General features: G+C 48.3%; 52 protein-coding genes and 1 other RNA gene (1 of these 53 only partly in view). 50 read left to right on the top strand and 3 right to left on the bottom strand.

Annotated elements, in window-relative coordinates:
* From DW835_RS00345 to DW835_RS00200, 30 genes are all read left to right on the top strand, one after another.
* Positions 1 to 281, top strand: partial view of an insulinase family protein gene (locus DW835_RS00345; protein WP_118730462.1) — the 3' end only. Its footprint begins 2,638 nt before the window's first position; 281 of the gene's 2,919 nt are visible here — the last part of the coding sequence; its start codon lies beyond the left edge, outside the window; its stop codon occupies positions 279 to 281.
* 170 nt (positions 282 to 451) lie between these two features.
* Positions 452 to 1,531, top strand: coding sequence for a DUF4349 domain-containing protein (locus DW835_RS00340; RefSeq protein ID WP_118730461.1), 1,080 nt, complete (start codon positions 452 to 454; stop codon positions 1,529 to 1,531).
* Positions 1,532 to 1,610: 79 nt separating this feature from the next.
* A complete protein-coding gene (gene era / locus DW835_RS00335) occupies positions 1,611 to 2,528 on the top strand; it encodes a GTPase Era (RefSeq protein ID WP_117464945.1) in 918 nt (305 codons plus the stop codon).
* Positions 2,529 to 2,596: 68 nt separating this feature from the next.
* On the top strand, positions 2,597 to 2,794 hold the full coding sequence (locus DW835_RS00330; RefSeq protein WP_147353682.1) for a hypothetical protein: 198 nt from the start codon (positions 2,597 to 2,599) through the stop codon (positions 2,792 to 2,794).
* Positions 2,773 to 3,423, top strand: coding sequence for a DNA repair protein RecO (recO, locus tag DW835_RS00325; RefSeq protein ID WP_118730459.1), 651 nt, complete (start codon positions 2,773 to 2,775; stop codon positions 3,421 to 3,423). Before DW835_RS00330 ends, recO begins: the two co-directional genes overlap by 22 nt.
* A 38-nt stretch (positions 3,424 to 3,461) precedes the next feature.
* Positions 3,462 to 4,094 carry a hypothetical protein gene (locus DW835_RS00320; protein ID WP_118546249.1) on the top strand — a complete coding sequence of 211 codons (633 nt, stop codon included), beginning with the start codon at positions 3,462 to 3,464 and terminating at the stop codon, positions 4,092 to 4,094.
* Between the two features lie 46 nt (positions 4,095 to 4,140).
* Positions 4,141 to 5,529: a glycine--tRNA ligase gene (locus tag DW835_RS00315; RefSeq protein ID WP_118730458.1), complete on the top strand. Its 1,389-nt coding sequence runs from the start codon at positions 4,141 to 4,143 to the stop codon at positions 5,527 to 5,529.
* 95 nt (positions 5,530 to 5,624) lie between these two features.
* On the top strand, positions 5,625 to 8,714 hold the full coding sequence (locus DW835_RS00310; RefSeq protein WP_118730457.1) for a tetratricopeptide repeat protein: 3,090 nt from the start codon (positions 5,625 to 5,627) through the stop codon (positions 8,712 to 8,714).
* Between the two features lie 29 nt (positions 8,715 to 8,743).
* Positions 8,744 to 10,429, top strand: coding sequence for a molecular chaperone HscC (locus DW835_RS00305; protein WP_118730456.1), 1,686 nt, complete (start codon positions 8,744 to 8,746; stop codon positions 10,427 to 10,429).
* A 98-nt stretch (positions 10,430 to 10,527) separates the two neighbouring features.
* The gene (gene alaS, locus DW835_RS00300; RefSeq protein WP_118730455.1) at positions 10,528 to 13,182 is read left to right on the top strand and encodes an alanine--tRNA ligase; all 2,655 of its coding nucleotides are present in this window, start codon (positions 10,528 to 10,530) and stop codon (positions 13,180 to 13,182) included.
* Positions 13,182 to 14,552: a sodium-dependent transporter gene (locus DW835_RS00295; protein ID WP_118730454.1), complete on the top strand. Its 1,371-nt coding sequence runs from the start codon at positions 13,182 to 13,184 to the stop codon at positions 14,550 to 14,552. The genes alaS and DW835_RS00295 overlap by 1 nt, the downstream gene beginning before the upstream one ends.
* 305 nt (positions 14,553 to 14,857) lie before the next feature.
* Positions 14,858 to 15,034 (top strand): 30S ribosomal protein S21, encoded by a 177-nt coding sequence (rpsU, locus tag DW835_RS00290; protein ID WP_016290398.1) that lies wholly within the window; start codon positions 14,858 to 14,860, stop codon positions 15,032 to 15,034.
* A 59-nt stretch (positions 15,035 to 15,093) separates the two neighbouring features.
* Positions 15,094 to 15,684 carry a putative ABC transporter permease gene (locus DW835_RS00285; protein ID WP_117464953.1) on the top strand — a complete coding sequence of 197 codons (591 nt, stop codon included), beginning with the start codon at positions 15,094 to 15,096 and terminating at the stop codon, positions 15,682 to 15,684.
* Positions 15,685 to 15,769: 85 nt separating this feature from the next.
* Positions 15,770 to 16,948, top strand: coding sequence for a D-alanyl-D-alanine carboxypeptidase family protein (locus DW835_RS00280; RefSeq protein WP_118537223.1), 1,179 nt, complete (start codon positions 15,770 to 15,772; stop codon positions 16,946 to 16,948).
* Between the two features lie 55 nt (positions 16,949 to 17,003).
* Positions 17,004 to 17,906: a metallophosphoesterase gene (locus tag DW835_RS00275; protein WP_022313387.1), complete on the top strand. Its 903-nt coding sequence runs from the start codon at positions 17,004 to 17,006 to the stop codon at positions 17,904 to 17,906.
* Positions 17,907 to 17,918: 12 nt separating this feature from the next.
* A complete protein-coding gene (locus tag DW835_RS00270; RefSeq protein WP_022313388.1) occupies positions 17,919 to 18,662 on the top strand; it encodes a segregation/condensation protein A in 744 nt (247 codons plus the stop codon).
* 19 nt (positions 18,663 to 18,681) lie between these two features.
* Positions 18,682 to 19,251 carry an SMC-Scp complex subunit ScpB gene (gene scpB, locus DW835_RS00265; protein ID WP_022313389.1) on the top strand — a complete coding sequence of 190 codons (570 nt, stop codon included), beginning with the start codon at positions 18,682 to 18,684 and terminating at the stop codon, positions 19,249 to 19,251.
* Between the two features lie 68 nt (positions 19,252 to 19,319).
* The gene (locus tag DW835_RS00260; RefSeq protein WP_181968601.1) at positions 19,320 to 20,690 is read left to right on the top strand and encodes a D-alanyl-D-alanine carboxypeptidase family protein; all 1,371 of its coding nucleotides are present in this window, start codon (positions 19,320 to 19,322) and stop codon (positions 20,688 to 20,690) included.
* Positions 20,691 to 20,904: 214 nt separating this feature from the next.
* Complete coding sequence (locus DW835_RS00255) at positions 20,905 to 22,338, top strand: carboxyl transferase domain-containing protein (RefSeq protein ID WP_117464956.1); 1,434 nt, start codon at positions 20,905 to 20,907, stop codon at positions 22,336 to 22,338.
* A 17-nt stretch (positions 22,339 to 22,355) separates the two neighbouring features.
* Positions 22,356 to 23,141, top strand: a complete 786-nt coding sequence (locus tag DW835_RS00250; RefSeq protein WP_118730453.1) for an OadG family protein — start codon at positions 22,356 to 22,358, stop codon at positions 23,139 to 23,141.
* A gap of 27 nt (positions 23,142 to 23,168) precedes the next feature.
* Positions 23,169 to 23,540: a biotin/lipoyl-containing protein gene (locus tag DW835_RS00245; protein WP_118730452.1), complete on the top strand. Its 372-nt coding sequence runs from the start codon at positions 23,169 to 23,171 to the stop codon at positions 23,538 to 23,540.
* 40 nt (positions 23,541 to 23,580) lie between these two features.
* The gene (locus DW835_RS00240) at positions 23,581 to 24,732 is read left to right on the top strand and encodes a sodium ion-translocating decarboxylase subunit beta (protein ID WP_117464958.1); all 1,152 of its coding nucleotides are present in this window, start codon (positions 23,581 to 23,583) and stop codon (positions 24,730 to 24,732) included.
* Between the two features lie 115 nt (positions 24,733 to 24,847).
* Entirely contained in the window at positions 24,848 to 26,275 is a 1,428-nt protein-coding gene (locus DW835_RS00235) for an oxaloacetate decarboxylase subunit alpha (RefSeq protein ID WP_117464959.1), read from the top strand.
* A gap of 570 nt (positions 26,276 to 26,845) precedes the next feature.
* Positions 26,846 to 27,421: a TetR/AcrR family transcriptional regulator gene (locus DW835_RS00230; RefSeq protein WP_022312392.1), complete on the top strand. Its 576-nt coding sequence runs from the start codon at positions 26,846 to 26,848 to the stop codon at positions 27,419 to 27,421.
* 5 nt (positions 27,422 to 27,426) lie between these two features.
* The gene (locus tag DW835_RS00225) at positions 27,427 to 28,347 is read left to right on the top strand and encodes a MurR/RpiR family transcriptional regulator (RefSeq protein WP_022312393.1); all 921 of its coding nucleotides are present in this window, start codon (positions 27,427 to 27,429) and stop codon (positions 28,345 to 28,347) included.
* 31 nt (positions 28,348 to 28,378) lie between these two features.
* Positions 28,379 to 29,632, top strand: coding sequence for an NAD(P)/FAD-dependent oxidoreductase (locus tag DW835_RS00220; RefSeq protein ID WP_118537228.1), 1,254 nt, complete (start codon positions 28,379 to 28,381; stop codon positions 29,630 to 29,632).
* 121 nt (positions 29,633 to 29,753) lie between these two features.
* Positions 29,754 to 30,410 carry a (d)CMP kinase gene (cmk, locus tag DW835_RS00215; protein WP_118537229.1) on the top strand — a complete coding sequence of 219 codons (657 nt, stop codon included), beginning with the start codon at positions 29,754 to 29,756 and terminating at the stop codon, positions 30,408 to 30,410.
* A 14-nt stretch (positions 30,411 to 30,424) separates the two neighbouring features.
* Entirely contained in the window at positions 30,425 to 31,285 is an 861-nt protein-coding gene (gene ispH / locus DW835_RS00210; protein ID WP_117464963.1) for a 4-hydroxy-3-methylbut-2-enyl diphosphate reductase, read from the top strand.
* Entirely contained in the window at positions 31,266 to 32,414 is a 1,149-nt protein-coding gene (gene rpsA, locus DW835_RS00205; protein ID WP_117464964.1) for a 30S ribosomal protein S1, read from the top strand. The genes ispH and rpsA overlap by 20 nt, the downstream gene beginning before the upstream one ends.
* Before the next feature lie 24 nt (positions 32,415 to 32,438).
* Positions 32,439 to 33,218, top strand: a complete 780-nt coding sequence (locus DW835_RS00200) for a protein-glutamate O-methyltransferase CheR (RefSeq protein ID WP_117464965.1) — start codon at positions 32,439 to 32,441, stop codon at positions 33,216 to 33,218.
* A 118-nt stretch (positions 33,219 to 33,336) separates the two neighbouring features.
* On the opposite strand, the gene DW835_RS00195 is transcribed toward DW835_RS00200, so the two are convergent.
* On the bottom strand, positions 33,337 to 34,443 hold the full coding sequence (locus DW835_RS00195; RefSeq protein ID WP_022311886.1) for a ribonuclease H-like domain-containing protein: 1,107 nt from the start codon (positions 34,441 to 34,443) through the stop codon (positions 33,337 to 33,339).
* A gap of 311 nt (positions 34,444 to 34,754) precedes the next feature.
* Here DW835_RS00195 and rsxC point away from each other — a divergent pair, with 311 nt between their 5' ends.
* Genes rsxC through DW835_RS00160 form a run of 7 tightly spaced genes read left to right on the top strand, consistent with a single transcriptional unit; the run spans position 34,755 to position 40,978 of the window.
* Entirely contained in the window at positions 34,755 to 36,074 is a 1,320-nt protein-coding gene (rsxC, locus tag DW835_RS00190; protein WP_117568667.1) for an electron transport complex subunit RsxC, read from the top strand.
* 12 nt (positions 36,075 to 36,086) lie between these two features.
* Positions 36,087 to 37,028: an RnfABCDGE type electron transport complex subunit D gene (locus tag DW835_RS00185; protein ID WP_022311884.1), complete on the top strand. Its 942-nt coding sequence runs from the start codon at positions 36,087 to 36,089 to the stop codon at positions 37,026 to 37,028.
* Positions 37,018 to 37,644, top strand: coding sequence for an RnfABCDGE type electron transport complex subunit G (locus tag DW835_RS00180; RefSeq protein WP_347559342.1), 627 nt, complete (start codon positions 37,018 to 37,020; stop codon positions 37,642 to 37,644). The genes DW835_RS00185 and DW835_RS00180 overlap by 11 nt, the downstream gene beginning before the upstream one ends.
* Positions 37,637 to 38,434 carry an electron transport complex subunit RsxE gene (locus DW835_RS00175; protein WP_022311882.1) on the top strand — a complete coding sequence of 266 codons (798 nt, stop codon included), beginning with the start codon at positions 37,637 to 37,639 and terminating at the stop codon, positions 38,432 to 38,434. Before DW835_RS00180 ends, DW835_RS00175 begins: the two co-directional genes overlap by 8 nt.
* Entirely contained in the window at positions 38,435 to 39,019 is a 585-nt protein-coding gene (locus tag DW835_RS00170; RefSeq protein ID WP_022153243.1) for an RnfABCDGE type electron transport complex subunit A, read from the top strand. It begins immediately after the preceding gene.
* A gap of 15 nt (positions 39,020 to 39,034) precedes the next feature.
* Positions 39,035 to 39,832, top strand: a complete 798-nt coding sequence (locus tag DW835_RS00165; protein ID WP_117568669.1) for an RnfABCDGE type electron transport complex subunit B — start codon at positions 39,035 to 39,037, stop codon at positions 39,830 to 39,832.
* A 24-nt stretch (positions 39,833 to 39,856) separates the two neighbouring features.
* Positions 39,857 to 40,978 (top strand): glycoside hydrolase family 25 protein, encoded by a 1,122-nt coding sequence (locus DW835_RS00160; protein WP_117464968.1) that lies wholly within the window; start codon positions 39,857 to 39,859, stop codon positions 40,976 to 40,978.
* On the opposite strand, the gene DW835_RS00155 is transcribed toward DW835_RS00160, so the two are convergent.
* Positions 40,956 to 41,792 (bottom strand): hypothetical protein, encoded by an 837-nt coding sequence (locus DW835_RS00155; RefSeq protein WP_118668338.1) that lies wholly within the window; start codon positions 41,790 to 41,792, stop codon positions 40,956 to 40,958. The two genes, DW835_RS00160 and DW835_RS00155, sit on opposite strands and share 23 nt — an antisense overlap.
* Before the next feature lie 110 nt (positions 41,793 to 41,902).
* On the opposite strand from DW835_RS00155, the gene DW835_RS00150 reads away from it, so the two are divergent.
* The 12 genes from DW835_RS00150 (at position 41,903) to DW835_RS00095 (ending at position 55,296) form a co-directional block, all read left to right on the top strand.
* Positions 41,903 to 42,544: a cell wall hydrolase gene (locus tag DW835_RS00150; protein ID WP_182430183.1), complete on the top strand. Its 642-nt coding sequence runs from the start codon at positions 41,903 to 41,905 to the stop codon at positions 42,542 to 42,544.
* Positions 42,545 to 42,652: 108 nt separating this feature from the next.
* On the top strand, positions 42,653 to 44,140 hold the full coding sequence (gene thrC / locus DW835_RS00145) for a threonine synthase (protein WP_117464971.1): 1,488 nt from the start codon (positions 42,653 to 42,655) through the stop codon (positions 44,138 to 44,140).
* Positions 44,141 to 44,312: 172 nt separating this feature from the next.
* A complete protein-coding gene (gene deoC / locus DW835_RS00140; protein WP_117464972.1) occupies positions 44,313 to 44,978 on the top strand; it encodes a deoxyribose-phosphate aldolase in 666 nt (221 codons plus the stop codon).
* A 27-nt stretch (positions 44,979 to 45,005) separates the two neighbouring features.
* Positions 45,006 to 46,805 carry an aminopeptidase P family protein gene (locus tag DW835_RS00135; RefSeq protein ID WP_117464973.1) on the top strand — a complete coding sequence of 600 codons (1,800 nt, stop codon included), beginning with the start codon at positions 45,006 to 45,008 and terminating at the stop codon, positions 46,803 to 46,805.
* 128 nt (positions 46,806 to 46,933) lie between these two features.
* The gene (gene pckA / locus DW835_RS00130) at positions 46,934 to 48,538 is read left to right on the top strand and encodes a phosphoenolpyruvate carboxykinase (ATP) (protein ID WP_022311925.1); all 1,605 of its coding nucleotides are present in this window, start codon (positions 46,934 to 46,936) and stop codon (positions 48,536 to 48,538) included.
* A 119-nt stretch (positions 48,539 to 48,657) separates the two neighbouring features.
* A non-coding RNA gene (ssrS, locus tag DW835_RS00125) (6S RNA) lies at positions 48,658 to 48,852 on the top strand.
* Between the two features lie 77 nt (positions 48,853 to 48,929).
* Positions 48,930 to 50,909, top strand: coding sequence for a SpoIID/LytB domain-containing protein (locus tag DW835_RS00120; protein WP_118668339.1), 1,980 nt, complete (start codon positions 48,930 to 48,932; stop codon positions 50,907 to 50,909).
* A complete protein-coding gene (locus DW835_RS00115; protein ID WP_022311927.1) occupies positions 50,894 to 51,859 on the top strand; it encodes a YihY/virulence factor BrkB family protein in 966 nt (321 codons plus the stop codon). Before DW835_RS00120 ends, DW835_RS00115 begins: the two co-directional genes overlap by 16 nt.
* A gap of 108 nt (positions 51,860 to 51,967) precedes the next feature.
* Positions 51,968 to 53,386: an aminopeptidase gene (locus tag DW835_RS00110; RefSeq protein WP_117464976.1), complete on the top strand. Its 1,419-nt coding sequence runs from the start codon at positions 51,968 to 51,970 to the stop codon at positions 53,384 to 53,386.
* Between the two features lie 17 nt (positions 53,387 to 53,403).
* Positions 53,404 to 54,447: a tRNA preQ1(34) S-adenosylmethionine ribosyltransferase-isomerase QueA gene (gene queA, locus DW835_RS00105; RefSeq protein ID WP_118668357.1), complete on the top strand. Its 1,044-nt coding sequence runs from the start codon at positions 53,404 to 53,406 to the stop codon at positions 54,445 to 54,447.
* Positions 54,447 to 54,785, top strand: a complete 339-nt coding sequence (locus tag DW835_RS00100) for a PilZ domain-containing protein (RefSeq protein ID WP_117464977.1) — start codon at positions 54,447 to 54,449, stop codon at positions 54,783 to 54,785. Before queA ends, DW835_RS00100 begins: the two co-directional genes overlap by 1 nt.
* Positions 54,772 to 55,296, top strand: a complete 525-nt coding sequence (locus tag DW835_RS00095) for a VanZ family protein (protein WP_182430181.1) — start codon at positions 54,772 to 54,774, stop codon at positions 55,294 to 55,296. The genes DW835_RS00100 and DW835_RS00095 overlap by 14 nt, the downstream gene beginning before the upstream one ends.
* A gap of 43 nt (positions 55,297 to 55,339) precedes the next feature.
* On the opposite strand, the gene DW835_RS00090 is transcribed toward DW835_RS00095, so the two are convergent.
* On the bottom strand, positions 55,340 to 56,440 hold the full coding sequence (locus DW835_RS00090) for a prephenate dehydrogenase (RefSeq protein WP_118668341.1): 1,101 nt from the start codon (positions 56,438 to 56,440) through the stop codon (positions 55,340 to 55,342).
* 199 nt (positions 56,441 to 56,639) lie between these two features.
* Here DW835_RS00090 and DW835_RS00085 point away from each other — a divergent pair, with 199 nt between their 5' ends.
* Entirely contained in the window at positions 56,640 to 57,485 is an 846-nt protein-coding gene (locus DW835_RS00085; protein WP_118668342.1) for a formate/nitrite transporter family protein, read from the top strand.
* The last annotated feature ends 186 nt before the right edge of the window (positions 57,486 to 57,671 follow it).

The raw sequence follows: 57,671 nt of genomic DNA, 5'->3' as shown, positions 1-57,671 counted from the left end.
CCATGACCCAGTATATCATCGGTGCGGTCAGTGATCTGGACGTACCCATGAATCCGGCGGCAAAGGGACTGTATTCCCTGAGTGCCTATATGACAGGACTGGATAATGCCACTTTACAGAGAGAACGCGACGAACTGCTGGCGGCTACCGAAGAGGATATCCGTGCATTGTCCGCACATATCCGTGCATTTATGCAGGAGGATCTGCTCTGTGTGGTAGGTACGGCTTCCAAGGTAAAGGAAGAGCAGGAGAGATTCCTGAAAGTGGAAAATCTTTTTTGAAGCAGCAAAAAGAAAGCTGCGATTTGCAAATGTGGTTCTCAATAGCAAAAAAGGCAAATAAATAAAGAACTTCTGTGAGAATATTTCGTTTATAGAGGTGAACAATAAAAAGTCAACAGCAGGCGGATCCGACAGGCTGTCAGGATGCCGTCCGCAGAACGGAGAGGGTTATGAAAAAACGAAATTTTGAAACAAAGATCATTACAGGGTTGCTCACTGCCGGCATGATATTATCGCTGACCGCCTGCGGCAGCTCATCGAACGGCAGTTACGGAATCAGTGATCTCATGGATGCGGATTATGCTGTTGCTTCCAAGGAGGCAGCTGCACCGGAGGCGTCCGCTTATGAAGATGGATTTGGCATGACAGAAGGGTACGATTCCGCAGGAAATGCTCAGGACACAAGTACTACAGTGCCTGAGGAGACTGCAGCCACAGCAGACCGGAAACTGATCAAGACCGTGAATATGGATGTCGAGACCAGGGAGTATGATAAGCTGTTAAGCGCGGTAGAGAATAAAGTAACAGAGCTCGGCGGCTATATCGAAAGTCTGGATGCCTATAACGGCAGTACATATTATAGTTATCGTTCTACAAGGAATGCCAATCTGACCATCCGCATCCCGAAGGACAGACTGGAGGAGTTCCAAAATACGGTCTCAGAGCTGGGCAATGTGACCAGTCGTTCGGAGAATGTACAGGATGTGACACTGACCTATGTGGATCTGCAAAGTCACAGGGATGCCCTGCAGACGGAACAGGAGAGACTGTTGCAGCTGCTGGAACAGGCGGAGAGCATCGAAGACATCATTACCATCGAACAGCGCCTGTCCGATGTGAGATACCAGCTGGAAAGTATGGAATCCCAGTTGAGAAGTTATGATAATCAGGTTGACTACAGCACCGTATACCTCTATATTGATGAAGTAGAGGTCTATACTCCGGTAGAGGAAGAGACCACATGGGAACGTATTTCTGCAGGCTTTATGGACAGCTTAAAGAGTATCGGCGAGGGTATTAAGGAAGCAGCCATCTGGTTCGTGATCCATATCCCCTATCTGGTGATCTGGGCCATCGTGATCGTGATCATTGTACTGATCCTGAAAAAGATCAAGAAGCGCACGAAGCGGATCCGGGCGGAGGAAAAGAAAAAATTCGCCGAAGAGGAAGCAAGAATGCAGAAGACTTTGCAGAACACGGCAGAGAATACAGCAGAGAATACGGTAGCCACACAAAACAGCAATGAGTGAGAATCTATAAGATAAGCCGGACGGACCGGCGGCTGACAGAAAAGTGTCAGGGAAAAAGACAAGAACAGGAGAAATGATAATGAACGAAAATCCGGCATACAAATCCGGCTTTGCCACACTGATCGGACGTCCCAACGTAGGAAAGTCCACACTGATGAACCGACTGATCGGACAGAAGATTGCCATTACATCCAACAAACCCCAGACCACCCGTAACCGTATCCAGACGGTGCTGACACTGGAAGAGGGACAGATCGTATTTCTGGACACTCCCGGTATCCATAAGGCGAAAAACAAGCTGGGCGATTACATGGTCAATGTTGCGGAGCATACATTGAACGACGTGGATGTGATCCTGTGGCTGGTGGAGCCCACGAACTTTATCGGTGCCGGAGAACGTCATATTATTGAGCAGCTGAAGAAGACCAAGACTCCCGTGATTCTGGTAATCAACAAGACGGATACCGTGAAAAAGGAAGAGATCCTGGCGTTCATCGATACCTATCGCAAAGAACTGGATTTCCAGGAGATCGTTCCGGTGTCCGCACTGAAGGGAGACAACACGGATGTGCTGATCCAGTGTATTTTAAAATATCTGCCTTACGGCCCGGCATTTTATGATGAAGATACCATCACCGACCAGCCCATGCGTCAGATCGTGGCGGAGCTGATCCGTGAAAAGGCTCTGAGACTTTTGTCCGAAGAAATTCCCCATGGTATTGCCGTGACGGTGGAAAGCATGAAGGAGAGAGGCCGGATCTGTGACATCGAGGCCACGATCATCTGTGAGAGAGATTCCCACAAGGGTATCATTATCGGCAAAGGCGGACAAATGCTGAAAAAGATCGGCTCCCAGGCCCGCCCGGAGATCGAGGATATGCTGGAAATGAAGGTCAATCTGCAGCTTTGGGTGAAGGTGAAGAAGGACTGGAGAGACAGCGACATCTTATTGAAAAACTTCGGATATAATCCGAAAGACATTGAGATGGGCGAATAGAAAAACGAAATTTGCAGACCCTATTTTTACAGAGGATAATACACTGATAGAAGAGGGGGATGCGTAAGATGCAATTCACGAATTACTGGCAGCAATTTGAACATACCGGCAGAGTGGAGGATTACCTGAAATACCTGCAGAGCGCGGGAAAGGAGGAACCTTTTGCTGGTGCGGAATGTAAAAGCCCCCTGGTGGATTGCAGAGCGGAGGGGCGTACAGACCTGTCCGCAGGGGAGGATGGATCATGCAGGAATCCCTGTATGTAACGGGAATTGTATTAAAACAGACACCTTTCGGTGAATATGACAGGCGTGTATGCCTGCTTACCAGAGAAAAAGGGAAGATCACTGCTTTTGCCAGAGGGGCCAGAAAGCCCGGTAACCGACTTGCGGCAGCGACCAACCCTTTTGCTTTTGGTACCTTTCGCCTCTATGAGGGGAGAACATCTTATACCATATCCGAAGCGGATATCCAGAATTTTTTCCCGGAACTTTTGACAGATTATATTGGAGCCTGCTATGGCATGTACTTTGCGGAAGTGGCGGACTTTTATTGCAGAGAAAATAACGATGAACGGGAGATGTTGAAGTTAGTGTATCAGTCTCTCAGGGCATTGTGTGCTCCGGCACTGCCCAACGAACTGGTACGCAGTATCTTTGAACTGAAAGCAATTGCAGTGAACGGAGAGTACCCCGGGCCGCCGGCAGGCCGCAGACTGGAGGAATCCACCCTGTATGCCTTAAGCTACATAGCACAAAGTCCCATAGAAAAATTATATACATTTACGGTATCGGACAAAGTTCTTGACGAACTGAGGGGAATTGCCTCGGAATATCGGAAACGTTTCATGGACAGGTCGTTCAAAAGTCTTGAAATACTCAAAACTCTATGTTAAAATCGGATATGGCTGATGCCAAAAAAGGAGACTCATTTATGAGGCACAATATCACAAAAAAGGTTATTTCGGCAATGCTGTCAGGTGTTCTGATGCTGTCCCTGGCCGGTTGTGGCAAGGTAGCAAAGTTTCCGGAGACGGTGGTGAATACTTCTCTGGTGGTGGAGAAGGATGGAAAAGTAGAATCCTATCTGGTGAATACGTTTGACAAGGATTTCTACAGTCTGGACGGCCTTACACAGATGGTACAGGAAGAAGCAGAGGAATTTAACGCCGCACATGGGGATGCAGCAGAACCCCCTATGGCTGTGAAGACAGTGCAGATGCTGGGAGACGGCGCTACGGTTCAGGTGGTGCAGGAATTCACCGATACGGAGAGTTATGCGGATTATAACGAACAGGAGCTGTTCTATGGAACCAGAGTGGAAGCACTGGCCGAGGGGATCAGCGTGGATCTGGGACTGGTAAGTGCCGCAGACGGTACGCCGGCGGAGGAGCAGAAGCTGAACAAGGCTCTGGATAAGAACCACATGATCATTACGAATGCAAGCGCATATATTTATTGTCCCTACCCGGTGCTGTATCTCAGTGAGGGAGTTGTCATGGGAGAGGACGGTTATGTGGATGCGTCACAGTCCGACGGTGTTGTTACGATACTGATGAAAAAGTAAGTTATACAGCAATACAAATATAGAGCAAGAAAGGTTTGGTACTGACATGGAAAAAACAATGGAGAAGATCGTAGCCCTGGCGAAGGCAAGAGGTTTTGTATATCCCGGTTCCGAGATTTACGGAGGCCTGGCAAATACATGGGATTACGGTAACCTTGGCGTAGAGCTGAAGAACAATGTGAAAAAGGCATGGTGGCAGAAGTTTATTCAGGAGAGCCCCTATAATGTAGGTGTGGACTGTGCAATCCTGATGAACCCCCAGACATGGGTAGCCAGCGGACATCTGGGCGGTTTCTCCGACCCTCTGATGGATTGTAAGGAATGTCATGAGCGTTTCCGTGCGGATAAGCTGATCGAGGATTTCTGTGAGGAGAACGGTATTGCCATCGAAGGCAGTGTAGACGGCTGGAGCCAGGAAGAGATGAAGAATTTCATCGAAGAGCATAATGTTCCCTGCCCTACCTGCGGCAAGCATAACTTTACCGATATCCGTCAGTTCAACCTGATGTTCAAGACCTTCCAGGGTGTTACCGAGGATGCCAAGAACACCGTTTACTTAAGACCCGAGACTGCACAGGGTATTTTCGTTAACTTTAAAAATGTACAGAGAACTTCCCGTAAGAAGATTCCTTTCGGTATCGGACAGATCGGTAAGTCCTTCCGTAATGAGATCACACCCGGTAACTTCACTTTCCGTACCAGAGAGTTCGAGCAGATGGAGCTGGAGTTCTTCTGTGAGCCGGGTACCGATATGGAGTGGTTCCAGTATTGGAGAGGCTTCTGCCGTGACTGGCTGCTGTCCTTAGGCATCAAAGAGAATGAAATGAGACTTCGTGATCATTCTCCCGAGGAGCTGTGCTTCTACAGTAAGGGAACTACCGATATAGAGTTCCTGTTCCCCTTCGGCTGGGGCGAGCTGTGGGGTATTGCGGACAGAACCGATTACGATCTGACCCAGCATGCCAATACCTCCGGTGAGGATATGTCTTACTTTGATGATGAGAAGAAGGAGAAGTATATTCCTTACGTTATCGAGCCTTCCCTGGGTGCGGACAGAGTTGTTCTGGCTTTTCTGTGCGCTGCTTACGATGAGGAAGAGTTAGAGGGCGGAGATATGCGTACTGTGCTTCGTTTCCATCCGGCACTGGCACCCGTGAAGATCGGTGTATTGCCTCTGTCCAAGAAACTGAATGAGGGTGCGGAGAAGATCTACGCAGAGCTTTCCAAGAAATACAACTGTGAATTTGATGACAGAGGAAACATTGGTAAGAGATATCGTCGTCAGGACGAGATCGGAACTCCTTTCTGCGTAACTTACGATTTTGATTCCGAGACAGATGGCTGCGTTACCGTACGTTTCCGTGATTCCATGGAGCAGGAGCGTGTTGCTATCGCAGATCTGGATGCTTACTTTGCAGATAAGTTTACATTCTAAGATCACTATTCAGGAGCAGAAAGATTTTTCTGCTCCTTTTCTATATCTTTTTCTATTGGTACGAAAAGTTTGATACTTACAGTGGAGGGGACAGCGTGGAACCGATCGAAGTGTTTCAGATTCTGGGAATCGAACAGACAAAAGACGAAAGGGCACTGAAGAATGCTTATCGTGACAAACTGGCGGTAACGAATCCGGAGGATGATCCGGAAGGCTTCAAGCGACTGCGGACGGCTTATGAGGAGGCCTGCCGCTATGCCGGAACGCCGGATGCAGAAGAGAACGAGGAGGCGGAACCAACGCTGGAGGACGATACTCCGGCAGGACAGTGGGTACGTGGTGTTCGGAAGGTCTATGAGAATATTACGGACCGCTGTGATGCGGAAAAATGGAAAGCGCTTTTTGAGGCGGATGACTTTCTTTCTCTGGAGGAAGAGGAAAACTGCACCACTTATCTGCTTCGTTTTCTGATGGAACATTATAAGCTGCCGACCGCAATCTGGAAGCTTCTGGATGAGAAAATCCACATTGTACAGAATGCGGGGGCCTTCAGAGAGCGCTTTCCGGCACAGTTTGTAAGCTATATGGTACATAAGTGCGAATCCGGGGAAGAAGTGGATTTTTCCGAGTTCCGTGGTGCGGAAGATGCGGATTACGATCAGTTTCTGCAATATTATGACAGAGCTTATCAGGCGCTGCAGGAGAAAAAATTACAGGAAGCGGAGCAGATGATCGGATGTGGGGATGCTCTGGGGATTACCCACCCTGTTATGGAGATCTGCCGTGCGTCCCTCTATGAAGGAAAGGGACAGACCGCAGAAGCCATTACTTTGTTAAAGAAACTGTCTGCAAAATATCCGGAGGATGATCTGATCGCTTACAATACGGCGGAAATACTGTGGAGAAATGAAGGGCGCGTAGAAGCGGCTGCTATTTATGGGAGTCTTCGGGAGAAGCTGCCGAAACACTACATGGCGAACCTGCGTCTGACGGACTGGTATTATGAGCAGGGGAACTATAAAGAGGCAAAAAAATGTGCGGAAGAGATTCTTTCCGTAGGCGGAGACGACACATTTCTGGAGACACTGCAGAAGATCAACACCGAACTGGAACGGGAAATGAAACGGGAATATGCGCAGAACCATGATCCCGGTCTGGGACTGGATCTGGGCTGGTGTTATCTGCAGGATGGCAGGACCGATCTGGGAATCCGCACGGTCAGGGAGCTGGAAGCAAAAGTTCCTGCGGACAGGCGTGAGGAATATCTGGGACTTATGACAAAACTGCTGGCAGAAGCGGCAGAATATGAGAAGGCAATTTCCATGGCAGCCAAATGGGAAGAAAGCCTGGAGAAAAAGATCCTCCGGGATACGGATGCCGAAGAAGAGGAAAAAGACAGAGACCGGATCCGACAGTCACATATGATCCGGATGCAGTGCTATCGGGCTCATGGCTATGTACAGCCGGAAAAATTCGCCGAAGCCATTGCGGAAGCGGAAAAAGCCGAGACCGGAACACCGAAGGATATCGGTATGCTGATCGAAAAGGCACAGATCTATGTGGAGATGGAAGAGTATGAACGCTGTGCGGAGATATCCCAGAAACTGATCGGGGATTATCAGGTTTACGCTGCATATGCCAACGAACTGGAAGCGGCGAAGAGGCAGTGGAATGCAGCAGGGGTGATCCAGAACGGCAGAGCCTGTCTAAATTATTTTCCAACCTATGTCAAGGCCTATGAAATGATGGCAAAGGTGTACATGGATCTGACACATCCGGAGGAACTGAAGGAACTGTTACAACAGGCGAAGGATAATAATGTCAAAAGTGTGATCCTGGATGCCTATGAATGGCAGCTGACCAATACGGGGCTTCCCCAGGAACAGATGAACGACGCCATAGATAAATTCCGGAAGGAATATCTGAGCAAACTGGAAGCGGGCAAGACCATATTTTACCGGAGAGGACTTCCGATCATTACGGAATATCTGTATGCCTACCCTTGTGAATTTTTACTGGTGGAGCGGGGAGATTTTCATAATGCGGCAGGCTGTCTGGAGGCGGCAAAAGCGGATTATGAAAAGGCGCTTTCCACGAACCCGGCCAATCCTTTTGCCTGGAAAGGACTGGCACGGATCCACAGATGCCGCGGCAAATACGATGAAGCCATGATCTGCCTGAGAAAATGTGTATTTTTCTATGAAAAGAGCGGAACACAGAATCATGCCTGGCCGGAACTGATTGCGGAACAGGCAGAAATTTATTTTTTGCTGGGCAATACGGAAATGGCGGAACAGTTTTACCGGAGATACCGTGAGATGACGGGAAGTGCCGGAGATCGGGACCGGAACCGTATGAGGGATTTCGCCAGATGTCTGGCCTGCAATGACAAGACTACGGAGGGATTAAAAGTTCTGGAGAAGGCATTCGTCAATGTACTGGATGCGGCAGGAGAAAAGCTGGATCTGTGTGTCTGGTGCGGGGAAAAGACGATCGCCGGAAATATTCTGACATCGTGGCCGGAGAAGATCGAACTGCTTGGAAAAAATACCGGGAATACCCAGAAGTATTTCGAAGATTACTTTTTCCATCTGGGATGGTATGGGCTGATCTGTGGTTCCGGAAAGGTGGCCATCGAGAATATGGATAAGGCACTGATCTTCCATAAGGAGGATCTCAGCAAAAAGGATGACATTGCGGACCTGATCCTGGCATGCATCCTGTACGGAGATAAGAAGAAAGGTGCTGACTATGCACAGGCGTTGAAAGCCTGCATGGAAAGAGAAGATAAAAGCGGCAAGGATGTGTATCTGAAATATCCGAAGCTTCGGATCGTACACGAATATCTGGCGGGATATTATACGGCCACCGATGAGGAACAGGATACGCTCCTGCAACTGGACAAAGACTGTTCCTTCTGCCATGGCTGTGTACATCCCGTCTGCGAGGAACTGGAGATGGTACGGATACTGCAGATGCTGAAAAAGGGCCGGGAGAAAGAAGCACTGGAGCGGCTGAAAGAGCAGATGCAGGAACATCCCGGAATGGGATTGCAGGCCATCTGGCACCGGTATCATTCGGAACAGGTGACGAAGGATACGGATCCTGCCGTAGCCGCTTTTCACAAGGAAAAGCCGCAGCCGGAGAAACGGGGATTCTGGCAGAGGCTGTTCGGGAAGAAGTAAAAAATTAAAATGAAGAGAGAAGAAAACATATGATAGTCGGAATCGATTTGGGAACCACCAACAGTCTGGTGGCAGTATTTACGGAGGAAGGACCTGTGATCATCCCCAACCGTCTGGGAAAACATCTGACCCCCTCTGTGGTCAGCGTGGATGAGAACGGCAATGTCTATGTGGGGGAGACGGCACAGGAACGCAGAAACCTCTATCCCGACAGTGTGGCGCAGGCATTTAAGCGCAGCATGGGAACGGATCGCACTTATGACCTGTCCGGCAAAAAGTTCCGTCCAGAAGAATTGTCCAGCATGATCCTGCGTTATCTGAAAGAAGATGCGGAAGCCTATCTGGGGGAAGAAGTCACAGAGGCCGTGATCAGTGTACCGGCCTATTTTGACGACAAGAGAAGAAAAGCCACCAAGCGGGCCGGAGAACTGGCCGGGCTGAAGGTGGAGCGTATGATCTCGGAGCCTACCGCAGCGGCGGTGGCCTACGGCCTGTACGAAAAAGAAAAAGACACCAGATTTCTGGTATTTGACCTGGGCGGCGGAACTTTTGATGTCTCCATTCTGGAGCTGTATCACAATATTCTGGAGGTGCGGGCGGTAGCCGGAGACAATTATCTTGGCGGTGAAGATTTCACGGAAGTGATGTCGAAACTTTTTCTGCAAAAGACAGGACTGCATTATAAGGATCTGTCGGAGAAAGAACAGGTGCGTCTCTATAAAAAGGCAGAAGAAGCCAAGCGGGGAATCAGTGATCAGACTGCGGTGACCATGGAACTTATGCTGGGTGAAGAGAACAAAACGTCAGAGATCGCCTTAAAAGAATATGAGGAAGAGTGCGAAGAACTGTTAATGAAGATCAGGGAACCGGTGAAGAAGAGTCTGACGGATGCAGGACTGAAGCTGTCGGACATCGATGAGGTATTGCTGATCGGCGGAGCCACCAGACTGTCGGTGGTCAGGGATTTCCTGATCAGGCTGTTCCGCAAATTCCCGGATACAAGACTGAACCCGGACGAAGCCGTGGCACTGGGCGCGGCGATCCAGGCGGCCATGAAGGAACGCCGGGCGGAGGTAAAGGAAGTCATTCTGACGGATGTATGCTCCTTTACATTAGGAACGGAAGTTGTGGTGGAATACGAGGAAGGCAAATTTGAAGACGGCCGTTTCTGTCCCATCATTGAGCGCAACACCGTGATCCCCGCCAGTCATACGGAGCAGTTGTACACTGTCAGAGACAATCAGGACAAGGTGCGCGTCCGGGTACTGCAGGGAGAGAGCCGTTTCGCCAGAAATAATCTGTTTCTGGGAGAACTGGACATTGATGTTCCCAAAGGGCCCAGGGGCAGTGAAGCCGTGGATGTGACTTACACCTATGACATCAATTCCCTGCTGGAAGTGGAAGTCAAGGTGGTATCCACCGGACTGACCCAGAAAATGATCATCAAGGGACAGGACAACCAGATGACGGATGATGAGATCCAGAAGCGAATGGAAGAATTGTCCTACCTGAAGATCCAGCCCAGAGACCTGGAGGAGAACCGTCTGGTGCTTCTCAGAGCGGAGCGGATGTATGAGGAAGCACTGGGAGACCGGAGAAAAGAACTGGATCGTTATATCACTGTTTTCGAGGCTGCATTGAAAAAGGGCAAAAAAGAGGAGATCGAGGAGGCCAGAGAGGCATTGAACGAGATCCTGGAAGACGAGGATGAGTGATGTTTTATCCTTGACGCGGCGAAACGATAACATTATAATGTAGAAATGTAGGTTTATTTTCCGAAAGATGTAATTATTGAGACAAGGAGACCGAGAGAATGAGACAATTCACTTCTGATGAACTGAGAAAAGCCTGGAAACAATTTTATATAGACCGTGGCCACGTAGATGTGGGGGCAGTATCCTTAGTATCCGACGGTTCCACCGGTGTTATGTTTAACGTTGCCGGTATGCAGCCGCTGATGCCTTATCTGCTGGGACAGAAGCACCCTCTGGGTACCAGACTCTGCAATGTGCAGGGCTGCGTTCGTACCAACGATATCGATTCCGTAGGTGACAAGAGCCATGTGACTTTCTTCGAGATGATGGGAAGCTGGAGCCTGGGAGATTATTTCAAGAAAGAGCGTTGCCAGTGGAGTTTCGAACTACTGACCCAGGTGTTCGGATTTGATGCGGATCATCTGGCTGCTACTGTATTTGCCGGTGACGAGAATGCACCCAGAGATGAGGAAGGCGCACACTACCGTATCGCTTCCGGTTTCAAGAAGGAGAATGTATATTATCTGCCTGCCGATGACAACTGGTGGGGACTGGAATACGGCCCCTGCGGTCCCGACAGTGAGATGTTCTATATCGCTGACAGACCGGATTGCGGACCGAACTGCGGCCCCGGCTGTGACTGTGGCAAATACACCGAGCTGGGTAATGATGTATTCATGCAGTATGAGAAGCATCATGACGGTCATCTGACTCCTTTAAAGCAGAAGAACGTAGATACCGGCTGGGGACTGGAGCGTATTCTGGCATTCTTAAACGGTACCAGAGATGTATACCAGACAGACCTGTTTTCTCCGGTGATCGCTTACATTGAAGAGGTTTCCGGTGTGAAATACAATGCGGATGAGAAGCTGACCAGATCCATGCGTATTCTGGCAGACCATCTGCGTACCGGAGTGATGCTGATCGGTGATGAGGCGAAGCTGCTTCCCTCCAATACCGGTGCCGGCTATATTCTCCGTCGTCTGATCCGTCGTGCAGTAAGACACGGACGTACTTTAAACATGACCACAGAGCAGCTGCTGCACATTGCCGCTATATATATTGATGAGATCTATGCAGAAAGCTATCCTCTGATGAAGAAGAACCGCGAATTCATCTTAAGCGAGCTGCAGAAAGAGATCGCCCGCTTCGAGAGCACTCTGGAGAACGGCATGAAGGAGCTGCACAAGATTCTGGAGCAGAAGAGAAGTGAAGGTAAAAAGCAGATCGACGGCAAGTCCGCATTCTACTTATACGATACCTTCGGATTCCCTCTGGAGCTGACTGTAGAGCTGGCACAGGAAGAGAATCTGACCGTAGATGAGGAAGGCTTTGCCGCTGCCATGGAAGAGCAGAAGCAGAAGGCAAGAGAAGGACAGAACTTCTCCCAGAAGCTTACCACTGCAGCAGGTGTATTCGATGGACTGGATGACAAGATCACCAGTGAATTTGTAGGTTATGATAAACTGACCGCAGAAGGAAAGGTAGTAGCACTGGCCACCGAGACTGAACTGGTAAACACCTTAAAGATAGGTGAGACCGGTACACTGATCACCGATGTGACTCCGTTCTATGCTACCATGGGCGGACAGAAGGGTGACTTTGGTGTGATCCGCACCGAAAACGGTACTTTTGAAGTGACTGAGACCGTGAAGATCGCAGGCGGACGCATCGGACATGTGGGTAAGGTCGTATCCGGAACAGTTACTGTGGGAGACAAGGCAGAGCTGGCAGTGAATACCGACAACAGAAAGAGCGTATGTAAGAACCATTCTGCAACCCATCTGTTACAGAAGGCACTGCAGATCGTACTGGGTGATCATGTAGAACAGCAGGGTTCTTACCAGGACGGCGCAAGAACCCGTTTTGACTTCAGCCACGGACAGGCTATGACTGCGGAAGAGCTCGCTAAGGTAGAGGCTCTGGTCAATGAGAAGATCGCAGAGGATATTGCAGTCGTTACCGATGTCATGAACATCGAAGATGCGAAGAAGAGCGGAGCTATGGCTCTGTTTGGTGAAAAATACGGTGAGACCGTCCGCGTGGTATCTATGGGAGATTTCTCCAGGGAACTGTGCGGTGGTACCCATGTAAAGCACACCGGAGAGATCGGCTATTTCAAGATCCTGTCCGAGAGCGGTGTTGCAGCCGGCGTCAGAAGAATTGAAGCACTGACCGGTGCCAATGTCATGGCATACTATCAGGCAATGGAAGAGAGCTTCAATAAGGCAGCTGCAGCAGCCAAGGCAACTCCTGCAGCCCTGACCGAGAAGATCCAGCATATGCAGGCAGAGCTGAAGGCACTGAATGCAGAGAATGAATCTCTGAAGGCAAAGATGGCGCAATCTGCACTGGGCGATGTACTTGATCAGGTGGTGGAAGTGAAGGGTACGAAACTTCTGGCAACCAGCGTAGACGGTGTGGATATGAATGGCTTGAGAGACCTGGGCGACCAGCTCAAGGATAAGCTTGGCGAAGGTGTTGTTGTATTGCTTTCCGCACAGGACGGCAAGGTAAATATGATCGCTATGGCAACGGACGGTGCTGTAAAGGCCGGTGCCCATGCGGGCAACCTGATCAAGGGAATTGCCGCGCTGGTAGGCGGTGGCGGCGGTGGACGCCCGAATATGGCGCAGGCCGGCGGTAAGAATCCCGCAGGCATTCCCGCAGCGATCGCGGAAGCGTCCAAAGTACTGGAGGGTCAGCTCGCATAATGGAACGAGAGAATCTGAAATCCCGTTTAGGCTTTATACTGTTGTCTGCCGGCTGTGCCATTGGTATCGGCAATGTATGGAAGTTCCCGTACATGGCCGGCCAGGGCGGCGGTGGCGCATTTGTATTGTTTTATCTGATTTTCCTGGTGATCCTTGGTCTGCCGATTATGACCATGGAGTTCGCTGTAGGAAGAGCAAGTAAGAAAAGTCCCGTAAAGGCTTACCAGGCACTGGAGAAGCCGGGACAGAAGTGGCATATCCACGGGTATTTCACGCTGGCAGGCTGTTATCTGTTAATGATGTTCTATACTACCGTAGCAGGCTGGATGTTACACTATTTTTATATGACGGCTACCGGTAAACTTTCCGGTCTTTCCGCAGATGCGGTAGCGGATCAGTTTACCCGGATGCTGGCAGATCCGGGGGTCATGATGTTCTGGATGGTACTGGTGGTAGTCATCGGTGTCGTCATATGTGCCGGTGGCCTGCAGAACGGTCTGGAGCGCGTGACGAAAGTCATGATGATCGCACTGCTTGCCATTATGGTAGTACTTGCCATCAATAGCTTCTTCATGACGGGCGCAAAGGAAGGCCTAAAGTTCTATCTGGTACCTGATTTTGGACGTATGCAGGAAGTCGGTGTGGTATCTACACTGGTAGGTGCCATGAATCAGGCGTTCTTTACCTTAAGCTTAGGCATTGGTGCCATGGCGATCTTTGGAAGCTACATCGGCAAGGATCATTCTCTGATGGGAGAGTCCGTCAGAGTTGTGGTACTGGATACTTTCGTGGCAATTACCGCAGGACTGATCATTTTCCCCGCCTGCTTTACCTATGGGGTGGATCAGACCTCAGGACCGAGCCTGATTTTCATAACCCTGCCGAATATTTTCGCCAACATGCCTTACGGCCGCCTGTGGGGGAGTTTATTCTTCCTATTCATGGCGTTCGCAGCATTGTCCACGGTGCTGGCTGTGTTCGAGAATATCATCTGCTGTGGCATGGAACTGACCGGTGCCAGCCGCAGGAAATCTTCCCTGGTGAACCTGTTCCTGATCATTGCATTGTCCGTGCCCTGCGTACTGGGGTATAATGTGTGGAGCTGGGATGGTTTTGCTGTCTTCGGCGGAGCGGTACTGGATTTTGAAGATTTTCTGGTAAGTAATCTGTTCCTTCCCTTAGGATCCCTGGTATACCTGCTGTTCTGCGTGACCAGATACGGCTGGGGATGGGAGAACTATAAGACAGAAGTAAATACCGGCAAAGGCTTAAAAGTCCACGACTGGATGCGCGGTTATCTGACCTATGGACTGCCCCTGATCGTGATCTTTATTTTCCTGTTTGGAATTTATGATAAGTTTTTTAAATAAGATTTTGTTAAAGCCAGTAGCTCGCATGAGAATAAGAACCGCAGACCCGCTTTCGCTTCGGACGCTTAACCGTAACGGTACGTAAGCGAGGAAAATACCCTCGCTAAGTACCGACGGTTGCTTAGAGTCTGCTTGTCCTTATTTTCATGCGGGCTACGGAGACTATAATATAATAAAAAATTAAAAAAGTAGTTGACGAATGTATTTTTTATGCTATAATATCAAATGTGTGTAGAACAACTGCGCATTAGAATAACCCAGTCAGTCATGTTACTTGAAGGGACTGAAGGGAGGTCGGGTGTAAGATGTCAAACGTAATCGTAAAAGAGAACGAGACTTTAGATAGCGCTTTACGTCGTTTCAAGAGAAGCTGCGCTAAGGCTGGTATCCAGCAGGAGATTCGTAAGAGAGAGCATTACGAGAAGCCTAGCGTAAAACGTAAGAAGAAGTCTGAAGCAGCAAGAAAACGTAAATATAACTAATGCAAAACAACAGTCCTCGGCGTAATCACCGGGGACTTTGTACTTATGAGGGAAACAAAATGTGGAATTATGAAATACTGGGAACAGATATCTATCATCTGTTAGCAGCGTTTGTATTGTACAGTATTCTTGGCTGGGCATTGGAATCTACCTATATGTCTTTCTGCAATCACAAGCTGACCAACCGTGGCTTCGGCAAGGGCCCTTTTTGCCCGATCTACGGTTTCGGCGGAGTGCTGGGATATCTGATTTTAAGTCCCCTGCGCGGGAAACTGGTAAAGCTGTATTTTCTTGGAGCCATTCTGGCCACCACTTTTGAATATCTGGTGGGAATCGGTATGATCCGTTTCCTCGGAGAACTCTGGTGGGATTATAACAACAAGCCCTTCAATTACCGTGGTATCATCTGCCTGGAAAGTACTGTTGCCTGGGGCTTTTATGCAATAGGAATCGTACAGTTCGTTCACGATGCCATGTATCACATTATTGACAGAGTACAGATCCAGGTGGGCATCCGTTTGATTCAGGTAATTCTGGCGATTGTAGCTGTGGATTATGTGGTCCAGCTGATCAAAGTATTTCACATCGATGTGCGCAGCAAGGGTGAAGCCCTGAAGGAACGCTGTCAGGCACTGATCACCAGACTGTAGTGTTTCGGACGGTTGGATTACAGGTATATACAAGGCCATACGACCATATCTTTTAGAAGAAAGGATAAGGGAGTGTGGCTTTTTTATGCAAAAAAACAGGAAAAGGATTTTCACATGGATCTTACTTTTTACGGTCAGCATACAGGTATTCTGGTGGGACGGGATCAGTGTATCTGCGGAGCCGGCGGCAATCGAAGCTCCCAGTGCCGTGCTTCTGGAGAGCTCTACCGGGAAAGTGATCTTTGAACAGAATGCCAGAGAGCGCAGAAGTCCCGCCAGTATTACCAAGATCATGACATTGCTATTGACATTCGAGGCATTGGATCAGGGGAAGATAAAACTGGAGGATCCGGTGACCGTCAGTGCTTACGCCAGTTCCATGGGAGGCTCCCAGGTATTCCTGGCGGAGAACGAGGTACAGACCATGGAGACCATGATCAAATGTATTGCTGTAGCTTCTGGCAACGATGCCAGTGTGGCGGTGGCAGAATACATAGCGGGGGGTGAAGAGGCTTTCGTGGATCAGATGAATCAAAAGGCGGCAGAACTGGGAATGGCGGATACACATTTCGAGGATTGTTGCGGACTGACGGATTCCGACGGACACTATACGACAGCCATGGATGTGGCCATTATGTCCAGAGAGCTTACGGTGAAATATCCCCAGGTCTTTGAATATACCGGTATCTGGATGGAAGACATCACCCATGAGACCAGACAGGGCAGCTCTACATTTACCCTGAACAGTACCAACAAGCTGTTGAAACAGTACCAGTGGGCTACGGGACTGAAGACCGGATCCACCTCCAAGGCTAAATTCTGCCTGTCTGCCACTGCCACGAAGGATGGTATTGACCTGATTGCCGTGGTCATGGGAGCCCCAGACTACAAGGCACGTTTTAAGGATGCTCAGACACTGTTAAGTTACGGTTTCAATGTCAGTGACCTGTATCTGGATGAGAATACGGATGTATTGGAGGACCTTCGGATAGAAGGTGGCGTGGAAGATACGGTACCTGTCAGATACCAGAGCGAATTCCGGTATCTGGATACGGAAGGCAATTCGCTGGACGGAGTGAAGAAAACCATAGAGTTACCGGAGGAGGCACAGGCGCCTGTCGCAAAGGGGGCAGAGGCAGGCAGAGCGGTCTATCTGTTGAACGGAGTGGAGATCGGAAGCGTTCCGATCCTGTATGAAAATGATGTGGCGAAAGCGGTATACAAGGACTACCTCTTTAAAATAATGGAATTTTATCTTTTGTAAGCCCGAAAAATATGTTATACTATAGAACATATTGGCAATTAACTGGAAATAGACCATGGGGGCAAAGAATTTGGATGTGGTGATTACCGTGATCGCAGTGATCCTGGTGGTTCTTGTATGGATAATGCTGTACGACAGCAATCGTTTTGTGGTACGGCATTATTTCCTGCGAGATCAGAGAATCAAAAAGCCTGTTAAGGCAGTGGTTCTGGCGGATCTGCACAATAAGAGATACGGAAAAGAAAATGAGCGCCTGCTGCAGGCCATTGATGAGATAAGGCCGGACATGATCCTGATCGCCGGAGATATTCTGACGGCAAAGCCGAAGGCAAGTCTGGAGACGGCGGTGGACCTGCTTACGAAGCTTGCCGGGAAATATCCGATCTACTACGGCAACGGCAATCATGAACACCGTTTGAAACTGTACCCGGAGAACTACGGAGATATGGCGGAGCGGTACGAGGAGGCCCTGCAGAAGATCGGAATCCGGAGGCTGGTGAATGAACATACCGTTCTGGAAGAATCCGGGATCTGCATTTACGGATCGGAGATCGACAAGCTGTATTACAAGCGCTTCGGGATCCAGCCCATGGATCCGGAGTATCTGAAAAGTCTGTTGGGACAACCTTCCGCAGAAAAGTATACGATCCTGATCGCCCACAATCCGGATTATTTTCCGAAATACGCGGACTGGGGAGCAGATCTGGTGCTGGCCGGCCATGTCCACGGCGGTATGGTGAGAGTCCCCATCTGGGGAAAAGGCGTGGTGTCTCCCAATGTGAGACTTTTTCCAAAATATGATGGCGGAGAGTTCACACTGGGGAAAACCAGAATGCTGCTCAGCAGAGGACTGGGAATGCATACGATTCCGATCCGGCTGTTCAATCCTGGAGAGGTCCTGGAAGTGGATCTGCTGCCGGGGGGAGAAGAGGCCGGTGGGAGCGATGAGGGGAAATAGGAGTTTTATTACATGGCAATATCTGTAAAACTGGAAGCATTTGAAGGTCCTCTGGATCTGTTGCTTCATTTGATCGAGAAAAACAAAATAGACATCTATGATATTCCTATTGTGGAGATCACGGCCCAGTATCTGGATTACATCAGGCAGATGCAACGGGAAGATATGAACGTCATGAGTGAATTCCTGGTAATGGCGGCAACACTGATCGATATCAAGTGCAAAATGCTGCTGCCCAAGGAAGTGAACGAGGACGGCGAGGAAGAGGATCCCAGAGCGGAGCTGGTACAGAAGCTGTTGGAATACAAGATGTACAAATATATGTCCTTCGAACTCAGAGACCGGCAGGTGGATGCTGCCAGAAATATGTACAGAGAACAGAGACTTCCGAAGGAAGTGGAAGCCTACAGACAGCCCATCGATTACGAAGAGCTGATCGGCGATATGAACTTGAACAAGCTTCATGAAATATTCAAATCTATTGTGAAGAAACAGGAGGACAAGATCGACCCTGTCCGCAGCCAGTATGGCAATATCGAAAAGGACGAGGTGGATATGGACATCAAGATGCTGTATGTGGAAGCTTATGCCAGAGAACATAAGACCTTCAGTTTCCGAAAGCTTCTGGAGAAGCAGAACAGCAAAATGGAGGTCATCGTTACTTTCCTGATCATTCTGGAGCTGATGAAGACCGGCAAGATCAACATCAGTCAGGAAAATATATTCGATGATATTATGATTACATCTAACGTTTAAGATACAGTGAGGTCGGAACATGGAACGCAGTAAAGCAGAAGCAGTAATAGAAGCCATCCTTTTTACCATGGGGGATTCCGTGGAGATCAGCAGACTTGCGGAAGTGATCGAAGAGGATGTGAAGACCACAAAATCCATTTTAAAAGATATGGCGGCGAGGTATGAGGAAGAGAACCGTGGCATCGGACTGACACAGTTCGACAATTCGGTACAGCTGTGTACCAAGTCGGATATGTATGAATACCTGATCAAGATCGCCAAGACTCCCCGAAAGATGACATTGACGGATACGGTTCTGGAGACCCTGTCCATCATTGCCTATAAGCAGCCGGTAACAAGACTGGAGATCGAGAGAGTCAGAGGGGTCAGCTGCGATCATGCCATCAATAAGCTGTTGGAATACGATCTGATCACGGAGTTAGGGCGGCTGGATGCTCCCGGAAGACCTCTGCTGTTCGGCACAACGGAACAGTTCCTTCGCTGCTTTGGTGTGAAGAGCCTGGAGGAACTGCCGGAACTGAACCCGGTGCAGGTGGAGGAATTCAAACAGCAGGCGGAGCAGGAAGTACAGCTCACATTAAACATATAATAGAATAGGACAAAGAATCAGCCTCATAATAATCATAGTAATAAGGGACTCTTTTGGGAGTGATGATTATGCGAGGCTTTTTTTGTGCCCTTTTCGCCGGAATTCTGTGTCTGGAAAGTATAGGCGGATTCTGTCGGCAGGGGTATGTCAGCGAGGGAATCCGGGAACAGGCTACGCACCTTTTTCATGAAACAGAGGAAAAGGAAGCCGGGCAGCTGCAGGAGGATTTACACCTGTATGCACAGGCGGCGGTGCTTCTGGATGCCGACTCCGGGCGGGTACTATATGGAAAAAATGAAGAGACTCCCATGGCAATGGCCAGCACCACCAAGATCATGACCTGCATTCTGGTGCTGGAAAATGCAAAGGTGGAGGAAGAGGTCAGTATTTCCGCCTATGCAGCCACTATGCCCAAGGTAAAGCTCTATGTGAAAAAGGGGGAGCATTATACGGTAAGAGAACTGCTGTTTTCCCTGATGCTGGAAAGCCATAATGATGCTGCTGCGGCACTGGCGGAATATATCGGCGGAAAGCTTCTGGGTGAGACGAAAGAGGCTTCGGAGCATACTACAGAAGAGAGTAAGGCAGCATTACATAGATTTGCACAGGCGATGAATGAAAAGGCGGTGGAGATCGGCTGCGAGGATACCTGGTTTATCACTCCCAACGGGCTGGATGCCACAGAGACATTGACATTACCTGACGGGAGTATTCTGGAAAAGGAGCACCATACCACAGCAAAGGATCTGGCCTGTATTTTACGGTACTGTATCAGAGAGTCTTCCCAGAGAGATCTGTTCCGGGAGATCACCCGGACACAGGAGTATTGTTTCACGGAAAACGGACGCTCCTTTCAGTGCCACAACCACAATGCCTTTTTGCAGATGATGGACGGAGCTTTTACCGGCAAGACCGGATTTACGAACAAGGCGGGGTACTGCTATGTGGGAGCACTGGAACGGGATGGAAAATGTATGATTGTGGCACTTCTGGCCTGTGGGTGGCCGAATCATAAGACCTATAAATGGAGTGACAGCAGAGAGTTGTTTGGATATGGACTGGAAAATTTTGTTTACCGGAAGTTCGGAGAGGAAGAATTTTCCGGACGGGAACAGTACCTTATGCCGATCCCGGTGACGGAGGCACAGGATGAGGAATTGACAGGAGAAGTGCAGCTGGCGGTGGAACTGGATCCGGAGGCGGAAGGAGCGGAAGGCCTGCTTATGCGCGCAGACGAGAAAGTGGAGATTCTCTACCGGAAAGAGAAAGAACTGAAGGCACCGGTAAAGGAAGGAACGACGGTGGGAGAAATCTGTTATCTGGTGGATGGCGAAATCTGGCGCAGGGAGCGGCTGTATGCTGCTTGGACAGTGGAGGCCGTGGATCTTTCCTGGTGTGGCAGACAGATCCTGAAACGTTTTCTGGTAGCATTCCCGTAGGGATTGCAGAAAAATGGAATGGAAAAAATGACGGGGAAATTGTTCAAAATGAGGTACAATATATAAAAAATGTAAAAATCTGCAATTCGTTCTTTGCGAGTTGCAGATTTTATGTTATACTACAAACTGTTAATCATGGGGGCATTTGTGCTTCTATATTAATAAACGTTTTCTATTATATTTTATTATATTATCAACGGAGGGCTGAAAACATATGAGTACTACTTCAAAAGCGAGTCAAAGAATAGCAGCTTTACTCGATGACAACAGTTTCGTTGAAATCGGCGGACTTGTAACCGCAAGAGCTACGGATTTCAATCTGAAACCCAATGAAACTCCTTCTGACGGTTGTATTACCGGCTACGGAGTGATCAATGGTAATCTTGTATATGTATATAGCCAGGACGCTTCCGTACTGAACGGAACCATCGGCGAGATGCATGCAAAGAAGATCACCAATCTCTACGATCTGGCTATGAAGACCGGAGCACCTGTGATCGGACTGATCGAATCTGCAGGTTTAAGACTGCAGGAAGCAACCGATGCACTGGCTGCATTTGGTGAGATCTATTTAAAGCAGACCATGGCTTCCGGCGTGATCCCTCAGATCACTGCTGTATTCGGAACCTGTGGCGGTGGCTTAGGACTGTTCCCTACCATGACCGATTTCACTTTCATGGAAGAGAAGAATGCCAAGCTGTTCGTAAATGCTCCTAACGCTCTGGACGGTAATGTGATCACCAAGTGTGATTCTTCTTCCGCTAAATTCCAGGCAGAAGAGAGCGGTATTGTTGACGTGGTAGCTGACGAAGCAACCATTCTGGAGAAGGTAAGAGAGCTGGTAAGCTTCCTGCCTGCCAACAACGAGGATGATGCAAGCTTCTTAGAGGATTGCACTGATGATCTGAACCGTGTAAATCCTGAGATCGCAGGCTGCGTCGGCGACACATCCGTTGCTCTGTCCATTCTGGCAGATGACAACAACTTCTTCGAGGTGAAGGCCGGATATGCTAAGAACATGGTAACCGGTTTCTTACGTCTGGATGGCGTTACCGTTGGTGCGGTAGCTAACCGTTCCGAGATCTGCGACGAAGAAGGCAAGGTAGCAGAGAAGCTGGATGCAGTTCTGACTGCAGAGGGCTGTGAGAAGGCTGCTGAGTTCGTAAACTTCTGTGATGCTTTCGGCATTCCTGTACTGACCCTGACCAATGTAAAGGGTTACGAAGCAACTCTGGCTTCCGAGAAGGCTATCGCAAAGGCTGCTGCAAAGCTGACCTACGCATTTGCCAACGCTACCGTTCCCAAGGTGAACGTTGTGATCGGCAAGGCTCTGGGAACCGCTTATGTGGTAATGAACTCCAAGGCAATCGGTGCGGATATCACCATGGCATGGCCGGATGCACAGATTGGTGCTATGGACGGCAAGCTGGCTGCCAAGATCATGTATGATGGCCAGGGCGCTGATGTGATTAATGAAAAGGCTGCTGAGTACGAAGCACTTACTCTGAATGTAACCAGCGCAGCCAAGAGAGGATATGTGGACCAGATCGTAAATGCTGCTGATACCAGAAAATATGTGATCGGCGCATTCGAGATGCTATTCACCAAGAGTGAAGACCGTCCTGCCAAGAAACACGGAACTGTATAAGAAAGGGTGATTGTAAAATGAAGAAATTTTTAAGCTTAGTATGTATGATTACCTGCATCTTTGGTTTGACCGCGTGCGGCAGTGAGGAGACCTATACGGATTATGAGCAGCGCAAGATGGACACTGCAATCCAGATAGCTACCCAGTATGTGATTCCTTCTCTGGAGAATTTTGAAGACGAAGCTGCACTGGAGAGCTTCTCTGAGTATACCGCTGATGAAGTGGCATATATGGTACAGGAAAATGTAGGTATCACCGTTGATGGTTATGCATATAAAACTGCTATCGAGTCCTTCAACTCCGCTAAAAAGTCCATTGGCGGCATTACCGCAGTCGGTGATGCAGAAGCTGCCATCGATGATGATCAGATCATTGTACATGTAGATGTGACCGGTGCCAAACAGAATGCACAGGCAGAAGTAATCTTCACCAACGATATGTTCCTGAGCATGGAGTCTGCAGCGCTGAACCCCGTGGAGTCCATGGGTGGCCTGATGACCAAAGCTGCGCTGAACACTCTGATCGGTATGGGAACTGTATTCGTAATGCTGATCATGATCTCACTGATCATTTCCCTGTTCAACTTCATTCCGAAGATCCAGGCTGCATTCAGCAAGAAGGATAAGGAGGAAGAAGCAAAGAACGCAGGTATTGATAAGGCTGTAACTCAGATCGCTGCACAGGAAGAACCCGAGGCAGATGACACTGAGCTGGTCGCTGTTATTGCAGCTGCAATCGCAGCAAGCGAAGGTGCGGCAAGCACTGACGGATTTGTAGTTCGTTCTATCCGCAAAGTAAGATAATCGTAAAAACGTTAGGAGGATATTAAAATGAAAAATTATACCATTACCGTAAATGGCAACGTATATGATGTAGTAGTAGAAGAGGGTGCATCTAACGGAGCACCCGTAGCAGCAAAGGCTCCCGCAGCTCCCAAGGCAGCACCCAAGGCTCCCGCAGCAGCTCCCAAGGCAAGCGGCGCAGCAGGCAGCATCAAGGTTGAGGCCGGTGCAGCTGGTAAAATCTTCAAGTTAGAGGCAAGTGTTGGACAGGCTGTTAAGAAGGGTGATGCTGTCATCATTCTGGAAGCTATGAAGATGGAGATCCCTGTAGTAGCTCCCGAAGACGGCACTGTAGCAAGCATTGACGTTGCAGTTGGTGATACTGTTGAGGCTGGTGCAGTTCTGGCAACTCTGAACTAGGCATTTTACATCAGCTCTATAAACAACAGGAGGTCATCAAATGGAATATATAGCTAGTACGCTTAACAACCTGATTCATCAGACAGCGTTTTTTAACCTGACCTGGGGAAACTATGTCATGATTCTGGTTGCATGCTTTTTCCTTTATTTAGCTATCCGTCATGAGTTCGAGCCTTTGCTCTTACTCCCGATAGCGTTCGGTATGCTGTTGGTAAACATTTATCCCGATATCATGCTGCACCCTGAAAATGCAGCAAACGGTGCCGGCGGCTTACTGTATTATTTCTACAAGCTGGATGAACTGGCAATCCTGCCTTCCCTGATCTTCATGGGTGTAGGTGCCATGACAGACTTTGGTCCTCTGATTGCGAACCCCAAGAGCTTCCTTCTGGGAGCTGCTGCGCAGTTTGGTATCTTCGCAGCATACTTCGGAGCAATCTGGCTGGGATTCAACGACAAGGCAGCTGCTGCAATCTCCATCATCGGTGGTGCTGACGGCCCTACCTCCATCTTCCTTGCTGGTAAGCTGGGACAGACGGCGATCCTGGGACCTATCGCAGTGGCAGCATATTCCTACATGTCACTGGTTCCCATTATCCAGCCCCCTATTATGAAGCTTCTCACTACTGAGAAAGAGAGAAAGATCAAGATGGGTCAGCTTCGTCCCGTATCCAAGCTGGAGAAGATCCTGTTCCCCATCGTTGTTACCATCGTTGTATGTCTGATCCTTCCCACCACAGCTCCTCTGGTAGGTATGCTGATGCTGGGTAACCTGTTCCGTGAGTCCGGTGTTGTTCGTCAGCTGACTGAGACAGCATCCAATGCTCTGATGTACATCGTAGTTATTCTGCTGGGTACTTCCGTAGGTGCTACCACCAGTGCAGAAGCATTCCTGAATGCAGATACCTTGAAGATCGTAGCTCTGGGTCTGATCGCATTCATGTTCGGTACCGCCGCAGGTGTTCTGTTTGGTAAACTGATGTGTGTATTTTCCGGTGGCAAGATCAATCCTTTGATCGGTTCCGCAGGTGTATCCGCAGTTCCTATGGCAGCACGTGTATCCCAGAAGGTTGGTGCAGAATCCGATCCTACCAACTTCCTGCTCATGCATGCTATGGGGCCTAACGTAGCAGGCGTTATCGGTACTGCCGTAGCAGCCGGTACATTCATGGCTATCTTCGGTGTATTTTAAAGCGAATGCCCAAGATGTATTTCGCGCAAAGCGCGATGAAATAAGTCCGAAGGACTTAGAATAACGCATCGCGTCATACTAACTATAGAAAATATTATTATGGAGGATATTCGTAATGTCAGAAATTGAAAAGAAACCGATTAAGATTACGGAAACTGTTTTACGTGATGCACATCAGTCTCTGATCGCTACCAGAATGCCGACCGAATTCATGCTTCCCATCGTAGATAAGATGGATAAAGTTGGTTATCATTCCGTAGAGTGCTGGGGCGGTGCTACCTTTGATGCATCCCTTCGTTTCCTGAAGGAAGATCCCTGGGACAGACTGAGAAAGCTGCGTGACGGCTTCAAAAACACCAAGTTACAGATGCTGTTCCGTGGACAGAATATTCTGGGTTACAGACCTTATGCAGATGACGTGGTAGATTACTTCGTACAGAAGTCCATCTCCAACGGTATTGATATCATTCGTATTTTCGACTGTCTGAACGACCTGCGCAACTTACAGGAAGCGGTAAATGCTACCAACAAGTTCAAGGCACAGGAAGGCAGAGGTGAAGCACAGGTTGCTCTGGCTTACACTCTGGGTGATGCTTACACTCTGGAGTACTGGACCAGCATGGCCAAGAAGATCGAAGAGATGGGTGCAGATTCCATCTGTATCAAGGATATGGCCGGTCTGTTAGTACCTTACAAGGCTGCTGAACTGATCAAGGCGATGAAGGAAGTTACCAAGCTTCCCATCCAGTTGCATACTCACTATACTTCCGGTGTTGCAAGCATGACCTACCTGAAGGCAGTAGAGGCCGGTGTTGATGTGATCGATACCGCTATGAGCCCCTTTGCTATGGGTACTTCACAGCCTGCTACCGAGGTTATGGTTGAGACCTTCAAGGGAACCCCTTACGATACCGGTCTGGATCAGAACCTGTTAGCTGAGATCGCTGACTACTTCAGACCTTACAGAGATGAGTGCCTGGCTAACGGCCTGCTGAATCCCAAGGTTATGGGTGTTGATATCAAGACTCTGCTGTATCAGGTACCCGGCGGTATGCTTTCCAACATGGTTAGCCAGCTGAAGGAGCAGAATGCAGAAGACAGATACTACGATGTGCTGAAGGAGATCCCCAAGGTTCGTAAGGATCTGGGTGAGCCCCCTCTGGTTACCCCTTCTTCTCAGATCGTTGGTACTCAGGCAGTCTTCAACGTACTGCTTGGTGAGCGTTACAAGATGGCTACCAAGGAGACCAAGGCAGTTCTTCGTGGTGAGTACGGTCAGACCGTTAAGCCCATGAGCCAGGAAGTTATCGACAAGGTTATCCCCGGTGAGGAGAGAATTACCTGCCGTTACGCTGATCTGCTCGACAATGAGATGGATAAGCTGGAAGGCGAAATGAAGGAATGGAAACAGCAGGATGAGGACGTTCTGAGCTACGCTCTGTTCCCTCAGGTTGCTACCGACTTCTTCAAGTATCGTCAGGCACAGCAGGAAAAGGTTGATATGACCCAGGCTGACACCAAGAACGGTGCATACCCTGTCTAAATAATTCGTCAATAAAAAGGTCGCACGACTGCTCGCAGTCAGTGCGGCTTTTTTATTAGACGAACAAAACCACATGAGCAAGTAGGGCGATAGCCCGGATTGCGAATGTGGTTGCGACTTCGAGAGCGCGAAGCGCGGAGAAGCCGTTATTTAGACATGTCCCCGGTCGAACCGGGGCGATAGCCCGGATTGCGAATGAGTTTGCGGCTTCGAGAGCGCGAAGCGCGGAGAAGCCGTTATTTAGACATGTCCCCGGTCGAACCGGGGCGATAGCCCGGATTGCGAATGAGTTTGCGGCTTCGAGAGCGCGAAGCGCGGAGAAGCCGTTATTTAGACATGTCCCCGGTCGAACCGGGGCGATAGCCCGGATTGCGAATGAGTTTGCGGCTTCGAGAGCGCGAAGCGCGGAGAAGCCGTTATTTAGACATGCCCTTGGTCAGCCCCCAGTCAGCCCAATATGCGAATGAGTTTATTTACATATTGACAAACTACCTCTTCACCCACTAAAATAACAAGTGTTATAGAAGAATACGTCGTTTGCTGTATTCGAACAGCGGAATGAGAGGGATTATGGCTCGTAAAGAGATGATCACAATTGATAAAATCCTGGATACGGCATTTGCCATGACAAGGGAAGAGGGATTTGCCAATGTGACAGCCAGAAGGGTAGCGGCGAAAGCAGGGTGCTCTACACAGCCTATTTTCAGAGTATATAAGAATATGGAAGAACTGTGGGATGCGGTCTATGAGAGAGCTGCAGCTTATTTTCTGGATTATTACAGCTTGTATCCCCGTACCGGCAAGACACCTTTCGCCAATCTGGGCATGGCTTACATAGCTTTTGCTAGAGAAGAGAGACACCTGTTCGAGCTTCTGTTTGTATCGGATAACCAGGATGGCAAACATAAGAAAAAGAGTATGTATGAGATCTTGAATGGTGATGCCGGAAACGTGGTCTACGAGATCAACCTGGCCAGAGTGGCGGGCTGCCCGGATCCCGGTGATCTGTTCATGAAAATGTGGATTTTCATTCACGGAGCTGCCTGCATGTCTCTGACCGGAGATTATGATCTGACAGACTTACAGACAATGCAGCTATTAGAGCATTCCTATTACGCTTTTTACAATGAGACAACGCGAGGTTAAGAACCGTGGCAGAATATGATGTTTTTACCCGAATCAACGAACATTATGCAAAAATGAGCAAAGGCCACAAAGCCATTGCGGATTACATATCGGAACATTACGATCAGGCAGTATTTATGACCGCAGCAAAGCTGGGTGAGACATTGGGAATCAGTGAATCTACCGTAGTGCGTTTTGCAGCGGGAATCGGTTATGACGGTTATCCGAAATTCCAGAAGGCACTGGAAAGCTGCGTGCAGGGAAAGCTCAACGGCATTCAGAAAATGGATGCCAAATACGGCAGAAGCTCCCAGTCGGAGATCCTGACCTCCGTACTCAGCGCAGATATCGAAAAGATCCAGGATACCATAGACAATCTGGATCCGGCGGCCTTTGAATCCGCCGTTGCCACGATTCTGGAGGCGGAGACCATTTATATCATGGGACTTCGCAGCAATGAGCCACTGGCAGCGTTTCTGCATTTTTACCTGAATATGATCCGTGGCAAAGTCTTTTTACTGAATACCACCAGTGTCAGTGAGACTTTTGAACAGATGATCCATATTGGCCCGAAGGACTGCTTCATCGGTATCAGTTTTCCCAGATACTCCATGCGGACGTTAAAGGCCATGGAGTTTGCCAATGACCGGAATGCCAAGGTGATCGCCATTACCGACAGCATCCATTCCCCCATGAATCTGTATTCTTCCTGCAATCTGCTGGCCAGAAGCGACATGGTGTCGGTGGTGGATTCTCTGGTGGCACCTTTAAGCGTGATCAATGCGCTGGTAGTGGCATTGTGCCTGAAATGTCCGGAGCAGGTGCGTAAAAATCTGGAGACACTGGAAGAGACCTGGAATAATTATCAGGTATATCTGAATGATGAGATCGACTTTATAGATGATGAACCGATGCTGGACTATTCCCTGCGGCGCAAGGAAAAATGATGGACGGACAGATCGGCAAAAGAGGATAGAAATGAGTAAGGTGATTGTGATCGGTGGCGGTGCTGCCGGCATGATGGCTGCCATTGCGGCAGCGCAAAAAGGGCATAAGGTAATACTTCTGGAAAAGAACGAAAAGCTGGGGAAAAAACTGTTCATCACTGGAAAAGGCCGTTGCAATGTGACAAACGCGGCGGACATGGATGTCTTATTTCAGAATATTTGTACCAATGAAAAGTTTCTGTACAGTGCTTTTTACGGCTTTGACAATACACGGGTATGCGATCTGCTGGAGCAGGCAGGCTGCCCGTTGAAAACGGAGCGGGGAGACCGGGTATTTCCGGTATCCGATCATTCTTCGGACGTGATCGCCGCCCTCCAGAGAGAACTTCGCAAATATCAGGTGGATGTTCATCTGCATACCGAGGTGAAAAAGATCCTAACGAAGGAAACGGATGGCAATCCTGTTTTCTGTGGCGTGGAATGTGCAGACCATGAGAAAATCGCGGCGGATGACTGCATTGTCTGTACTGGAGGCTGTTCCTATGCCAGCACCGGATCCACGGGGGACGGGTATCGTTTCGCGGAAGAGACAGGGCATAAGGTGACGGAGAGGAAACCGGCATTGGTGCCTTTGGAGATCCGGGAAAACTGGTGCAGGGAACTGATGGGCCTTTCCTTAAAAAATGTGGAGATCCGGATGCAGTGCGGGAAAAAGACCTGGTATGAAGGGTTCGGCGAGATGCTGTTTACCCATTTTGGCGTCAGCGGCCCCCTGATCCTGTCAGCCAGCAGTTTTTATTCAAAAAATTTTTCGAAGCGTAAAGGCAGCGATGAGGTAAAGCTTTTCTTAGATCTGAAACCTGCGTTGACACCGGAACAGCTGGACAAGCGTTTACTTCGGGATTTTGAGGAAGCAAAGAACAAACAATTTAAAAATGCGCTGGACCACCTGTTCCCTGCAAAGCTGATTCCTGTTATGATAGAGTTGTCCGACATTTCCCCGGAGAAGAAAGTGAACGAGATCAGCCGGGAAGAGAGAAAAGCTTTCGGCTCATTGATCAAGGAACTACCCATGACGGTGACGGGGACGAGATCTTTTGCGGAAGCAATCATCACTCAGGGGGGAATCTCGGTAAAGGATATCAATCCTTCCACCATGGAATCCAAACGTGTACGGCATTTGTATTTTGCAGGGGAAGTATTGGATCTGGATGCCATGACCGGGGGCTTTAATTTGCAGATCGCCTGGTCTACGGGACATCTGGCGGGGGACAGCATACAATAAATTCGCGCACAAAAAAGTCCGGAGAGAGATTTTACGAATGAAAACCGGAAGATTTGTGAAAAAATAATAATTAATAGAAATCAATTATAATTAATAGAAATAAAGAAAAGAGGACTAGACTATGAGTTTTAATGTAGCAATCGACGGCCCGGCAGGTGCCGGAAAAAGTACCATTGCAAGAGCTGTGGCAAAGAAAAAAGGATTTATCTATGTGGACACCGGAGCAATGTATCGTGCCATGGCACTGTTTATGTTAAGAGAGGGCGTGGAACCCACGGATGCAGCGACCATCGCCGATAAATGCAAGGAGGCGGATATCACCATTCAGTATGTGGACGGTGAGCAGGTCGTTTTATTAAACGGAGAGAATGTTAATGCTTATCTGCGTACCGAAGAAGTCGGCAATATGGCATCCAATACCAGTGCACAACCCGCAGTACGCACCAAGCTGGTAGAACTTCAGCAGGCACTTGCAGCTAAAAGCGATGTGATCATGGACGGCCGTGACATCGGTACAGTGGTTCTTCCGAATGCTCAGGTGAAGATCTATCTGACCGCCAGCAGTATGGTGAGAGCCAGGAGAAGATATGATGAACTGACCGCCAAGGGAGAGACCTGTGATCTGGAGAAGATCCGTCAGGATATCGAAGACAGAGACTATAGAGATATGCACAGAGAGACTTCTCCGTTAAAACAGGCGGACGATGCGGTGCTGGTGGATACTTCCGATATGACGATCGAGCAGGTCATCGACCGGATCGTGGAACTGATCGGTTAAACAGGAGATCTGATATGGAAGTAAGACTGGCAGACTGCGCGGGCTTTTGCTTCGGCGTAAAGCGTGCTGTAGATACTGTGTATGAACAATTAAAAAACGGGAAGACTATCTATACCTATGGTCCCATCGTGCATAACGAGGAAGTGGTCCGGGAACTGGCGGAAAAAGGAGTAAGAGTTCTGGAAAGCAAAGAAGAACTAAAAAGCCTGAAAGCCGGGGAGAATATTCCCACTGTGATCATTCGTGCCCACGGAGTGGCAAAAGAAATCTATGATATCATGGAAGCGAATGGTCTGGAGTGCATTGATGCCACCTGCCCCTTTGTGAAAAAGATCCATCGTATCGTGGAACAAAAAAGCACAGAAGGGTATCATGTGATCGTCGTGGGGGACCCGAAACATCCGGAAGTAGAGGGTATCGTCGGCTGGTGTCAGGGCCCGGTAACCGTTCTGGAAACTCCCGAACAGGCAGAAAATTTTGTGAAAACAGAAGGCGAAAAGCTTTGTATTGTGTCTCAGACGACATATAACTACAATAAATTTCAATATATAGTTGAAATTTTTGAAAAAAAAGGTTACAATGATAGTGTTGTGAACACTATCTGTAATGCTACAGAAGAGCGACAGCGATCGGCAAAGGCCATTGCAGCGGAAGCTGACGTTATGATTGTAATAGGAGGGAAGCACAGTTCTAATAGCAGAAAACTTTACGAAATCTGCCAAAGGGAATGTGTGCACACCTATTTTATACAGACACTGGATGACTTGCATTTAGATCTACCTAAAGCTGTTCGACTAGTGGGTATTACCGCGGGGGCTTCCACCCCAAATAAATTAATTGAGGAGGTTCAAAATTATGTCAGAATTAACTTTTGAACAAATGCTGGAAGAATCATTAAAGACAATACATGCAGGAGAGGTAGTCGAAGGTACAGTCATCGATGTGAAACCGGAAGAGATCATTCTGAACATCGGATACAAATCTGACGGTATTCTTACCAAGAACGAATACACCAACGACTCCAGCGTGGATCTTACCACGGTTGCCAAGGTTGGTGACACCATGGAAGTCAAGGTTCTGAAAGTAAATGACGGTGAGGGTCAGGTTCTCCTTACCTACAAGCGTCTTGCTGCAGACAGAGGCAACAAGAGAATTGAAGAAGCATTTAACAATCACGAGGTACTTAAGGCAACCGTATCCCAGGTACTGGACGGTGGTTTAAGTGTGATCGTGGACGAAGTAAGAATCTTCATCCCCGCAAGCCTGGTATCCGATACTTATGAGAAGGATCTGACCAAGTATGCAGGACAGGAGATTGAATTCGTGATCAGCGAGTACAATCCCAAGAGAAGAAGATACATTGGTGACCGCAAACAGCTGATCGTAGCCAAGAAGGCTGAGCTGCAGAAGGAACTCTTTGAGAAGATCAAAGAAGGTGATATCGTAGAAGGTGTTGTTAAGAACGTAACTGATTTCGGCGCATTTATCGATCTTGGCGGCGCAGACGGACTGCTTCACATCTCCGAGATGTCTTGGGGCAGAGTCGAGCATCCCAAGAAGGTATTCAAGGTTGGCGATAAGCTGAAAGTCCTGATCAAAGAGATCAACGGCAATAAGATTGCACTGTCCCTGAAGTTCGACGACGCTAACCCCTGGAAGAATGCAGCAGAGAAGTATGCAGTTGGCAATGTAGTAACCGGTAAGGTTGCAAGAATGACCGACTTTGGCGCTTTCGTAGAATTAGAGCCCGGTGTAGATGCTCTGCTTCATGTATCCCAGATCGCAAAGGAGCACATTGAGAAACCTTCCGATGTACTGAGCGTTGGCGATGAAGTTACAGCTAAGGTTGTAGATTTCAATGAGGCTGATCACAAGATTTCCCTGAGCGTTAAAGCTCTGACAGCTCCAGAACCCGTTGAGGCAGAGGAAGAGTCCGATGCAGATGTTGTATCTGTAGATATTGACGCTGTTATCGCTGCAGAGGCTGAGAACTCTGAGAAATAATCAACCGTTAGGTGGTAGATATTCATGATATATGATTATGAGTATTTTAAAAAGGAGATTTATTCTCTGACTACGATCGATCTGAATGCTTACAAAGAGAAGCAGATGAAACGGCGTATCGATACTCTGATCGCCAAGCATAAGATCGTAGGTTATGACAAGTATGTACAGGCACTGAAGACGGATAAAGTACTTTTTGAGGAATTTGTAGGATACATTACTATCAATGTTTCAGAATTCTACCGTAATCCTGAACAGTGGAAATATCTGGAAGAGACCGTGATCCCGGAACTGATTCAACGCTTCGGCAAGAACCTGAAGGTTTGGAGTGCGGCATGTTCCACGGGAGATGAGCCTTACTCTCTTGTAATGGCTCTGTCACGGCACATTCCGTTACAGCAGATTCGTATCTATGCTACAGATCTGGACAAACAGGTTATCGCAAAGGCAAAGACCGGCCTGTATGGAGAAAAGAGCATAGAAGGCGTGCCGGAGGATCTGAAGAAGAAATACTTCACGAAGATTGGTCCTTCTTACAAGATTGCAGATGAGATCAAGGCAAGAGTGGATTTTCACCAGCACAATTTACTGAAGGATACTTATCCTACCGACTGTAATCTGATCGTGTGCAGAAATGTATTGATTTACTTTACAGAAGAAGCAAAGGATGAAGTATTCCGGAAGTATTACCAGTCACTGGCCAAGGGTGGTATGCTGTTTATCGGAAGTACCGAACAGATCATGAATTATCGCGAAATCGGATTTGACAGAAAGAGTTCTTTCTATTATGTGAAACCGATGTAGTGAGTACAGAAATGACAAAATAAGAAAGAGGAAAGCAGTTTTGCTTTCCTCTTTTTGTGCTTTCTGTGCTATAAGTGCTATAAGTACATCTAAGGGACGATGTCTCATTTCGTTCCGGTTAGTAAGTAGATGCGATCATGGACAAAACATGATTGGCATACTGTGTAAATCCTTCTCTGTTTTTCTTCATTTCATCCGTCAACTCGAAGAATAATTCCTTGCTCTTATAATCTCTCTTGAAGAATGGCGTGAACAGAATCTCCCATTGGGGAAGATAGCAGGAGAATTTCCGGGTGTAACAGTTCGCTGCGGAGGCCTGGAGCCTGTGCTCTTTGTCCACGAAACCGGCTACAGATTTGTGCAATGCCACATCTTCCGTAGGAAGATAGTAATAGTCCTTGTAGTTGGAATAGAAATATTTTAATTCTTCCTCGTAAATGGGAACCTTTAAAGTAGCCGATTCTCCTTCTCCACGGAAATAGCAGTTGGCCGCAGAAGCGGTTACCAGTCTGGGCAGGGAAGTGGGAATCTGCAGGGTGATCAACAGTTCCTTGCGTTGTGCGCCACTGACATCTTTGTAATAGTTGGCCTGTACTTTTCTGGCTTTCACACAATTCTCGTTGAACAGATCATAGTAGGCCAGAATCGGAAGAACTTCCAACATTCCCTTCAGGTCGTCCGCATTATGCAAAAACAATGCTTTTTCTGTGAATTCCGAAGGATTTTTTACATAATCATGGTATAGACCAATGAGTTCTCCGCCGGAGAAAACATCGGTCCGGGCAATTCCGAGATACTGCTCCAAAGTTTTCTGCTTACAGTTCGGCAGCTTTAGGAAGAATTTATAAGGGGAGATCCGGCGGTAAATGTCGATACCCTGAAATCCGTCAAAGGAGAACGGAAGCTTTAACTGCGCACATTTCTGGGTGATAAAGGGAAGGTCAAAATTATTGCCGTTGAAATGTACCAGATAGCGGTAGTCTCTTGCAAAATCAAAGAAAGCAGTGAGAATATCCCCTTCCTGGGAATAGTCATCCGCCATCCACTGGATGGTCCGCCATTTGCCGGCCTGATAGTAGGCACAGCCAATCATATATAAATAAGAAGTACGGGAAGTGAATCCCGTGGTCTCAATATCGAGAAAAAGGATTTGTTCCAGAGGCGCCAGCTTATCCAAGGGATAGGAGATCGCGAAATCCTCCAGAGTCTCTTCTGATTTTTTCATGTATGACCTCTTTCTGCCGTGTGGGCAAGTTAATAAACGCTTTCTTCGTTCTTCGAACTCTCGAAAGCGTAACAAACATGCGTAATCCGGGCTATCGCCCTACTTACTTATGTTTGCTTATTCACCTCATAGAAAACCTGTGCTGCCTGCAAGCAGTCACACAGACTTTCTATGGGTGAATTTATTTTACCATAATTTTAGAATTTGCAGTAGCATTTTGTTGATAAAAGTTGATAAAAATTGATAAAAATAGTACAATTATCATAATGTAATTTGCAATACAAGTAACTATTTAGAAAGGATGTTAGGAAATGGCAAAGTTGACATTTGTAGGCGGAATACATCCCTATGATGGAAAAGATCTGTCCAAGGACAAACCGATCCAGGATGTCCTGCCCAAAGGGGAAATGGTCTATCCGTTGTCCCAGCACATCGGCGCTCCGGCGAAGCCCATCGTGGCAAAAGGAGACCGGGTACTGGCGGGACAAAAGATAGCAGAAAGTGGTGGCTTCGTGTCGGCACCCATCTATGCATCTGTGTCGGGTACGGTGAAAACCATTGAGACGAGACGTGTGGTAACAGGAGATCTGATACAGAGTATCGTGATCGACAATGACGGTCTGTATGAGAGCGAAGAATTTCATCCTTATGCACCGGTGGACAAACTGCAGAAGGAAGAGATCATCGACATTGTGAAGGAAGCCGGTATCGTAGGTATGGGTGGTGCCGGATTTCCTACGCATGTCAAGCTGTCTCCCAAGGATCCTGACAAAATTGAATATGTAATTGCTAACTGTGCGGAATGTGAGCCTTATCTGACTTCCGATTACCGCAGAATGATGGAAGAGCCGGACAAGCTGATCGGTGGTCTGAAGATCATGCTGAAGCTGTTTGACAATGCCCACGGTATTCTGGCCGTGGAGGACAATAAGCCGGATTGTATCTCTCTGTTAAAACAGATGACTAAGAACGATCCTCAGATCACGGTGAAGGCACTGAAGACCAAGTATCCTCAGGGCGCGGAGCGTCAGCTGATCTATGCCACAACGGGACGGAAGATCAATTCCTCCATGTTGCCTGCGGACGTAGGTTGTATTGTAGATAACGTAGATACTGTGGTTGCCATTTACAGAGCGGTGACGGAAGGACGCCCTCTGATGGAACGTATCATCACTGTTACCGGAGATGCTGTGGCCAATCCCCGGAATTTTCGTGTACCTATCGGTATGAGTTATCAGGAACTGTTGGATATAGCCGGTGGATTTAAGCAGGAGCCGGAGAAGATCATCTGCGGAGGTCCCATGATGGGATTCGGTATGTTCCAGCTGGATGTACCTACCACAAAGACCTCTACCGCATTACTGGCACTGACCCAGGACGATGTATCCGCTATGGAGCCCAGTCCCTGCATCAACTGCGGACGTTGCGTGGAAGCATGTCCCGGACGTATTGTTCCCAGCCTTTTGGCAACCTATGCGGAGCATTTTGATGAAGAGGCTTTCGTGGAACATAACGGTATGGAATGCTGTGAATGCGGCTGCTGTAGTTTTGTATGCCCGGCAAAGCGTCCTCTGACGCAGGAGATCAAATCCATGCGTAAGATCCAGCTTGCCAAGAAGAAAAAGAAGTAGGAGGGAAGAACAGTGAGCGGACTTTTAAAAGTATCTTCAAATCCTCATATCCGGTCAAAAGTAACGACCAGCAGCATTATGACAGCCGTGGTGATCGCACTGCTGCCGGCTGCCGGTTTCGGAATCTATAACTTTGGCCCCAGAGCACTGGCAGTCATGGCTGTGACCATTGCCAGTACAGTATTGACGGAGTTATTATTCGGCTGGCTCTGGAAGAAAAAAATCACGATTTCCGATATGTCAGCAGTGGTAACGGGACTGCTGCTGGCGCTGAATCTGCCGGTGAGCATTCCGCTGTGGATGGCGGCATTGGGCGGTGTGTTTGCCATCCTTGTGGTAAAAATGCTGTTCGGTGGTCTGGGTCAGAACTTTATGAACCCGGCACTGGCAGCCAGATGCTTTCTGCTGATCTCTTTCCCGTCCCAGATGACGAATTTTGCCTGTGATGCCTATACCGGGGCTACACCGCTGGCAGCACTGAAGGCAGGAGAGAGTGTCAATGTCATGAACATGATCGTAGGTAAGACCGCCGGTACCATCGGCGAGACTTCCGTGATCGCACTGCTGATCGGTGCCTGTTTCCTGATCCTGATCGGTGTGATCGACCTTCGGATCCCCGGTACATATATTGTGACCGTGATCCTGTTTGCGGGAATCTTCGGCGGACACGGCTTTGATCCTGCCTATCTGTCTGCACAGTTAGCAGGCGGCGGCCTGATCCTGGGTGCCTTTTTCATGGCAACGGATTATGTCACCAGACCGATTACCATCAAGGGACAGTATGTATACGGTGCGGTACTGGGACTTCTTACCGGAATCTTCCGTATCTTCGGACCGGGAGCAGAGGGAGTGTCCTATGCCATCATTTTAGGTAACCTTCTGGTACCTCTGATCGAAAAATTCACCATGCCGGTGGCTTTTGGCAGAAAGGCAGGTGCGAAACGTGAAAAATAAGAATGATATTCAGGCAATGTTAAAAGAAGCGGGCATTTTGTTCGCAATTACTCTGATTGCCGGACTTTTGCTTGGCTTTGTCTATGAACTGACCAAGGAGCCCATCCGTCAGCAGGAGGAAAAAGCGGTGCAGGAAGCCTGTCAGGCGGTCTTTGCGGATGCGGAGCATTTTGAAGAACTGGATGCTTATACACCTTCTGCGGATACGGCGCAGAAGCTGGCAGATACCGGAATCACCATCGGTACCGTCTATGAAGCGCAGGATGCCTCCGGAACGCAGTTGGGCTATGTGATCCAGACCACAACCTCCGAAGGCTATGGCGGAAATATTGTGCTGTATGTGGGAATCCGTCTGGATGGTACGGTCAATGATATTTCTATTTTAAGTATTTCCGAGACTCCCGGACTGGGCATGAAAGCGGAAGATGTGCTGGTGCCGCAGTTCCACAACAAGAACGTGAAGAGCTTTGCCTACACCAAGACCGGATCCACTTCTGACAGTGAGATCGATGCCATCAGCGGTGCGACCATCACCACGAAAGCAGTGACTAACGCTGTCAACGGAAGCCTTCTGGCATTTAATGATTATGTACAGGGAGGTGCTGGCAATGAATAAAGCAGGTGAAAGACTTTATAACGGTATCATCAAGGAAAATCCTACATTTGTACTGATGCTGGGAATGTGTCCGACTCTGGCGGTGACCACATCGGCCATGAACGGACTTGGCATGGGCCTGACCACGGCAGTGGTACTTACCATGAGTAACCTGATCATTTCGCTGCTTAGGAAAGTGATCCCCAGCCGGGTGAGAATCCCTGCATTTATCGTGATTATTGCATCCTTTGTAACTGCGGTACAGCTGCTGTTGCAGGCGTATCTGCCGTCACTGAACGATGCTCTGGGTGTGTATATTCCTCTGATCGTTGTAAACTGTATCATTCTGGGAAGAGCAGAGAGCTATGCGTATTCCCATCCGCCCATTCCTTCCCTGTTCGATGGACTTGGCATGGGACTTGGTTTCTCTCTGGCACTGACTTGTATCGGTGCAGTACGTGAGATCCTGGCGGCCGGATCCATCTTCGGATTTCGGATCATGCCGGATTCCTATGTGACGATCAATATTTTCGGACTGGCTCCCGGTGCGTTCTTCGTACTGGCTGCACTGACCGCTTTGCAGAACTATATCAAGAATAAGAGAAAGCTAGCTGGCAAGGATTACGAGAAGATCCAGTCCGGCTGCGGACATGACTGTCTGCACTGTGGCGAGAGTGGCTGCTCGGAGCGGTTTTATGACAATACCAATACCACGGAAGAGGCTGTGAAGGATGCGGCAAAAGCGGCAGCAAAACCTCAGACGGCAGAGGATGATCTGGAGACCATCGATTTAGATAAGGAGGACAAATAAATGGATAGTGTAAAAGATATGCTTCTGTTACTGATCAGTTCCTCCATCGTCAGCAATATCGTATTAAGCCAGTTCATGGGACTGTGCCCCTTCTTAGGCGTGTCCCGCAAGATCAAGACGGCGGGCGGCATGGGAACGGCGGTTATCTTCGTTATTACGCTGGCCAGTGCGGTAGCGGGTGTGATCTACAAATTTATCTTACAGCCGTTACACATTGAGTATCTGGAGACGATAGTGTTCATTCTCGTCATTGCTGCACTGGTACAGTTCGTGGAAATGTTCCTGAAAAAGGCAATGCCTTCCCTGTATCAGGCACTGGGCGTCTATCTGCCTCTGATTACCACCAACTGCGCGGTGCTGGGTGTAGCCATTACCAACGTGCAGAAGGAATACGGTATTCTGACCGGTATCGTAAATGGCTTTGCCACAGCGCTTGGCTTTACCATTGCCATCGTGATCCTGGCAGGACTGCGTGAGAAGATGGAATACAATGAAGTGCCGGAATCTTTCAAGGGAATGCCCATGGTACTGCTGACAGCAGGACTGATGGCCATTGCTTTCTGCGGATTCTCCGGTCTGATCTAGGAAGGAGTAACATAGATGAGTATAACAGGAATTCTGATTGCTGCGGCTTGTGTCGGAATCGTCGGCATCTTTGTGGGACTGTTCCTTGGCGTGGCCGGCATTAAATTCAAAGTAGAAGTAGATGAGAAGGAAGAGGCGGTGTTAGCTGCCCTTCCCGGAAATAACTGTGGTGGCTGCGGCTTCGCCGGATGTTCCGGTCTGGCAGCTGCCATTGCAAAGGGAGAGGCTGCGGTGAACACCTGTCCCGTAGGCGGAGAGGAAGTCGGCAAAAAAATCGCCGCCATCATGGGTGTAGAAGCAGAGGCTTCCGAGCGCAAGGTAGCTTATGTGCATTGTCAGGGTGACTGCGAGCGGACCACAACGGATTATGATTATTATGGCATCAAGGACTGTCGTATGATGAGCTTTGTGCCCGGAGGCGGGCCGAAATCCTGCAACAGTGGCTGCCTGGGATTCGGAACCTGTGCACAGGTCTGTCCCTTCGATGCCATTCATGTAGAGAACGGTGTGGCTGTAGTAGATAAGGAAAAATGTAAGGCCTGCGGAAAGTGCGTGGAGGTCTGCCCCAAGCATCTGATCAGCTTACGGCCTTATTCCAATACGGTACAGGTAGCCTGCAGTTCTACGGACAAGGGCCCTGTTACCATGAAGGCCTGCAAGACCGGCTGTGTGGGCTGCGGTATCTGCGTAAAGAATTGCCAGCACGATGCTGTGAAGGTCGAGAATTTCCATGCAATCATTGATCCGGAGAAATGTGTGGGCTGTGGTGCCTGCATGGAGAAATGCCCGAAGAAATGTATCGTAAAAGCATAAAGAAAGTACAAGAGGAGAAAAGATATGCGTCTTCCGGACGATTATGAAGATCACGGAGGAGGGCTGACACCTACGGTGATCAGTGCCATCGTTGCTGTTACAATTTTCGTGGCAGTGATCCTTACGGTGGTGCTGATCATGAACAGACAGCCCACTTCCCACCAACAGAACAATACGGCTGCACAGACGGAGAATGTACAACAGGCAGAAAATAATCAGACAGACAAATATCCGGACACGCAGGACCTGATCACCGGAAGCACATTGACTCCTTCGGATCTGGATTTCTGGGACATGTACCCGGAGACTACGGCAACACCATTGCCGTCTGCGGAGCCTTCCCAAAAGGATAACAAAAAGGAAACAGCGGAAGCGGATCCCTCCACCGATGGAAAACATACCCTGGTGACCAACCGGGACGGCAAGGAAGAATGGGTGCTGATCAGCCCGTACCTTCCCAAGCACGAATATGATTTCACCAAACTGGTGTGCCAGTCCGACCTGATGAAATATTATCAGGACGGCAAACTGACTTCCTATGTCGGGGTGGATATTTCCAAATATCAGGATTATGTGGATTTTTTGAAACTGAAAAAAGCCGGAGTGGATTTTGTGATGTTGCGGGTAGGTGCCAGAGGCTATGGCAGCGGACAGATCGTATTGGATGATTATTTCGTAGACAATATCAAGAGAGCCACAGATGCTGGATTACAGATCGGGGTGTATTTTACCTCACAGGCCATCACGGAAGAAGAGGCGGTGGAGGAATCCAATATCGTTCTGGAGAATATCAAAGACTACAAGATCACCTATCCGGTGGCTTTTGATATGAGTTTTGTGGACAATGATACGACGAGAATCGAGACTGTCAGTCGTGCTGACAAGACGAAGATCACCAAGGCTTTCCTGGATACCATAGAGGCAGCCGGATATAAGCCCCTGCTTTACGGAGACAAGGAGTGGCTGATCAAAGAAATTGACCTGTCAAAATTATCGGCATATGACGTATGGCTTTCCCAGATGGAAGACGTGCCGGATTATCCTTATCGTTTTACCATGTGGCAATATGCCAATGATGTCACCATCGACGGCATTGCAGGCTATGCCAATATGAATATCAGTTTTATTGATTATTCGGAGAAATAGGCTCATAATTCAGGATTCCCGGTGCAATGTCGAGCGTAGAATAGATCTCGGCATAACGGCGGGGAGTGATGGCTTCCACATAGTTGGGGGTAAAATTACTGGTGACTCCTTTGCTATGCAAAATATCGATGGCCTTGTTATAGGCAATGGCTGCTTCGATATCAGTAGCGTAGCGCCCCACAATATAATTACCACGGATATGAATGCGGACAGTATAAACGTACTGTCCGTTTTTTGCTGCCGTTTTCCGGACACCGTGATAGATGTTGTGGATCTGCAGATTTTCCCTGCGGAAGTCCGTAGGATCTCCGTTGACAAAACAATAATCCACGCCGAGAACTCCGTAGCTTTTGATGCCATAGCGTGAGGTCAGTGTCTGCTGCATTCCGTAGTCGGCCACAAAATAATGATTTCCCCGGCACATGATCTTATGGGAAGAATAATAGAACAGGTCTTCCATGTCGAATTTTAAGACATGGTGGGGGGACAAATAATAATAGAAGAGCTGCTGCCCCAGATAGATCGGATTGCCGATGTATAGTCCGTTGTCCCGCAGATTGATCAGACTGACCCATTTTTCGAAGGACAAAGGGGACACCTTCTCGTAGGACTGCAGTGTCAGGGAAGGATCGGACAGCAGGAGAAGCCCCTGTTCGTAGGCCCGATGGGCCTGTAAGGCATCGGAGAAACTGCCCAGACTGATATGCTTGCCGTTTTTGGTCAGAGAAGCACGGTAATAGACAGTTCCGTCTTTTTTCCCGGCCCGGAAGACTCCTTTATATAATTGTTCTTTTTCAATGTTTTGCTCACTCATATTTCTATAGTAACATTTTTCTCCGGAGAACAACAGATATATTTTTCGGACGAGCTGCATAAAATGAAGTTAGAGCCAAAATGAGAATTGGGGAAAGGAACAAAGCCTGTATGTATAAAAGAGCATTAAGCGGACTACTTGTAATAAATCTGATATTTCTGATCGGTGTTTTAAGTCTCTGCCGCATGGAAGAAATCTGTAGGAAATTGCAGCAGACGGTGTCGGAGGTACATATGGAAGAAAGCCTGCTGGCGGACAAGGAAAGCATCATGATGGGGATTGCTTCCCGGACTTCTTCCGGACAGAGAGTAGTGGATTGCAGTGAATTACAGCGGGAGAGTAAGTACCAGCTGGAACAGGCGGATCTGGAAGTGCTGCTTCGGATCGTGGAAGCGGAAGCCGGGTGCGAAGACGAGGATGGGAAGCTGTTGGTGGCCAATGTGATCCTGAACCGTCTGAATTCCGAAAAATTTCCGGACAGCATTACGGAGATCGTATTCCAGCGGGAAAACGGGGTGTCACAGTTTTCTCCCATTGCCGACGGCAGTTATTACAAAGTAAGTGTCAGTGAAGAGACGGTAGAAGCTGTCGGACGGGCTCTGGCGGGCGAGGACATTTCCAGGGGAGCATTGTATTTTGCCGCCAGAAAATATGCCGACAGTGAAAGTATGCGCTGGTTTGATGAAAAATTGACGCTATTATTCCGACATGGCGGACATGAATTTTTTTCGGATAAAAAAGCGCTTCAATGATTCACCTTGCAACAGTGTTTAAAGTATGCTATACTTTTCGAAAATATAGATGGAGATGCTAGGGAGATATTCCAGCATACATTCATACATAGACACGGAGGAGAGGAAATGGAAGTAATTTATCGCAGCACACGCAGCAACAGCGAACCGGTAACCGCATCCCAGGCAATTCTGAAGGGATTATCCGATGACGGAGGACTGTTTGTACCGGATCATATTCCTGCATTGGACAAGAGTCTTTCAGAACTGGCTGGAATGAGTTATCAGCAGGTAGCTTATGAAGTTATGAAATTATTCCTGACAGACTTTACCGAGGAAGAACTGAAAAATTGTATCAACAACGCTTATGATTCCAAGTTTGATACGGAGAAGATCGCTCCTCTGGTACAGGCGGATGATGCTTATTATCTGGAATTGTTCCATGGTTCTACCATTGCGTTCAAGGATATGGCACTTTCCATTTTACCTCACCTGATGATCACTTCCGCCCGTAAGAATAATATCAAGAATGAGATCGTGATCCTGACTGCTACTTCCGGTGATACCGGTAAGGCAGCTCTGGCAGGCTTTGCCGATGTCAAGGGTACCCGGATCATCGTATTTTACCCGAAGAACGGTGTCAGCCCGATTCAGGAGAAGCAGATGGTGACCCAGAAGGGTGCCAATACTTTTGTGGTAGGCATTCACGGTAATTTCGATGATGCCCAGACCGGTGTGAAGAAGATTTTCTCCGACAAGGAACTGGCAAAAGAAATGGATGAGAAGGGCTTCCAGTTTTCCTCTGCGAACTCCATTAACATTGGACGTCTGGTACCTCAGATTTGTTATTATGTTTATGCGTATGCACAATTATTAAAAGATGGTAAGATCACAGAGGGTGAGAAGATCAATGTTGTGGTTCCCACCGGCAACTTCGGTAATATTCTGGCTGCATTTTATGCGAAGAATATGGGACTGCCCATCGATAAGCTGATCTGTGCTTCCAATGACAATAAGGTATTGTATGATTTCTTCCGCACCGGCACCTATGACCGCAACAGAGAATTCGTACTGACCACTTCACCGTCCATGGATATTCTGATCTCCAGCAATCTGGAGCGTCTGATCTACCGTATTGCAGGCAATGATGCAGACAAGAACCGTGAGCTGATGAGCGCTCTGTCCGGCAACGGCAAATACGAGATCACCGAAGAGATGAAGGCACAGCTGGCTGACTTCTACGGCAACTTTGCAAGCGAAGCGGAGACCGCCGCAGAGATCCGCCGTCTGTATGAAAAATGCGGTTATGTCATCGATACCCATACCGCAGTAGCTTCCGCAGTGTACGGCAAGTATGTGGTTGAGACCGGAGATCACAAGACCACCGTGATCGCTTCCACCGCAAGCCCCTTCAAGTTCACCAGAAGCGTTATGGATGCCATTGACATCAAGTATGATGCCATGGGTGACTTTGAACTGGTGGATGAACTGTCTAAGATCGCCAAGGTGAAAGTACCCAATGCCATCGAAGAAATCCGTACCGCACCGGTGCTGCACGATACCCAGTGTGACGTGGACAAGATGAAAGACACGGTGAAGAGTTTTCTTGGAATGTAGTTAAGAATTAAATATTAGTGAGATACCGCCCAAGTCACGTCAACGGCTTTCTGGGCGGTATTGTTTTTGTGTAAAAACTTTATCCTTTATCTTGCGGGGGTTCTTTGCTATAATAGGTAAGGTTAGCAGACTGTAACAATAATATGAAAATAGATACCGGAAGGAGAACAACATGACTGCAAAAGAAATGCTTGGAAAAGTGGATCATACCCAGTTGAAAGCCTTTGCTACCTGGGAGGACATCCAGAAATTATGCGATGAGGCGATTCAGTATCATACCGCCAGCGTATGTGTGCCCCCTTGCTATATCAAGAGAATCCATGACACTTACGGAGACAAAATCAATATCTGTACCGTAGTAGGATTCCCCTTAGGATACAGTGTGACGGAAGCCAAGGTGGCCGAGGTGCGTAAGGCACTGGAGGATGGTTGCAACGAGATCGATATGGTAGTGAATATCAGCGATGTGAAGAACGGGTTGCTTGACAAGGTGGAGGAAGAGATCCGTACACTGAAGAAAGAGTGCGGACATCATATCCTCAAGGTGATCATTGAGACCTGTTATCTGACCGAGGAAGAGAAGATCGCCATGTGTAAGGCAGTGACCAATGCCGGAGCGGACTTTATCAAGACTTCCACCGGCTTCGGAACCGGCGGCGCCACAAAGGAGGATGTGGAACTGTTCAAGAAATACATTGGCCCTAACGTAAAGATCAAAGCGGCAGGCGGCGTATCCAGCATGGAAGATCTGGAAATGTTCTTAGGACTTGGCTGTGAAAGAATCGGTACTTCCAGAGCTGTAGGACTCTGCAAGGGTGAACTTACGGAAGGGTATTGATTAACTGATATATAGAATGGAGATAACATGGAAAACAAAGTGATTCAGGACAGACTTGCACTTCTTCGGAAGAAGATGCAGGAAGAGGGCATTGATTTCTATATGATGCCCACAGCGGATTTTCATAATTCCGAATATGTAAACGATTATTTTAAAGTAAGAGAATATTTCTGCAATTTTACCGGTTCCAACGGCACACTGGTAGTCTGGAAAGACGGCGCGGGACTGTGGACTGACGGCAGATATTTCATCCAGGCAGAAGCAGAATTGGAGGGAACGACCGTAGAACTGTTCCGTATGTTACAGGAGGGAGTTCCCACCATCGAGGAATTCCTGGAGCAGAACATGCAGCAGGGACAGACTTTAGGATTTGATGGCAGAGTTATCGCTGCCATGGACGGCAAAAAATACGAAAAGGTACTGGAAAAGAAGCAGATCCGCATCGCTTATGAGAAGGATCTGGCAGAGAGCATCTGGACAGACAGACCGGATTTTCCTGCCGGAAAAGTAACTGTACTGGATGAGAAAATCGCCGGTAAGAGCGTAGAGGAAAAACTGACAGAGACCAGAGAAAAGATGGCGAAGGACGGTGCCAATGCACTGCTTCTGACCAAACTGGATGATCTGATGTGGCTCTTCAATATCCGCGGTTGTGATGTGGAATGCAATCCGGTAGCAATGTCCTATGCCTATATTACAGAAGAGTCCGCAACTCTGTTTATCCAGCAGAAAGCACTGGATGCACAGGTGACGGAATACCTAGCAGCTCATCGTATCGAGGTAAAGGAATACGACACCGTCGTAGATTTCCTGAAGGCACTCCCTGCGGGCAATGCGATCCTCGTGGACAACAGATATTGCAGCTATACTTTATACAAGACATTGCAGAAGAATCAGAAGTTAGTAGAGGGCAAGAACCCCACCGAACTGTTAAAGGCCATTAAGAATCCGGTAGAGCTTGCGAGAATGCAGGAGATCTTTTTAAAGGACAGCGTGGCCGTAACGAAATTTATCTACTGGTTGAAGACCCATGTGGGCAAAGAGAAGATCACTGAGGTGACCGCAGCGGACTATCTGGAACAGAAGAGAAGAGAGATCCCGGAATTCTTAGATCTGTCCTTCCCGACCATCGCAGGTTACAAGTCCAATGCAGCCATGATGCATTACGAAGCAACCCCGGACAACTGTGCGACTCTGGAGCCGGAAGGAATGCTTCTGGTAGATTCCGGCGGACAGTATCTGGGAGGTACCACCGATGTGACCAGAACCATCGTTTTAGGTCCCATTTCCGAAGAAATCAAAAAGCATTACACCATGGTAGCAGCGGCAGTGATGCAGCTGACCCATGCCCACTGGCTCTACGGCTGTACCGGACGTAATCTGGACATTCTGGCAAGACAGCCTATCTGGGATATGGACATTGATTACCAGTGCGGTACCGGACACGGCGTAGGTTATATTCTGAATGTGCACGAAGGTCCCCAGAACATGCGCTGGAGATTCACCGGAGGTATGGTGGAGGCAGTGTTTGAGGATGGTATGGATATCACCAATGAGCCCGGCATCTATATTCAGGGCAGCCACGGTATCCGCATCGAGAATGTTATGGTGGCGAAAAATGATGTGAAGAACGAGTATGGTCAGTTCATGCATTTCGAGACCCTGACATGGGTACCCATCGACAGAGAAGCCATTGATGAAAAGTATCTGAACGATACCCAGAAAAAGTATCTGCACGAGTATCAGAAGACTGTATACGAGAAGATTTCTCCCTATCTGAATGAGGAAGAAAAAGAGTGGCTGGCCAAGGAAACCAGGGTAAAGTAAAGAGAATATAAAATCAGTATAAAATTTTTAGCGGTTTCTTGACTTTTTTACTGGGGTTTGAGATAATACAGACAATGTGGCAGAAGATAAAGACACACATAAATTTAAAGGAAAGAGGTTAATGTAAGATGGCAGAGATCAATTTAAGCAAGTACGGCATCACCGGAACCACAGAAATCGTTCACAATCCTTCTTATGAAGAATTATTCAAAGAAGAGATGAAGCCTGAACTGAAAGGCTACGAGAAAGGTCAGGAGACCGAACTCGGTGCGGTAAATGTTATGACCGGTATATATACAGGACGTTCTCCCAAAGATAAGTTCATCGTTGAAGATGAAAACTCCAAGAACACTGTATGGTGGACTTCCGATGAGTACAAGAACGACAACCATCGTATGTCTCAGGAAACATGGGCTGCTGTAAAGGATATCGCTAAGAAGGAACTGTCCAACAAGAGACTGTTCGTTGTAGATGCATTCTGCGGTGCTAATAAGGACACCCGCATGGCTATCCGTTTCATCGTTGAGGTAGCTTGGCAGGCTCATTTCGTAACCAACATGTTCATCAAACCCACCGAGGAAGAGCTGAAGAACTTCGAGCCCGATTTCGTAGTTTACAACGCATCCAAGGCTAAGGTTGAGAATTACAAGGAGCTGGGTCTGAACTCCGAGACTTGTGTAGCATTTAATATCACCAGCCGCGAGCAGGTTATTGTTAACACATGGTACGGCGGAGAGATGAAGAAGGGTATGTTCTCCATGATGAACTACTACCTGCCTCTGAAGGGCATTGCTTCCATGCACTGCTCCGCAAACACCGATATGAACGGTGAGAACACCGCAATCTTCTTCGGTCTGTCCGGAACCGGTAAGACCACTCTGTCTACCGATCCTAAGCGTCTGCTGATCGGTGATGACGAGCACGGCTGGGATGACAACGGCGTATTCAACTTCGAAGGTGGATGCTACGCTAAGGTTATCAACCTGGACAAGGATTCCGAGCCCGACATCTACAACGCAATCAAGAGAGATGCTCTGCTTGAGAACGTAACCGTTGATGCTGACGGCAAGATTGATTTCAACGATAAGAGCGTTACCGAGAATACTCGTGTATCTTATCCTATCAACCATATTAAGAATATCGTACGTCCTATTTCTTCCGCACCCGCAGCTAAGAACGTAATCTTCCTGTCTGCTGATGCATTCGGTGTACTGCCTCCTGTATCTATTCTGACTCCGGAGCAGACCCAGTACTACTTCCTGTCCGGTTTCACAGCTAAGTTAGCTGGTACCGAGCGTGGTATTACCGAGCCTACCCCTACCTTCTCTGCTTGCTTCGGTCAGGCATTCCTGGAGCTGCATCCTACCAAGTATGCAGAAGAGCTGGTTAAGAAGATGGAGAAGAACGGTGCTAAGGCATACCTTGTAAATACCGGATGGAACGGAACCGGCAAGCGTATCTCCATTAAGGATACCCGTGGTATCATCGATGCTATTCTGGATGGCGCTATCAAGACCGCTCCTACCAAGAAGATCCCTTACTTCGATTTCGAAGTTCCTACCGAGTTAACTGGTGTTGACACCGGTATTCTGGATCCCAGAGATACCTACGCTGATCCTTCCCAGTGGGAAGAGAAGGCAAAGGATCTGGCTCAGAGATTCATCAAGAACTTCGCTAAATACGAAGGAAATGATGCAGGTAAGGCTCTTGTTGCTGCTGGTCCTCAGCTGTAATCTTACTTTACAGACAAATGCAAATATGGAAGGCTGTCTCTTCGGAGACAGCCTTTTTGCAGATAATAATATTGGTAAAAATTTCAGTTGTAAAATGGATCTCAACTCGCTATAATATACTTAACCTGAGATGTACGATAACTCTTACCAGTTTTGAACCTACATTTACTTTAAACGGGATTCCTATATTGCCAAGTGGCTGTCAAGCCCTCACTCCGCAAGGAGGATTGGAAGGGAAGGCAAAAGGTTGGTTGCGGTTACCCACCTAGCATTGCTAGGAGTCAAAAGGTAAGAGGCGGCATTTTGGGGATAACAATACAAAAGAGAGAGCAGTCCTTTGGGACTGCTCTTTTAAAGTCATAAAACAGATTCTGAATAGGCGGGAAATGATTTGAAGAAAAACAGACTGCTTGAGAATTATTATAAACTTTCCAGAGAACAGAGAATACAGTGGAAGAAATACCTGTGTGTGTTAGGTACGGCATTTCTTCTTTTTTTACTTCTGATAAATTTGTTACATAGCTGCGGTCGGGAGGAGCCGGGGGCACCGGAGACAGAAGAGGCCCTGCCTCAGCATATTCCAGTAGTACGGGAATTGAAAAACGTCTGGATCATGGAGGCGGAAGCTGGGCAGATCACTTTATTCTGTGACGGAGTAAGAGAGACCTATGATCTGGATACAGAGGCGAATGAGGCAGGCAGGCTGCCGACAGCGGACCAGATGCGGGAACAGCTGGCAGATGTGGAACTTACGGATGACCTCGTGAGTGCCGTTATCCTGAAAACAGAGAAGTTCACAGGCCGGGTGCTGTCGGCAGATGAAAGCGGTATCGAGATCGAGGGCAGGGGCCGGATCCCGTTGGCTGAGGATTACAAAGGGTATCGCCTGTACCGGGAGCTTACCATGTGTACCACTGAAGATCTGCGATTCGGCTATATGGATGCGGACTTTATTCGTGAAAATGACGAGATCTGCGGTATCCTGCTGGCCAGAGAAGATAACATGGACAAAATCCGGGTATTGATCAAAACTTCGGATTTTTCGGATGTTTTGCACCAGACGGTGACACTGACGGCGGAAAGTGATTTTCTACTACAGTACGGAACCGGTGAGGAAATGCAGGAAGAATTGTTTTCCAGGGGAGACGAGGTGACCATTGACACGGACAGCGATTATTTCGTGGGAGAACGGATCCGTATAGTACCGACAGTGCTGACCGGCCGGGTACGGCTGATCAATGTGAATCGAAGTCAGGGAACACCTTCTTACAGAGGGCATATAGAGCTGCTGCGGACCGCAGACGGAATTGCAGTGGTAAATGAGCTTCCGCTGGAAGAATATCTCTACAGTGTAGTGCCAAGTGAGATGCCGGCATCCTACCCGCTGGAAGCCCTGAAAGCACAGGCTATCTGTGCCAGAACCTATGCCTACGGACATATGCTGCGGGCGGGCTATCCCCGGTACGGCGCCCATGTGGACGACAGCACTTCCTATCAGGTCTACAATAATATCACAGAAGCTGACAGTGCTACCACGGCGGTGAAGGAGACCTACGGACAGATGATCCTGACAGATGAAGGAACGGTGGCGAACACTTATTATTACTCTACCTCCTGTGGCGTGGGAACTACGGCAAATGTATGGAAGACAGCGGAGGCGGAGGCACTTGATTATCTGAAGAGCAGCCGGCTGAATCCGGAGAGCCTGATGCAGACGGACGGTGGGGTAATCGCGGCAGACACCAATGAGGTAAACGGAGATGCAGGTCCAGAGGATCTGAGGGAAGAAGAGGCTTTCCGGGATTTTATCACGGAGACACATGCGGAAGATTATGAAGCGCAGGAAGGCTGGTACCGTTGGACATATACGGTAAAAGAGATTGATGTGGATCGGATAGTGGAGACGCTGAAGAAACGTTATGAAGCCAATGGAAAGTTAATATTGACCCTGAAGGACGATGACTATGTCAGTCAAAATATAAAAGCTTTTTCAAAAGTAAACGATATCTCCGTTGTAAAACGTGGCCCCGGTGGTGTGGCAGACGAAATGGTCATTGTCACGGACAAAGGAACCTTTAAGGTGATCTCGGAATATAATATCAGAGCAGTACTTTGTGACGGGGTTACGAAGGTGGTAAGGCAGGATGGTAGTGAGGTGGCCATGCCGAATCTCCTTCCCAGTGCATTTTTTGTGATTGAACCTAGCCATGATAAGAAAAATGTGGTAGGATATAACATTATCGGCGGTGGATTCGGCCATGGCGTGGGAATGAGCCAGAACGGTGCCAAAAATATGGCACTACAGGGGCTTGGCGCGGAACAGATCCTTAACTTTTTCTATGAAGGATGCGAGATATGCTCAGGACAATAATCAGCATCTGGCGTGATTTTTCCAGCCAGATGAAAAAACAGAATATCAGCGCTTATGCATCGAGTACAGCCTTTTTCCTGTTTTTGTCGGTGATTCCGATGCTGATGGTAGTCTGTGCGGTGATTCCTTATACCCCGGTGACGGAGCAGAATCTGGTCACGGCGCTGACGGATGTGACGCCGGATATTGCAGATGCCATGGTGGAGAGTCTGGTCGTTGATGTGTATGAGAGTTCTGTGGGAATTCTGCCGGTGGCTCTGATCGCTATGGTCTGGTCGGCGGCGAAGGGTGTCATGGCACTGATGCGGGGATTAAATGCGGTCAATGGTGTGGACGAGAAGCGTAATTACTTCGTGATCCGTTTTATTGCAAGCTTTTATACGTTGATCATGCTTGTAGTGTTGATTTTGTCACTGTTTTTCATGGTATTTGGTAATCAGCTGGTGGATATTGCATTACATAGGATTCCGCAGCTGCAGATGTTTGTGAGTCTCCTGATGAATTTCCGCTTTCTGTTCGTATGGGCGGTGCTGATTCTTTTGTTTGGCCTGATTTATACATATATCCCGGACACAAAGCTGAAATTCACGGAACAGGTTCCGGGAGCCTGCTTTGCTGCGGTAGTATGGAGTATATTTTCCTGGGGATTTTCCATGTATGTGTCCTATGGAAATGGGTATAGTATTTACGGAAGTCTGACCATTATTGTGATCATTATGTTGTGGATGTATTTCTGCATGTATATCATTCTGATCGGTGCTTATCTGAACCGTTATTTCCGTCCGGTGAACCGGGTACTGGTGAATCATGCCAGCAGTAAGAGCGAACTGGCAAGAGAGAACCGTAGACGCATCCGGGAGATCAAGAAGATCCAGCGCAGAAAAAAACATTATACGGAGATCGACAGGGATCCTAAGGGGCAGGATGAAAATCTGACAGACAGGAATTGAACTGCGGACGCAAATGTAGTACACTGATACGGAGAGGGCGAGGAACCTCTCCTGTTATGATTATAGTAAAAGAGTATCCGGAAGACGGATGCGGAAATGAGGATAAATATGGAAAAGAAAAACACCTGGGAGACCTATTCTTCCAAACAGTTAAAAGAGTTGGAGAAAATAAACGCACAGTATCGTGATTTCTTAGACAACGGTAAGACCGAGAGAGAGTGCATTGACACCATTGTCAATACTATTGAGAAGTCCGGTTACCGTGAACTGGAGAGTCTGATCAAAGAGGGCGCTGCTCTTAAAACCGGAGATAAGGTATACAGCGTATGGATGAACAAATCCATCGCCATGTTCCAGATCGGACGTAAGCCCATGACAGATGGTATGAACATCCTCGGAGCCCATATCGACAGCCCCAGACTGGATGTAAAGCAGAATCCCCTGTATGAGGATGGTGGATTCGCTTATCTGGACACCCATTATTACGGTGGCGTGAAGAAGTACCAGTGGGTGACCATTCCACTGGCAATCCACGGAGTCATCGTGAAAAAGGACGGCACCTGTGTAGAAATCAATATCGGTGAGAACGAGGATGATCCTGTATTCTTCGTATCCGATCTGTTGATCCATCTGGCACAGGAGCAGCTGGAGAAAAAGGCAGCAAAGGTTATCGAGGGTGAAGCTCTGGATATCATCGTAGGCAACAAGCCTCTGCTGATCGATAAGAAAGATAAGAAGAAGGACGAGAAAGAAGCCGGAAAAGAAGCAGTAAAGGCAGGTGTTCTGGATATTCTGAAAGAGACCTACGATATTCATGAAGAGGATTTCGTTTCCGCAGAGCTGGAGATCGTTCCTGCAGGAAAAGCAAGAGAAGCAGGCTTTGACCGCAGCATGACACTGGCTTACGGTCAGGATGACAGGGTCTGTGCTTACACTTCCATGCAGGCAATGCTGGACAGCGATGTGACCGACCGTACCATGTGCTGTATCCTGGTGGATAAGGAAGAAATCGGCTCCGTAGGTGCTACCGGCATGCAGTCTCATTTCTTTGAAAATGCCGTGGCAGAGGTGATGAATCTGGCAGGCGAATACAGCGAACTGAACGTGAGAAGATGCCTGGCACATAGCTGTATGCTGTCTTCCGATGTCAGCAGTGCTTTTGATCCTACCTATGCGTCCAGCTTCGATAAAAAGAACGTGGCATACTTAGGCGGCGGTATGGTCATCAACAAATTCACCGGAGCCAGAGGCAAGTCCGGTTCTAACGATGCCAATGCGGAGTATCTGGCACATTTGCGCCATATCTTCGACAAAGCAGAGGTGAACTTCCAGACTGCAGAGCTTGGTAAGGTCGATTTGGGCGGCGGTGGAACCATCGCATATATTCTGGCACTGTATGGCATGAATGTCATCGACAGTGGTGTGGCAGTGCTGAACATGCATGCACCCTGGGAAGCTACCAGCAAGGCCGATGTATATGAGGCATATCGCGGATATAAAGCATTTGTGGAAGGAGCGAGCCTGTAATGGCAGAGACGACCGAACTGAAAAAATCCGATTTTTACTTTGATCTTCCCCAGGAGCTGATCGCACAGGACCCGCTTGAGGATCGTTCTTCCTCCAGACTGCTGGTACTGGATAAAAATACGGGAGAGATCTCTCATCACATTTTTCGGGATATTATCGACTATCTGCATCCCGGAGACTGTCTGGTGTTAAACAACACCAAGGTGATTCCAGCGAGACTTTTGGGAGAACGGGAAGGTACCGGCGGACATGTGGAAGTCCTTCTATTAAAACGAAAAGAAGCGGATGTCTGGGAGACTCTGGTAAAGCCCGGCAGGAAATGCAAGCCCGGTCAGCGCCTGACCTTCGGGGATGGACTATTAAAGGCAGAAGTCCTGGAGACTGTGGAAGAAGGTAATCGTCTGATACGTTTTGAATATGAGGGTATTTTTGAAGAAGTGCTGGACAAGCTGGGAGAGATGCCCCTGCCTCCTTACATAACCCATAAGCTGAAGGATAAGAATCGTTATCAGACCGTTTATGCCAAATATGAAGGCTCCGCAGCAGCACCTACGGCGGGATTGCATTTTACGCAGGAATTGTTGCAGCAGATTGCGGACAAAGGCATTAAGATCGCTTATGTGACATTGCATGTGGGACTGGGAACTTTCCGGCCGGTAAAGGAAGAGAACGTACTGGAGCATCATATGCATTCTGAGTACTATCAGGTGACAGAGGAAGCTGCGAACACCATCAATGAGACGAAGAAAAATGGAGGGCGTGTGATTTGCGTGGGTACCACCAGTTGCCGTACCGTGGAGAGCGCAGCGGACGAGCAGGGCATGGTACAGCCCGGCTGTGACAATACCGAGATATTCATTTATCCCGGATATCGTTTCAAGGTGCTGGATGCACTGATCACGAATTTCCATCTGCCGGAGTCCACACTGGTAATGTTGGTATCGGCACTTGCGGGAAGAGAACATATCCTGCACGCCTACGAAGAAGCAATCCGTGAAAGATACAGATTTTTCAGCTTTGGAGACGCCATGTTCATCGCCGACTTAAAAGGAGGAAAATAATGGAAGAAAGAAGACGAAGCAAGCGTACAGAAATGAGTTCCACCCTGATGGTAAAGCGCCTGGACCAGGGAGACATGCAGGAAGTCAGCATAGACATCGTAGATGTATCTCCCAACGGAGTGGGCTTTTTGTGCAAGGAAGTGTTAAGTATCGGTGCGGTGTATGAATCGAAACTGAGGATTTGGACGCATGAAGTGCTGCATGCGTTCTTACAGATCGTCAGGATCGAAATGAAGGGAGATTCTTATACGTACGGGGCTGTCTTCATCGGAATGTCGGAGAGTGATGCGGCAAGAATCCGCGTATACCAGACGATTAATGACGATGAAAAACAATAAGAAAAAAATAGCAGTCAGTGTTGTGGCTGCTATTTTACTTGTACTGTTATATCTGTTGATTTTCGCTTTTTCTGGTCAGGACGGTGAAAAATCCGGCTCACTGAGTTCTATGATCTCGGAAAAATGTGCGGAGCTTCTGAATGCTATTTCCGGGAAACACTGGACACAGAATGTGATCGACAGTATGGCAGCTTATTTTGAACATCCAATCCGTAAACTGGCTCATTTTTCTGAGTATGCCTGCATGGGAGTGCTGCTGTACGGTGTGTGGAGACCCTGGAAGAAGAGGAACCGGAAACTGTATCTGCTGATCGTACTCTGGGTGTTTGTCTCCGCCGGAGCGGACGAGTTCCATCAGTTATTTGTCCCAGGACGCTATGGGTGTTTTGCGGATGTGGTGCTGGATACCTGTGGCGGTGCGTTTGGACTGCTCGTATGTGGCTGTGTGGAGAAAATAGTGCGGCGAAGGAAACAGAAGCGGAAAGATAAGGAAAAAGAGATCACTTTGTAGGTGATCTCTTTTTGTGTAGTGCGATGAGCCAGATACAGGGTTTCTACTTCCTGTTGTGCAGACTGTAGCCCTTTTCGCAAAGGATCTTTGTGGATCTCTCGATGGCTTCTTCCTGATAGAATTCAATGCGCAGAACGCCGCCTTCGTACTCTCGGTTATGGACGATGCCGATGTTTTTGATACTGATATTTTTCAGGGCAAGAATCGTAGCCACGGCGGCAATCTCACCGGGTTCGTCGGCAATGTCAATGGTGATTGCATAAGAAGATTTTAACGGGCCGCTGGCAGTGTTGATGAAGGAATCCCGGTAGATTCTGGCACTGTCGAACAGTTCATACAGGTCATCACCGCTTTTGGCATTTAATTCCTGCTGGATCCCCTGCAGGGAAGCAATGTAGGAGGACAACAGTGTCGAGATATTTTCTGTATTGGTCAGGCAGATCTGCTGCCATACCGTAGCGGAAGAAGAGGCAATTCTGGTAATGTCCTTGAAACCTCCGGCAGCGATCATCTTCATCAGTCCGTCCGCAGAATCCTTGTCCCGCACCAGATTTACCAGAGATGCGGCAATGATATGGGGGAGATGACTGACAGCTGCAGTAACGTAATCATGCTGTGCCGGCTCCAGAATCATAGGGATGGCACCCAGCTGCTGTACAAGATTTTTATAATCCGTGACTTTGTTTTCCGGAACGGAATCCGTGGGCGTGAGAATGTAATAGGCATTCTCCAAAAGAACGGCCTTGGAATTGATAAAGCCTATACGGTCACTTCCGGCCATGGGATGACCGCCGATAAACTGTCCTTCCAGACCGGCTTTTTTGATCTCTGTATGAATCTCACTTTTGACACTTCCCACATCAGTGAGCAGGGTCTTTGGTGAGAGAATTTCTTTTACAGCTGAGAGGTTCTCGTCATTTTTCTGTACCGGAGCACAGAGGAAAAGATAATCGCAGTCGGAGAAGGAGGCATCGATCCTTGTGGTGATCACGTTGGCAACACCACACTGGGCAGCCTCCCGCAGGGTATCTGCATTGATATCGTATGCAATGATCTGAGACTGAGGGAGATTCTGACGGATCGCCCGGGCGATGGAACCGCCGATCAGACCCAGACCGATAAAACCAAATGTAAGAGTACTCATGTAGATTTCCTCGATTCTGTTGTTTGCTGCAAATAAATAGTATGACAAAGTCGGAAGATGTCCGTTTGTCCTTTAAACACTATAGCAAATTAACGTGCGAAAATCAAGAGAAGGAAATATTCTTTTCGGATTTGCTTGCAAGAGTTTTGGAAATATGGCAAGATGGAACTGTTCAAAAAGGATAAGGAGGAATTTGGTTATGCATTCACCTTTGGAAATTGCAAGAAATTATATAGAAGTCGGGATCCACAAGGTAAATCTGTCGATCTTTAAGACGATTCTGTTGGGATTTTTTGCCGGTATGTTCATCGGTTTTGCAGGAATTGCTTCGACTACGGCATCCAGCACCATCGGCATCGCATCGGTGGCGAAGCTGGTAGGCGCTGCGGTATTCCCAGCGGGTATGGCTATGGTACTGGTAGCGGGCAGCGAGCTATTCACCGGCAACAATCTGATCATACTGGCAGTGCTGGAGAAGAAAGTCACGGTATGGAAGATGCTGAAAAACTGGCTGTTTGTTTACCTCGGCAACTTCCTCGGTGCGGCTTTTGTGGCAGTACTGGTAGTGGTGGGACGGACACCGGATCTTTTCGGAGAGCAGCTGGCACAGGCCATTGTTAATGCCGCGGCATCCCGGACGAATTTAAGTGTGGGTGAGGCTTTCGTAAGAGGTATCCTGTGTAATATTCTGGTGTGCATCGCGGTATGGATGTCCTTTGCTGCGAAGCGGGTCTCCGGCAAGCTTCTGACCAGTTACTGGCCCGTGATGCTATTTGTATTATGCGGCTTCGAGCACAGTATCGCAGATATGTATTTCGGTGTATGTGGTCTTCTGACAGCGCAGGTCTACGGCATTGCAGCAGAGAGCCTGACCTGGTTCAATTTCCTCGTAAAAGCCCTGCTGCCTATTACCCTTGGCAACATCGTTGGTGGTGCAGGGATCGTAGGATGTGGCTACTGGCTGGCATACCTCCACAGAACCCCGTACTCTGCAGATACTACAGTTGCCGAGCAGGAAGAGATTGATATTGCGGAAGAGTACTAAATTGAAAGTTAGTGAAATAATCCCGTAGCCCTTGGCAGGGTATAAGAAACGCGGCACGCTCGTACTTTAGTACGATGCGCTCCTGTCGCAGAGCGTAGCGGTACATAAGCGGTCACAATACGACCGCAATGCGTCCCTTGGGAAGCTATGGTACCGATGTCTGCTTACGGCACTGCTTATTCTTAT

It is taken from the genome of Clostridium sp. AM34-9AC, from assembly GCF_003480225.1.
Lineage (GTDB): Bacteria > Bacillota > Clostridia > Lachnospirales > Lachnospiraceae > Acetatifactor > Acetatifactor acetigignens.
The sequence above is the reverse complement of the archived record's forward strand: the minus strand, read 5'-3'. Positions and strand labels throughout refer to the sequence as shown.

Bases quoted from the DNA above. Each gene is read 5' to 3' on its own strand.
- DW835_RS00340 (WP_118730461.1), top strand. From the start codon at position 452: ATGAAAAAACGAAATTTTGAAACAAAGATCATTACAGGGTTGCTCACT.
- era (WP_117464945.1), top strand. From the start codon at position 1,611: ATGAACGAAAATCCGGCATACAAATCCGGCTTTGCCACACTGATCGGA.
- DW835_RS00330 (WP_147353682.1), top strand. From the start codon at position 2,597: ATGCAATTCACGAATTACTGGCAGCAATTTGAACATACCGGCAGAGTG.
- recO (WP_118730459.1), top strand. From the start codon at position 2,773: ATGCAGGAATCCCTGTATGTAACGGGAATTGTATTAAAACAGACACCT.
- DW835_RS00320 (WP_118546249.1), top strand. From the start codon at position 3,462: ATGAGGCACAATATCACAAAAAAGGTTATTTCGGCAATGCTGTCAGGT.
- DW835_RS00315 (WP_118730458.1), top strand. From the start codon at position 4,141: ATGGAAAAAACAATGGAGAAGATCGTAGCCCTGGCGAAGGCAAGAGGT.
- DW835_RS00305 (WP_118730456.1), top strand. From the start codon at position 8,744: ATGATAGTCGGAATCGATTTGGGAACCACCAACAGTCTGGTGGCAGTA.
- alaS (WP_118730455.1), top strand. From the start codon at position 10,528: ATGAGACAATTCACTTCTGATGAACTGAGAAAAGCCTGGAAACAATTT.
- DW835_RS00295 (WP_118730454.1), top strand. From the start codon at position 13,182: ATGGAACGAGAGAATCTGAAATCCCGTTTAGGCTTTATACTGTTGTCT.
- rpsU (WP_016290398.1), top strand. From the start codon at position 14,858: ATGTCAAACGTAATCGTAAAAGAGAACGAGACTTTAGATAGCGCTTTA.
- DW835_RS00285 (WP_117464953.1), top strand. From the start codon at position 15,094: ATGTGGAATTATGAAATACTGGGAACAGATATCTATCATCTGTTAGCA.
- DW835_RS00280 (WP_118537223.1), top strand. From the start codon at position 15,770: ATGCAAAAAAACAGGAAAAGGATTTTCACATGGATCTTACTTTTTACG.
- DW835_RS00275 (WP_022313387.1), top strand. From the start codon at position 17,004: ATGGGGGCAAAGAATTTGGATGTGGTGATTACCGTGATCGCAGTGATC.
- DW835_RS00270 (WP_022313388.1), top strand. From the start codon at position 17,919: ATGGCAATATCTGTAAAACTGGAAGCATTTGAAGGTCCTCTGGATCTG.
- scpB (WP_022313389.1), top strand. From the start codon at position 18,682: ATGGAACGCAGTAAAGCAGAAGCAGTAATAGAAGCCATCCTTTTTACC.
- DW835_RS00260 (WP_181968601.1), top strand. From the start codon at position 19,320: ATGCGAGGCTTTTTTTGTGCCCTTTTCGCCGGAATTCTGTGTCTGGAA.
- DW835_RS00255 (WP_117464956.1), top strand. From the start codon at position 20,905: ATGAGTACTACTTCAAAAGCGAGTCAAAGAATAGCAGCTTTACTCGAT.
- DW835_RS00250 (WP_118730453.1), top strand. From the start codon at position 22,356: ATGAAGAAATTTTTAAGCTTAGTATGTATGATTACCTGCATCTTTGGT.
- DW835_RS00245 (WP_118730452.1), top strand. From the start codon at position 23,169: ATGAAAAATTATACCATTACCGTAAATGGCAACGTATATGATGTAGTA.
- DW835_RS00240 (WP_117464958.1), top strand. From the start codon at position 23,581: ATGGAATATATAGCTAGTACGCTTAACAACCTGATTCATCAGACAGCG.
- DW835_RS00235 (WP_117464959.1), top strand. From the start codon at position 24,848: ATGTCAGAAATTGAAAAGAAACCGATTAAGATTACGGAAACTGTTTTA.
- DW835_RS00230 (WP_022312392.1), top strand. From the start codon at position 26,846: ATGGCTCGTAAAGAGATGATCACAATTGATAAAATCCTGGATACGGCA.
- DW835_RS00220 (WP_118537228.1), top strand. From the start codon at position 28,379: ATGAGTAAGGTGATTGTGATCGGTGGCGGTGCTGCCGGCATGATGGCT.
- cmk (WP_118537229.1), top strand. From the start codon at position 29,754: ATGAGTTTTAATGTAGCAATCGACGGCCCGGCAGGTGCCGGAAAAAGT.
- ispH (WP_117464963.1), top strand. From the start codon at position 30,425: ATGGAAGTAAGACTGGCAGACTGCGCGGGCTTTTGCTTCGGCGTAAAG.
- rpsA (WP_117464964.1), top strand. From the start codon at position 31,266: ATGTCAGAATTAACTTTTGAACAAATGCTGGAAGAATCATTAAAGACA.
- DW835_RS00200 (WP_117464965.1), top strand. From the start codon at position 32,439: ATGATATATGATTATGAGTATTTTAAAAAGGAGATTTATTCTCTGACT.
- DW835_RS00195 (WP_022311886.1), bottom strand. From the start codon at position 34,443: ATGAAAAAATCAGAAGAGACTCTGGAGGATTTCGCGATCTCCTATCCC.
- rsxC (WP_117568667.1), top strand. From the start codon at position 34,755: ATGGCAAAGTTGACATTTGTAGGCGGAATACATCCCTATGATGGAAAA.
- DW835_RS00175 (WP_022311882.1), top strand. From the start codon at position 37,637: ATGAATAAAGCAGGTGAAAGACTTTATAACGGTATCATCAAGGAAAAT.
- DW835_RS00170 (WP_022153243.1), top strand. From the start codon at position 38,435: ATGGATAGTGTAAAAGATATGCTTCTGTTACTGATCAGTTCCTCCATC.
- DW835_RS00165 (WP_117568669.1), top strand. From the start codon at position 39,035: ATGAGTATAACAGGAATTCTGATTGCTGCGGCTTGTGTCGGAATCGTC.
- DW835_RS00160 (WP_117464968.1), top strand. From the start codon at position 39,857: ATGCGTCTTCCGGACGATTATGAAGATCACGGAGGAGGGCTGACACCT.
- DW835_RS00155 (WP_118668338.1), bottom strand. From the start codon at position 41,792: ATGAGTGAGCAAAACATTGAAAAAGAACAATTATATAAAGGAGTCTTC.
- DW835_RS00150 (WP_182430183.1), top strand. From the start codon at position 41,903: ATGTATAAAAGAGCATTAAGCGGACTACTTGTAATAAATCTGATATTT.
- thrC (WP_117464971.1), top strand. From the start codon at position 42,653: ATGGAAGTAATTTATCGCAGCACACGCAGCAACAGCGAACCGGTAACC.
- deoC (WP_117464972.1), top strand. From the start codon at position 44,313: ATGACTGCAAAAGAAATGCTTGGAAAAGTGGATCATACCCAGTTGAAA.
- DW835_RS00135 (WP_117464973.1), top strand. From the start codon at position 45,006: ATGGAAAACAAAGTGATTCAGGACAGACTTGCACTTCTTCGGAAGAAG.
- pckA (WP_022311925.1), top strand. From the start codon at position 46,934: ATGGCAGAGATCAATTTAAGCAAGTACGGCATCACCGGAACCACAGAA.
- DW835_RS00115 (WP_022311927.1), top strand. From the start codon at position 50,894: ATGCTCAGGACAATAATCAGCATCTGGCGTGATTTTTCCAGCCAGATG.
- DW835_RS00110 (WP_117464976.1), top strand. From the start codon at position 51,968: ATGGAAAAGAAAAACACCTGGGAGACCTATTCTTCCAAACAGTTAAAA.
- DW835_RS00100 (WP_117464977.1), top strand. From the start codon at position 54,447: ATGGAAGAAAGAAGACGAAGCAAGCGTACAGAAATGAGTTCCACCCTG.
- DW835_RS00095 (WP_182430181.1), top strand. From the start codon at position 54,772: ATGAAAAACAATAAGAAAAAAATAGCAGTCAGTGTTGTGGCTGCTATT.
- DW835_RS00090 (WP_118668341.1), bottom strand. From the start codon at position 56,440: ATGAGTACTCTTACATTTGGTTTTATCGGTCTGGGTCTGATCGGCGGT.
- DW835_RS00085 (WP_118668342.1), top strand. From the start codon at position 56,640: ATGCATTCACCTTTGGAAATTGCAAGAAATTATATAGAAGTCGGGATC.